The sequence below is a fragment of the Pseudomonas sp. KB-10 genome (assembly GCF_018221585.1).
Lineage (GTDB): Bacteria > Pseudomonadota > Gammaproteobacteria > Pseudomonadales > Pseudomonadaceae > Aquipseudomonas > Aquipseudomonas yangonensis.
Window position 1 is genome coordinate 334,810 of record NZ_QYYB01000003.1, and the last position, 54,923, is coordinate 389,732.

Sequence of the window (54,923 nt, forward strand, 5' to 3'; positions counted from 1 at the left end):
AAAGATTCGCGCCGTGCGCGACAGTCAGAACCTAGTGCTGGCCATCGGCACGCCAGGCGACGACGCCGAGCCGTTCCTGGTGCACAACCGCAAGCGTGAGGACTGCCGCATCACTGCCGCGCCGGCGCGCATGGCGGCCGGCACGCTGGTGGTCGATCCACTGACTGCCAAGCGCCTGCGCCTGTCTGCTGGCGATCAGGTGCGCGCCGTGCCGCTGGCGGCGCACGGCTGAGTTATGGATTTGTGCAGCGGTCCAGGCAGGCCGCTGGAAAATGCTGGGAGTGGTAGAACAAGATGAACACTCATTACATCGCAGGTCAGTGGCAGCCCGGTCAGGGCGAGCCGCTGCAATCGCTCGACCCGGTCAGCCAGGCCGTGCTCTGGCAGGGCCAGGGCGCCACCGCAGCGCAGGTCGATGCAGCCGTTGCCGCTGCGCGTGGCGCTTTCTCGTTGTGGGCGGCGCATTCGCTTGATGGCCGCATCGCCGTGCTGGAACGCTTCGCCGCCTGCCTGAAAACGCGTGCCGACGAAGTGGCGCGGGCGATCGGTGAAGAGACCGGCAAGCCGCTGTGGGAAGCTGCCACCGAAGTGAACAGCATGGTGGGCAAGGTCGCCATTTCCATCCAGAGCTATCGCGAGCGTACCGGCGAGAAGAGCGGCCCGCTGGGCGACGCCACCGCTGTGCTGCGGCATAAACCACATGGCGTGGTGGCGGTATTCGGCCCCTATAACTTCCCTGGGCACCTGCCCAACGGCCACATCGTACCGGCATTGCTGGCCGGCAACTGCGTGCTGTTCAAGTCTAGCGAGCTGACGCCCAGGGTGGCCGAGCTGACCGTGCAATGCTGGATCGAGGCCGGGCTGCCCGAGGGCGTGCTCAGCCTGCTGCAGGGGGGGCGCGAAACCGGCGTGGCGCTGGCTGGTCACCCCGGTATCGACGGATTGTTCTTCACCGGCTCCAGTCGCACCGGCAATCTGCTGCACGCCCAGTTCGCCGGGCACCCGGACAAGATACTGGCGCTGGAGATGGGCGGTAACAACCCGCTGATCGTCGATCAGGTGGCCGATGTCGATGCGGCGGTCTACACCATCGTCCAGTCCGCATTCATCTCTGCCGGCCAGCGCTGCACCTGTGCCCGTCGCCTGCTGGTGCCGCAGGGGGAGTGGGGCGACACCCTGCTGGCGCGCCTGGTGCAGGTTGCCGGGCAGATCAGGGTCGGTCGCTTCGATGCGCAGCCGGCGCCTTTCATGGGCGCGGTGATTTCCCTGCAGGCCGCCGCTCAGCTGATGCAGGCGCAGCACAACCTGCTGGCTGGCGGCGCCACGGCGCTGCTGGCAATGACCCAGCCTGAGGCGGGCGCTGCGCTGTTGACGCCCGGCATCCTCGATGTCACATCGCTTGCCGAGCGTCCCGACGAGGAGTTCTTCGGCCCCCTGCTACAGGTAATCCGCTACGACAGCTTCGAATCGGCCATTGCCGAAGCCAATGCTACTGCTTACGGCCTGGCTGCGGGGCTGCTGTCCGACTCGCGCGCGCGCTTCGAGCAATTCTGGCTGCATAGCCGCGCCGGCATCGTCAACTGGAACAAGCAGCTCACCGGGGCCGCCAGCACTGCACCCTTCGGCGGTATCGGCGCCTCGGGCAACCACCGCGCCAGTGCCTACTACGCCGCCGACTATTGCGCCTACCCGGTGGCGGGGCTGGAGAGCGAAAGCCTGGCCCTGCCCGCGACTCTGACCCCGGGAGTGACCCTGTGATGGCCGCCTATGAGATGAACTTTGACGGTCTGGTCGGGCCGACTCACAACTACGGCGGACTGTCTTACGGCAACGTCGCCTCGCAGAGCAACAGCCAGGCCGTGTCGAGCCCCCGGGAAGCGGCGAAGCAGGGCCTGGCGAAAATGAAGGCGCTGATGGACATGGGCTTCAAGCAGGGCGTACTGGCCCCGCAAGAGCGCCCGGATGTCGCTGCGCTGCGCTGCCTGGGCTTCACCGGCAGCGATGTCGAGGTAATCCGGCGCGCAGCGCGCGAGGCCATGCCGCTGCTGGTGGCAAGCTGCTCGGCATCGAGCATGTGGACGGCCAATTCCTGCACTGTCAGTCCCAGCGCCGATACGGCGGACGGGCGCGTGCACTTCACCGCCGCCAATCTCAACTGCAAGTTCCACCGCAGCATCGAGCACCCGACCACCAGCCGCGTGTTGCAGGCGATGTTCGCCAATCAGGCGCACTTCGCTCATCACCCGGCGCTGCCTGCAGTGGCTCAGTTCGGTGACGAGGGTGCGGCCAATCACACGCGCTTCTGCAAGGGCTATGGCGATGCCGGGGTCGAGTTCTTCGTCTATGGACGCAGCGCCTTCGATACCCGTTACCCGGCGCCGGCACGTTACCCGGCGCGGCAGACTCTGGAGGCCAGCCAGGCCGTGGCGCGCCTGCATGGGCTGAGCGAGGCCGGCGTGGTCTATGCCCAGCAGAATCCGGCGGTGATCGATCAGGGCGTGTTCCACAACGACGTGATCGCCGTGGGCAACGGCGAGGTGCTGTTCTATCACCAGAACGCCTTCCTCGATACCGACAAGGTCCTGGCGGAGCTGGGCGACAAGCTGGCGCGGCGTGGCGGCAACTTCCAGGCGGTGTGCGTGCCGGGCTCTGCCGTCAGCGTGCAGGATGCAGTGCGTTCCTATCTGTTCAACAGCCAGCTGCTGAGTCGAGCCGATGGCGGCATGCTGCTGATCGTGCCGGAAGAGTGCCGCAACAATACCAGTGTCTGGCGCTATCTGCAGCAGCTGACCACCAGCGGCGGGCCAATTCGCGAGGTGCGCGTATTCGACCTCAAACAGAGCATGCAGAACGGTGGTGGTCCGGCCTGCCTGCGCCTGCGTGTGGCGCTCAACGAGCAGGAGCTGGCGGCGGTCAATCCGGGCGTGGTGATGAGCGATGCCTTGCACGACACCCTGGTGGCCTGGGTCGACAAGCACTATCGCGACCGCCTGAGCGAAGCCGATCTGGCCGACCCGCAATTGCTGACCGAATGCCGCACGGCATTGGATGAACTGACGCAGATCCTTAAACTGGGCTCGGTCTATCCTTTCCAACTGAACTGACCCACAGGGTGGATGTCGCTTGTTACATCCACCTCAGAACTCTCCCGGAGATTTTATGAGCGACGCGCTGCAACTGATTCTTGAAGATAACGACGGCACCCAACTGGAAACCTCCTGCAGCCGCTTCGCCGTGGTGTGGCAGGGCAAGGAGCTGTGGGTCCAGGCCGTTGGCGATCAGTTGCTGATCGGTGTCGATGTGGAGGAGGGCGATACCGAGTACGCCAACCTGCTGCTGCGTCCGCAGGCCACCAACCTGGTCAGCCTGCAGCTCGAGATGGAGCCGGCGCTGGCTGATGAGGACGATCATGTTCATGGTCCGGACTGCAATCACTAAGCCCTGAGGAGTGTGCGATGCTTGCCCTCGGCAAATTGCTTGAACTGACCCTGGCCGGCCATGAGCCGTCGGCGAAGATTCAACTGACGCCCGATGGCACGCGTCTGCGCTGGCTGGATGAAGGTGCGCTGGAGGTGACCCCGCCTGCAGCGCGCGACAAGGGTCTCGACCTGCTGCTGTCGGCCGGCATTCACGGCAATGAAACCGCCCCCATCGAACTGCTCGACCGTCTGCTGCGTCGCATTGCACGCAACGAGCTGCATCCGGCGGTACGCATTCTCTTTCTGTTCGGCAATCCCGAGGCCATGCGCCGTGGCGAGCGCTATGTCGAGCAGGATCTCAACCGCCTGTTTAGTGGCCGTCACGAGCAGTCCAGTGGCTTCGAGGCCATCAGGGCATGCGACCTCGAGCACCTGGCCGTCAATTTCTTCGGCAAGGATACCGGCCGCACGCGCCTGCATTACGATCTGCATACTGCCATTCGAGCCTCGAAGATCGAGCAGTTCGCCCTCTATCCCTGGCAGGAGGGACGCGCGCATTCCCGCCGCGAGCTGGAGCGTCTGCGCGCCGCCGGTATCGAGGCGGTGCTGCTGCAGAACAAGGCCTCGACCACCTTCAGCGCCTACACCTACGCGCAGCTTGGTGCCGAAGCCTTCACCCTGGAGCTGGGCAAGGCCCGTGCCTTCGGGCAGAACGAACTGGTCAATCTCGATCTGCTGGAGAGCGCGCTGCATGCGCTGATCGAAGGGCGCGAGGTGATCAGCGGCGAGCCCACGCTCGATGGCATGCAGCTGTTTTCGGTTTCGCGTGAAGTCATCAAGCACAGCGACAGCTTCCAGCTGCACCTGCCGACGGATATCGAGAACTTCACCGAGCTGGAGCCTGGCTACCTGCTCGCCGAGGATATCGCCGATACCCGCTGGATAGTGGAGGAGCAGGACGCGCGCATCATCTTCCCCAATCCCAAGGTCAAGAACGGCCTGCGTGCCGGCATCCTGATCGTCCCCGACGACGGCACCGGCTTGGTGTAATGCTGCTGTGGGAGGGGCTTTAGCCGCGACGCTGCGGCCTCTTGATCACCGCTAAAGCGCCTCCCACGGTTTTTGCCCTCAACTGTATCTGTCGCCCTTCGGGCGACCTCTTTAGCATGGGCCTTTCGCCAATCAATCGGAAAGCCAGCCATGCCCCTGATCGACCTGCGTAGCGACACCGTCACCCAACCCACCGCCGCCATGCGCGAAGCCATGATGACAGCCGGGCTGGGCGACGATGTGTACGGTGAAGACCCGACGGTGAACCGCCTGGAAGCCTGGTTGGCGACGGAGCTAGGCTTCGAGGCTGCGCTGTTCGTGCCCACCGGCACCATGAGCAACCTGCTGGGCCTGATGGCGCATTGCGAACGCGGTGACGAATACATCGTCGGCCAGCAGGCGCATACCTATAAATACGAAGGCGGCGGAGCCGCGGTGCTCGGCTCCATCCAGCCGCAGCCGATCGACGGCGAGGCCGATGGCTCGCTGGACCTGGCCAAGGTCGAAGCGGCGATCAAGCAGGACGACTTCCACTTCGCCCGCACCCGCCTGCTGGCGCTGGAAAACACCATGCAGGGCAAGGTGCTGCCGCTCGACTACCTGGCTGCCGCCCGCGAGCTGACGCAGCGCCGAGGTCTGGGCCTGCACCTGGACGGCGCGCGGCTGTACAACGCCGCTGTCAAACTGGGCGTACCGGCACGGGAGATCACCCGGCATTTCGATTCCGTCTCGGTGTGCCTGTCCAAGGGGCTCGGCGCGCCGGTCGGTTCGGTGCTGTGCGGCAGCGCGGCGCTGATCGGCAAGGCGCGGCGTCTGCGCAAGATGGTCGGCGGCGGTATGCGCCAGGCCGGCGTATTGGCGGCAGCGGGGCTTTATGCCCTGCAACATCAGGTCGAGCGCCTGGCCGAGGATCACGCCAACGCCGCACGTCTGGGCGAGGGCCTGGCCGCACTGGGCTACAGCGTCGAACCGGTGCAGACCAACATGGTTTATGTGCAGCTCGGCGAGCGCGCCGGACAGATCACGGCTTTCATGGCCGAACGCGGCATCGCCGTCAGCGCGGCGCCGCGCCTGCGTCTGGTCACTCATCTGGACGTCAGCGCCGAGCAAATCGAGCAGGTGATCGAAGCCTTTGCCGTTTTTCGCTCGCTTTGAGTCGCAACCGCAGCGCCCGATAGGCGCCTGCTATCAACAAAGGCACTAGCCGCGCGCGGTAGGCCCGATATAATGCGGCCCTTTGCAGACTGCGTGAAAACTACTGCTCTCGGTCATGCTGCGTTAAAAACCGGCTCAGAATGCTCATTTACAGCCCGTAAACTGCGCTTCTTCGCCGGTTTTTGCCTTGCCTGACCTTCGCTCGCTACGTTTTCACTTTGTCTGCCTCGCCGGCTTTTGCCGTGGCCGCCTGATTCCGTGGATATCCCTATGAAAAGCGCAGAAATCCGTGAAGCCTTCCTGAGCTTCTTCGAAGAAAAAGGGCACACCCGTGTCGCTTCCAGCTCGCTGATCCCGGCGAACGACCCGACCCTGCTGTTCACCAACGCGGGCATGAACCAGTTCAAGGACTGCTTCCTGGGCCTGGAAAAGCGCGCCTACACCCGCGCCACCACCAGCCAGAAGTGCGTGCGTGCCGGCGGCAAGCACAACGACCTGGAAAACGTTGGCTACACCGCGCGTCACCACACCTTCTTCGAAATGCTGGGCAACTTCAGCTTCGGCGACTACTTCAAACGCGATGCCATTCATTACGCCTGGGAATTTCTGACCTCCGACAAGTGGCTGAACCTGCCCAAGGAAAAGCTCTGGGTCACCGTCTACGCCACCGATGACGAGGCCTTTGATATCTGGACCAAGGAAGTCGGCATCCCCACCGAGCGCATGATCCGCATCGGTGACAACAAGGGCGCGCCCTATGCGTCCGACAACTTCTGGGCGATGGGCGATACCGGCCCGTGCGGCCCCTGCACCGAGATCTTCTTCGATCACGGCGAGCACATCTGGGGCGGCCCACCCGGCAGCCCGGAGGAAGATGGCGACCGCTACATCGAGATCTGGAACAACGTCTTCATGCAGTTCAACCGCACCGCGGACGGCGTGCTGCACCCGCTGCCGGCGCCGAGTGTGGACACCGGCATGGGCCTGGAGCGCATCAGCGCGGTGTTGCAGCACGTCAACTCGAACTACGAGATCGACCTGTTCCAGAATCTGCTGTCCGCCTCGGCCAGGGCCATCGGCTGCGCCAACGAGGGCCAGGCTTCGCTGAAAGTGGTGGCGGACCACATCCGCTCCTGCAGCTTCCTGATCGCCGACGGCGTGACCCCGTCCAACGAAGGTCGCGGCTACGTGCTGCGCCGCATCGTGCGTCGCGCCTGCCGTCACGGCAACAAGCTGGGCGCCAAGGGCAGCTTCTTCTACCAGATCGTCGCCGCCCTGGTGGCCGAGATGGGTGAAGCCTTCCCCGAACTCAAACAGCAGCAGGCGCACATCGAGCGCGTGCTGAAGACCGAGGAAGAGCAGTTCGCCAAGACCCTGGAGCAGGGCCTGAAGATTCTCGAGCAGGATCTGGCCAGCCTGCAGGGCTCGGTCATTCCTGGCGATGTGGTGTTCAAGCTGTACGACACCTACGGCTTCCCGGTCGACCTGACCGCCGATATCGCCCGCGAGCGCGAACTGTCGGTAGACGAAGAAGGCTTCGAGCGTGAGATGGAGGCGCAGCGTGAGCGCGCCCGTTCCGCCAGCGCCTTCGGCATGGATTACAACGCCCTGGTCAAGGTCGACGCCGACACCCGCTTCCTCGGCTACGAGGGCACCAGCGGCAGCGGCAAGATCATCGCCCTGTTCAAGGCCGGTGCCGCGGTCGACAGCCTCGCTGAAGGCGAAGAGGGCGTGGTGGTGCTGGATCAGACCCCGTTCTACGCCGAGTCCGGTGGCCAGATCGGCGACTGCGGCTATCTGGAAGGTGCAGGCGTGCGTTTCGACGTGCGAGACACCACCAAGGCTGGCGGCGCCTTCCTGCACCACGGCGTGGTCACCAAGGGCGGCCTCTCCGTCGGTACCAGCGTCAAGGCCGAGGTTGAGGCCGAGGTGCGCCAGGCCACTGCGCTGAACCACTCGGCGACCCACCTGCTGCACGAAGCCCTGCGTATGGTGCTTGGCGACCATGTGCAGCAGAAGGGCTCGCTGGTCAACAGTCAGCGCCTGCGTTTCGACTTCAGCCACTTCGAGGCGATCAAACCCGAGCAACTCAAGCAGCTCGAGGACATCGTCAATCGCGTGGTGCGCGAGAACACGCCGGTAGAGACTGAAATCACCGACATCGAGACCGCCAAGGCCAAGGGCGCGACCGCGCTGTTCGGCGAGAAGTACGGCGATCAGGTGCGCGTCCTGAGCATGGGCGGTGACTTCTCCGTCGAGCTGTGCGGCGGTACACACGTGGCCCGCACGGGCGACATCGGTCTGTTCAAGATCGTCAGCGAAGGTGGTGTGGCGGCCGGCGTGCGTCGTATCGAGGCGGTCACCGGTGCAGCCGCGCTGGCGTACCTCAATGGCGCAGAAGAGCAGCTCAAGGAAGCCGCTTCCCTGGTCAAAGGCAGCCGCGACAACGTACTCGACAAACTGTCGGCGCTGATCGAGCGTAACCGCCAGCTGGAAAAGGAGCTGGAGCAGCTCAAGGCCAAGGCCGCCAGCGCTGCGGGCAACGACCTGGCCGGCTCGGCGGTGGACGTCAAGGGCATCAAGGTGCTGGCGTCGCGTATCGATGGCCTGGACGGCAAGGCGCTGCTGGCGCTGGTCGATCAGTTGAAGAACAAGCTGGGCAGTGCGGTGATTCTGCTCGGCGGCGTGTTCGAGGACAAGGTGGTGCTGGTCGCTGGTGTCACCCAGGATCTGACCGCCAAGCTCAAGGCCGGTGACCTGATGCGTCAGGCCGCTGCGACCGTGGGCGGCAAGGGCGGCGGTCGCCCCGACATGGCCCAGGGCGGCGGCGTCGATGCCGGCAAACTGGATGAAGCCCTGGCCCTCGCCGCGACCCTGGTCGAGCAGGCTTCGTAAAGAGCGTGAAAGCGGGGCCCGCAGTGCGTCCGGCGGGCCTTGGCAGTGTGACCCGATGCGGGTTTAATGGGCGCCCTTGAGGAATCAGGCGGCTTTTTGAAATGGCTTTGATCGTACAGAAGTTTGGGGGCACCTCAGTCGGCACCGTCGAGCGTATCCAGCAGGTGGCCGAGAAGGTTAAGAAGTTCCGCGAGAAAGGCGACGACATCGTCGTCGTGGTGTCCGCCATGAGTGGCGAAACCAACCGCCTGATCGATCTGGCCAAACAGATCACCGACGGCGAGCCGGTACCGCGTGAACTGGATGTAATGGTGTCCACCGGTGAGCAGGTGACCATCGCGCTATTGGCCATGGCACTGATCAAGCGCGGTGTGCCAGCGGTGTCCTACACCGGCAACCAGGTGCGCATTCTCACCGACAGCGCCTACAACAAGGCGCGCATTCTGCAGATCGATGACCAGAAGATTCGCGCCGACCTCAAGGCCGGTCGTGTTGTCGTCGTCGCCGGTTTCCAGGGCGTGGACGAACACGGCAGCATCACCACCCTCGGCCGTGGCGGTTCCGATACCACCGGCGTGGCTCTGGCTGCGGCGCTGAAAGCCGACGAGTGCCAGATCTACACCGACGTCGATGGCGTCTACACTACCGACCCGCGCGTGGTGCCCAAGGCGCAGCGCTTGGAGAAGATCACCTTCGAAGAAATGCTGGAAATGGCCAGCCTCGGTTCCAAGGTGCTGCAGATTCGCTCGGTGGAGTTCGCCGGCAAGTACAACGTCCCGCTGCGCGTCCTGCACAGCTTCCAGGAGGGGCCGGGCACCCTCATTACCCTTGATGAAGAGGAATCCATGGAACAGCCGATCATTTCCGGCATCGCTTTCAATCGCGACGAAGCCAAGCTGACCATCCGTGGGGTACCGGATATCCCCGGCATCGCCTTCAAGATTCTCGGCCCGATCAGCGCCGCCAACATCGAGGTGGACATGATCGTGCAGAACGTCTCGCACGATAACACCACCGATTTCACCTTTACCGTGCACCGCAACGATTACAACAACGCGCTGGGCGTGTTGCAGAAGACCGCCGACGAGCTGGGCGCCCGTGAAGTGGTGGGCGATACCAACATCGCCAAGGTTTCGATCGTTGGTGTCGGTATGCGTTCCCATGCTGGTGTTGCCAGCCGCATGTTCGAAGCGCTGGCCAAGGAGACCATCAATATCCAGATGATCTCCACCTCCGAGATCAAGGTGTCCGTAGTGATCGAGGAGAAGTATCTGGAACTGGCGGTGCGTGCTCTGCATACTGCCTTCGAGCTGGACGCTCCGGCCCGACAGGGTGAGTGATTGATCTGATCCGAAAGGCGCGGCTGGTTCCGCGCCTTTCGTTTTTTTGACCGATTCGCGGGAACTTTCTTTCTGCGCGGGCTGGTCAATACTTGGGTGGAGGCTTTCAGGCTTGTGGTAGCAGGGAGCCGGCACCATTTTCTTTTTGCAGACTGTTGTCCTGAAAAAATGTAATCCGTGAAGGAGAAAGGAATGCTGATTCTGACTCGCCGGGTCGGAGAGACCCTGATGGTCGGTGATGATGTGACTGTCACCGTGTTGGGCGTGAAAGGTAACCAGGTGCGTATTGGTGTCAATGCGCCGAAAGAGGTTGCCGTACACCGTGAGGAAATCTACCAGCGTATTCAGAAAGAGAAGGGTGACGAACCAAGCCACTAATTTTTCTACAAATTTTTGTTTGCAAACGGGGAAAACATGTTTATCATGCGCCCCGTGTTGCGGAGAGGTGGCCGAGTGGCCGAAGGCGCTCCCCTGCTAAGGGAGTACACCTCAAAAGGGTGTCGGGGGTTCGAATCCCCCCTTCTCCGCCATTATTCAGCGAGTCGGGCGTAAGCCAGGCTGGCGAATCACCAGAGGTGATCTGGTATAAAAGCACCAACAAGCGGACTCATAGCTCAGCTGGATAGAGTACTCGGCTACGAACCGAGCGGTCGGAGGTTCGAATCCTCCTGAGTCCGCCATATTCAAATGGCTTGCATCGCTGCAAGCCATTTTGCTTCAACCAGCGGTGATCTGGTCTAAAAGCGCCAACGTGTGGACTCATAGCTCAGCTGGATAGAGTACTCGGCTACGAACCGAGCGGTCGGAGGTTCGAATCCTCCTGAGTCCGCCATATTCAATGGCACTGCAGCGATGCAAGGTCATGTTTCAACCAGTGGTGATCTGGTCTAAAAGCGCCAACGTGTGGACTCATAGCTCAGCTGGATAGAGTACTCGGCTACGAACCGAGCGGTCGGAGGTTCGAATCCTCCTGAGTCCGCCATATTCAATGGCACTGCAGCGATGCAAGGTCATGTTTCAACCAGTGGTGATCTGGTCTAAAAGCGCCAACGTGTGGACTCATAGCTCAGCTGGATAGAGTACTCGGCTACGAACCGAGCGGTCGGAGGTTCGAATCCTCCTGAGTCCGCCATACCCAAAGGGCCTGCAGCAATGCAGGCCCTTTTTCTTTGTGCGTCATTTCTTCACGCAGCCGGCTTCGTCGAAGCTGACCTGGCGGCTGTTGCCGCCTTTGCGCTTTTCACGATAGTGGTAGCGCTCCTGGCCATTGCTGGCCGTGACTCTGTCCGGCTTGCCCAGGCTGCTTTCCACGTCGGCGCGGCTCATGCCGCGGCGGATTTCCTTGCGGATGATCGCCTGGCGCCTCTCGCTACTGCTCAGTAGATTGCCGCAGCCATCATCCTGCTGACCGACAATCACCAGTTCGCCGGAGCTCGCGCTCGCATGTGCCTGGCGCCTGCCGGGGTCGGCCAATGGGATGGGTTTGCCGCTGCTGGGCGTATGGTTGCGTGCATCCTGCAGATGCTGTTCCTGATCGGTGCTGCAGCCGTGCCGGGTGAAGGTGACATGGCCGTCAGCATCCACGCAGCGGAACACGCTGGCGGCCGAGCTGTCTTCAATAGGGGAGAGAAGCGCAGCGGCCAATAGCGCTGCCAGGTGTCTTCCTTGCATGAATCGTCCTCCATGACGTTGCAGATTTCAGGTTAGACCGTTTTTTCGCCCATGCCAGGGTGTCCTGGCGTTGACGGCTGGCGTCGCATAGCCAGGTTTTCATGCGGGATTGAAGTTTGCGATGCAAGCAGTTGTTCTTGCCGCGCTTTTGTCACGTACAAAGCTGTTTGGCGGTGTTATCATTCGCCGTGTCAGCCCCGCCGGGGCTTGTGGAATACCACCATGGACTTACCCAGTAGTTACTCAATACTCCCCTCGAACAATCGTGTAAGACCTGATTGATCCCCTTTGGCGTGCCCGCCAACTGGGGGTGGAGCGCGCTATGACTGAAGTAGAAGCCAAAAAGCCGCAAGAGAGCTTGCAGGATCGCCTGGCCCAGGTGATTGAACTGCTGCATCGGCACAAACTGGTCGAAGACCTGACCCATCGTCAGGAAGGCCAGCACCACGATCGGGTCGAGAGCCTGGTTCATCGGCAGAACCTAGCCGAGCTACAGCGCAAGCTCGACGACCTGCACCCCGCGGATATCGCCCACATTCTCGAAGCCCTGCCGCTCGATGAGCGTTTGACCGTCTGGCAGCTGGTCAAGGCCGAGCGCGATGGCGACATCCTGCTCGAAGTATCCGACGCAGTGCGGGAAACCCTGATCGCCGACATGGACGATCACGAGATTCTCGCTGCGGCCAAGGACCTGGACGCCGACGAACTCGCCGACCTGGCACCTGAGCTGCCGCGTGACGTTGTGCACGAGCTGATGGAGTCGCTCGACGCCCAGCAGCGTGAGCGTGTGCGTTCGGCGCTGTCCTACGAGGAAGATCAGGTCGGTGCGCTGATGGACTTCGAGATGGTCACCATCCGTGAGGACGTCAGCCTGGAAGTGGTGCTGCGTTATCTGCGCCGTCTCAAGGAGCTGCCGGGGCATACCGACAAGCTGTTCGTGGTCGATTACGACGGCGTGCTCAAGGGCGTGCTGCCAATCAAGCGCTTGCTGGTCAATGATCCGGAGAAGCAGGTCGGCGAAGTCATGGCCGACGATCCGGTGAGCTTCCATCCCGATGAGGACGGCTACGATGCCGCCCAGGCGTTCGAGCGTTACGACCTTATCTCCGCGCCGGTGGTGGACAAGAACGGCAAGCTGATCGGCCGTCTGACCATCGACGAGATGGTCGACCTGATCCGTGAGGAAAGCGAAAGCGAAGTGCTGAACATGGCCGGTCTGCGCGAGGAGGAAGATATCTTCGCCTCGGTGTGGAAGTCGGTACGCAACCGCTGGGCCTGGCTGGCGATCAACCTGGTGACTGCCTTCCTCGCCTCGCGGGTAATCGGCCTGTTCGAAGACTCGATCGAGAAACTGGTCGCGTTGGCGGCGCTGATGCCCATCGTTGCGGGGATCGGTGGTAACTCCGGCAACCAGACGATCACCATGATCGTACGCGCCATGGCCTTGGATCAGGTCAGCACCGGTAATACCAAGCGCCTGCTGCGCAAGGAGCTCGGGGTTTCCCTGATCAACGGCATTCTCTGGGGCGGGGTGATCGGTGCCATTGCCTATGCGCTCTACGGCAGCTGGTCGCTGGGCGTGGTGATGACGGCGGCGATGACCCTCAATCTGTTGCTGGCGGCGCTGATGGGAGTGCTGATCCCCATGACCCTGGCACGCCTGGGACGTGATCCGGCCATGGGGGCCAGCGTGATGATCACCGCAATGACCGATAGCGGTGGCTTCTTCATCTTCCTGGGGCTGGCTTCGATCTTCCTCCTTTAGATCACTCCATCAACTGCACCAATCGCCAGGTATCGAGAAAGGCCGTGACCCGCGTGATTCGGCCATTCTCCAGCTGCATATGCCAGGAGTAGCTGTTCTCGTAGTGGCTGCCGTCCTTGGCGGTCGCCTGGCCATCCCAATGCACGATCACGTGAGGCCCCTGCGCCACGATCTGGCGGACGGTGGGCACGATGGGCGTGGCCAGTTTGTCGGTGATGGGTTTGACTGCATCTTCCATGAACGCCTCGCGCGTGCGGTAAGTCCCGGAGTAAGGGCTGCTGCCGGCCACGACCCAGACGGCATCATCGGCTAGCAATTGGAAGATGCCGCCCTGGCCGGCGCGCCAATCATCGAAGGCTTTCTGAATCAGGGCCTGATTGGCCGCGGTGTTGTCACTTGCCCAGGTCGGCAGGCAGAGCGATACGCTGAGCAGTAGCGCGGCGACAGCTTTTTGCATGTTCATAAGCTTCTTTCCTTGGCTGGTGGGTTGCCTTACTCAGTTGGAGTGCTCTTGCGGCGCAGCACCATGCCGCCGTGGTAGAGCACGTCATCGATGAACTCACCGTCAGCGGTAAAGCCGGTGTCGTCGACGTAATCGATGTGGTTGCCGGTGACTCGGTAGCTGCCCCGGTAGGCGCTCTCGCGGTTCCCACGTGCCTCGTCATAACGGCCGTTGGCCAATAGCTCATGGCGGACATGGCCATCGTCCGTTACCCACATGCCCGCGTAGGGATGTGAGCTTTCCGCTTCCGCGCTTGCCGCGCCGGGTAGCAGGGCGCCGCTGATCAACAGCACCGCCAGGCTGTTTTTCGCTGGCATATTCACCTCCATCAATAAGGACTGGCGGTCGGGCGCACGATGACTTCGCTGACATCGACGTCGTCCGGCTGCTCGACTGCATAGGCCACCGCACGGGCGATGGCGTCCGGTGTGATGGCGATACGGCGGAAGGCCTTCATCGCATCGCGGGCGCTGGCGTCGGTGATGCTGTCGGCCAGTTCGGACTCGACCACGCCGGGGCAGATGGTGGTGACGCGGATGCGCTCGTTTTCCAGGCGCAGCCCCTCGGAAATGGCCCAGACCGCGTACTTGGTGGCGCAGTACACCGCAGCGGTCGGTGATACGGCATGGGCACCGATGGAGGCAATGTTGATCACCTGGCCGCGCCCGCGTTGCTCCATGCCCGGCAGCACCGCGGCGATGCCGTGCAGGACACCGCGTATGTTGACGTCGATCATGCGGTTCCACTCGTCGACCTTCAGGGCGTTGAGCGGTGACAGCGGCATCACACCGGCGTTGTTGATGATGACGTCGACCGGCCCGTGCTGTGCCTCGGCGCGTTCGACGAAGGCCTGCATATCGGATAGCTGGCTGACGTCGAGGGTGCGGCAGGAGGCGCGTTGACCTTGCGCTTGCAGTTCGTCTACCAGTGCCTGCAGGCGTTCGATGCGGCGGGCGCCGAGTACCACCTGATGGCCCTGGCTGGCGAGGTGGCGGGCGATGGCTTCGCCGATGCCGCTGCTGGCACCAGTGATGAGGATGACCTTGCTCATGGCGATCTCCACTGTTGTTGGGAGGTTCCATGCTAGGTGGAGGGTGGATGGTCGCTAAGTCCGGTTACTCTTTGGATATTGCCTGTTTCTATTGAATGCTTCTTAAATGCCCCAGTGTTCAGCCCGAGCCGATACCCGAGTCATGACAACGACACCCGAGAGCATGAAGCAGCGTATGGTCGAGTTGATGCTGCGGCTCGCCCCCGAGGAAGGCTACACCGCGGCGCAACTGGACGGGGTTACCTTCATGCGTTCCGACCGGCCGCTGCCTGTAACGCCTGCGCTGTACGAGCCGAGCATCGTCATCGTGATTCAGGGGCGCAAACGCGGGCTGCACGACGGCACGCTCTACGTCTACGATGCGCAGCATTATCTGGTGCTGGCGCTGCCGTTGCCTTTTTCCATCGAAACCGAGGCCAGTGCCGAAGAGCCCATGCTGGGCGTAGCGCTGCGGGTCGATCCGCTGCTGGTGGCCGAGCTGGCGATGGAACTGGACGAGCCTCAGGCTGCCGAGCCGGCAACGCTCTATTCCAGCCCGATGGATGTACGCCTGAGCGACGCCACGCTGCGTCTGCTGGAAGCGCTGGCCGACCCTGATGAAGTGCGTCTGCTCGGCCCCTCGATCATGCGCGAGATCGTCTTTCGCGTGCTGCAGGGGGAGCAGGGTAGTGGACTGCGTGCGACTCTTGCGCAGAACAGTCATTTCGGTCGTATCGCGCGCGTGTTGCAACGTATCCACCGCGATTATCAGGAGTCGCTCGACGTGCCCTCGCTGGCCGAGATCGCCAGCATGAGCGTGCCGGCTTTCCATGTGCACTTCAAGGCGATGACCAGCCGCTCGCCTTTGCAGTACCTCAAGGCCATACGCCTGCACCAGGCGCGTCTGCTGATGATTCGCAACGACATGAGCGCGATCAGCGCGGCGCAGCGCGTCGGCTACGAAAGCCCGTCGCAGTTCAGCCGGGAATTCAAGCGGCTGTTCGGGCGCACTCCGGGCGATGAGACCCGTCATTTCAAGCAGCTGCTGGCGCTGGCGCCCGCGGTTGATACCGGTGTGCGCTCGGCCTCCTGAGCGCCGTCTCGCAGAACCTTGCCCCCTGTTTGGTAGTGGGGGTGCAAAAGCCACTACATAAATGGCGGTTCGGTGTTTGCTTCAAACGCTTGTTTCAGGCTAAGGTTCGGCAGCTCTGCCCGGGCGCTGACCCTGGGCGCTCCTGATCAATAATGAATGCAGCCCGCGAGCTGCTGGCCAAAGGAGCCAAGATGACCCCCAGTGAACTCCTGCTCGAGGGTGTCGAACTCATGCTGTTCGGCATGGGTTTCGTGTTTGTCTTTCTGGTGTTGTTGGTGGGTGTGGTCAGCCTGATGTCGCGTCTGATCGCGACCTTCGCTCCACCCGCGCCAACCCCCGCCGTTTCTTCCCCAGCGCACAGCGCCAAGCCGGCCAGCCACGAGCCGGATGCAGAAACGCTGGCCGCCATCCAATCCGCTATTGCCCAGCACCGCGCCCGTCGCGGTTGATCAGGTTCAGAGGGAGTACCTGTATGACTGCCGTTAAACAAGCACTCGGGATCACCGATGTGGTGCTGCGTGACGCCCACCAATCCATCCTGGCCACCCGAGTGCGCCTGGAAGACATGCTGCCGATCGCGGCCAAGCTCGATCAGGTCGGCTTCTGGTCGGTGGAATCCTGGGGCGGCGCCACCTTCGATGCCTGTATCCGTTATCTGGGCGAAGACCCCTGGGAGCGCATCCGCGAACTGAAGAAGGCCATGCCCAACACCCGTCAGCAGATGCTCCTGCGCGGGCAGAACCTGCTGGGCTACCGCCACTACGCCGACGACGTGGTGGAGAAATTCGTCGAGCGTGCCGCGGTCAACGGCGTCGACGTGTTCCGCGTGTTCGATGCGATGAACGATCCGCGCAACCTGGAAACCGCACTCAAGGCCGTCAAGCAGCAGGGCAAGCATGCCCAGGGCACCATCTCCTACACCACCAGCCCTGTGCACACTCTGGACATGTGGGTCGACCTGGCCAAGCAGATCGAAGACATGGGCGCCGACTCGGTGGCCATCAAGGACATGGCGGGCATCCTTACCCCCTACACCGCCTTCGAACTGGTCTCGCGCCTGAAGGCCAGCCTGGCCATCCCGATTCACATGCAGTGCCACGCCACCGCCGGGCTGTCGTCCGTGGCGATTCTCAAGGCAGTTGAAGCCGGTATCGACAATGTCGACACCGCCATTTCCTCGCTGTCGATGACCTATGGCCATTCGCCGACCGAGTCGGTCGTGGCCATGTTCCAGGGCACCGAGCGCGATACCGGGCTCAACCTGGAGCTGCTGGAGGAAATCGCCGCCTACTTTCGCGAGGTGCGCAAGAAGTACGCTAAGTTCGAGGGCAACCTCAAGGGCGTCGATTCGCGCATCCTGGTCGCCCAGGTGCCAGGCGGCATGCTCACCAACATGGAAAGCCAGCTCAAAGAGCAGGGTGCCCAGGACAAGTTCGACCAGGTGCTGGCCGAGATTCCGCGCGTGCGCGAAGACCTCGGCTTCATCCCGCTGGTAACGCCAACCTCGCAGATCGTCGGCACCCAGGCGGTGATCAACGTGCTCACCGGCGAGCGCTACAAGTCCATCACCAAGGAAACCGCCGGCGTACTCAAGGGCGAGTACGGCGCCGCGCCTGCGCCCTTCAATGCCGAGCTGCAGGCGCGCGTGCTTGACGGTGGCGAGGCCATCACCTGCCGTCCCGCCGATCTGCTCGATGCCGAGATGGACAAACTGACCGCCGAACTCAAGGGCATCGCCCGGGAGAAGGGTATCAAGCTGGCCGCCGACGAGATCGACGACGTGCTGACCTACGCGCTGTTCCCGCAGATCGGCCTGAAATTCCTGGAAAACCGTGGCAACCCGGCGGCCTTCGAGCCGGCGCCGACCGGCAAGGAAACTCCGGCTCGCGAAGCTGGCAAGCCCGAGGTTTATACCGTCGAGGTCAACGGCAAGTCGTTCGTCGTACAGGTCAGCGAAGGCGGTGATGTCGAAGGCATCAAGCCTGTCGGGGGGGCGGTAAGCGCCGCGCCGGCTGCTGCCCCGGTCGCGGCCGGTGGTGGCGAGCCGCAAGCGGCGCCACTGGCCGGCAATATCTTCAAGGTGCTGGTGCAGCCCGGCCAGACCGTCGAGGAGGGCCAGCTGGTGATCATTCTCGAAGCGATGAAGATGGAAACCGAGATCCGTGCCTTCAAGGCGGGCACCGTCGGTGCCGTCAACGTCAAGGTCGGTGATGCAGTGGCGGTGGGCGACAGCCTGCTGACCATCGGCTGAGGAGCGCACCATGGAAAAGCTGCTCAAGCTCTGGCAAAGCACCGGCCTGTACCATCTGGAGCCCGGCCAGGCCTTCATGATCGCGGTATGCCTGCTGCTGATCTACCTGGCCATCAGGAAAGGTTTCGAGCCCTTGCTGCTGGTGCCCATCGGTTTCGGCGGTCTGCTGTCGAACATCCCGGTGGCCAACATGGCCGAAGGTGCCGGCTTTCTGCACCTGATCTACGAAGTGGGATTGCCGACCAGCATCTTCCCGTTGCTGATCTTCCTCGGCGTCGGCGCCATGACCGACTTCGGCCCGATGCTGGCCAACCCGAAAACCTTGTTGCTGGGCGCCGCCGCGCAGTTCGGTATCTTCGGCACTCTGATGGGCGCGCTGGCGATCACCGCACTGGGCATCCCGGGCATGGAGTTCACGCTCAAGGAGGCGGCGTCCATCGCCATTATCGGCGGGGCGGATGGGCCTACCTCGATCTTCGTCACTTCCAAGTTGGCGCCCGACCTGCTCGGCCCCATCGCCGTGGCGGCCTATGCCTACATGGCGCTGGTGCCGCTGCTACAGCCGCCGATCATGCGTGCGCTGACCAGCAAGGAAGAGCGCGCCATCGTCATGCAGCAATTGCGTCCGGTGGGGCAGACCGAGAAGATCATCTTCCCCATCGTGCTGTGCATCCTGGTCGGTCTGCTGCTGCCCGATGCCGCGCCGCTGATCGGCATGTTCGCCCTTGGCAACCTGCTGCGTGAATGCGGGGTGGTCGAGCGCCTGGCCGATACCTCGCGCAACGCGCTGATCAATATCGTCACCATCTTCCTCGGCCTGACCGTAGGCTCCAAGCTGTCGGCAGAGGCCTTCCTGCAGCTCAAGACCCTCGGCATCCTGATGCTCGGCATGGTGGCGTTCTGCGCCGGTACGGCGGCTGGGGTATTGATGGCCAAGCTGATGAACCTGTTCAGCAGCAACAAGGTCAACCCGCTGATCGGTTCGGCAGGTGTATCGGCGGTGCCGATGGCGGCGAGGGTGTCGAATAAGGTGGGCCTGGAGGCCAACCCGCAGAACTTCCTGCTCATGCATGCGATGGGGCCGAACGTGGCCGGGGTGATCGGCTCTGCCGTAGCGGCGGGGGTACTGCTCAGCTTCGTTGGCTGATGAAGGCGCGGAGTTCGATCCGCGCTTCGCCTATTGCCCGGCAGTGCTGCTGGCAAATATGGCAGGAATAAAAAAACCGGCTCTAGGCCGGTTTTTTAATGGGTTCGCCTCAGGCTTCTTCGGCGGCCATTTCCACGTCATGGGCAATCAGAGCGACCAGCGCGTTCTGCTGGCGGCGCGACAGCTGACGAAAACGCTGCAGCAATTCACGCTCATGAAGGCTCAGTTCGGGGCTGTCGAGACGCAGACTGAGATCGTCATCCAGAGCGCCTTCCTGCAGCATGCTCTGCTCCAGGCGGGCGATGATTTCCGAGTTCATGCTGCGGTGATGGTTGCGTGCTACGTCAGCAATACGCTCACGCATGCCATCTGGCAAGCGAACGACAAATTTGTCAGCCGTGCGGCTGGAATAAATAGCCTGTTTCATAGGGCGCATACATTACCGGTTAGTTCAGGGAGCGATACTGGTAATCAGTGTCGATATTGTCACCGGTTTGACCGTGTCTCGCACTAGCCGTTCAACCGGTATCGCGTTCTGCGTCATTACGACCCGAAGGTCATCTGAACAGTTCCTTGACGCCAAATACGTGGCACATTGTGATCGATATACGGGCGTTGTGCCAGCACCGGTCGTCAGAAATGAGTAGCAATTGGCACAAGCGTCCACTTCGACGTTTCTCATTGGAAAAAATTCCAGCGCCTTCATCCAATCGTCACCTGCATTTAACCGCTCTGACATGGAAGCTGCCTACCTTGGTCTACACCAGATGGCGGTCGCGTCGCCTTCTGATCATTGATGATAGTAGAGGGCCAGCATATGAGCGCAGCGATTCGAGTCGACCGTCTGAACAAGAGCTTCGGCCGTAAACAGGCCTTGTTCGACTTGGCGCTGTCGGTGCAGCCGGGTGAGATGGTGGCGCTGATCGGCGCTTCCGGTTCGGGCAAGTCGACGCTGCTGCGTCATCTCGCCGGACTGGCCCGCGGCGATGCCGGCAGCATCGAAGTGCTCGGGCGCCAGGTACAGGCCGATGGCCGCCTCAATGGCGACGTGCGTCGCCAGCGTGCCGATATCGGCTACATCTTTCAGCAGTTCAATCTGGTCGGCCGCCTAAGCGTGCTGCAGAACGTACTGCTCGGCGGCCTCGGTCGCATGCCGCGTTGGCGTGGCAGCCTCAGCCTGTTCTCGGTGGAAGAAAAACAGCGCGCCATGCAGGCGCTGGAGCGGGTCGGTCTGGCCGAGTTCGCTGCGCAGCGCGCTTCCACTCTGTCCGGCGGCCAGCAACAGCGCGTGGCCATCGCCCGCGCGCTGTGCCAGCAGGCCGAGGTGATTCTTGCCGACGAGCCGATCGCCTCGCTTGATCCGGAGTCGGCGCGCAAGGTGATGGAAATTCTCGCTGACATAAACCGTCGCGACGGCAAGACGGTGGTGGTGACCCTGCATCAGGTCGACTACGCGGTGCGCTATTGCCAGCGCGCCGTGGCGCTCAAGGGCGGGCGCATTCATTTCGACGGCCCCACCGACAGCTTCAACCCCGATTTCCTCAACGACCTCTACGGCGGCGATCTCGATATCAGCCTGCTGCTGCCGCAAGGGCAGCGCCCGCGTGCCGTGGAACGTCCGCTGACGCTGGCCAAGGCCTGACGTCACTTCCTCATTCGAAAAACCAACGCCAACCCGCAACAGGAGTGTGCTCCATGTTCAAACGCATCGGCCAGGTGCTGGCTGCCTCTGCGCTCGTCACCGGTTCCCTGCTGGGCTCGGCCCAGGCCGCCGAGGAACTCAATTTCGGCATCATTTCCACCGAGTCCTCGCAGAACCTCAAGGCCATGTGGGATCCCTTCCTGGCCGACATGAGCAAGCAGACCGGAGTGAAGATCAACGCCTTCTTCGCGCCTGATTACGCCGGGATCATCCAGGGCATGCGCTTCGACAAGGTGGACGTGGCCTGGTACGGCAACAAGTCGGCGATGGAAGCGGTTGACCGCGCTGGTGGCGAGATCTTCGCCCAGACCGTGGCGGCCAACGGTGCGCAGGGCTACTACAGCCTGCTGGTGGCGCACAAGGACAGCCCGATCAACTCGGCCGAGGACATGCTCAAGAACGCTTCGAGCCTGACCTTCGCCAACGGTGATCCCAACTCCACCTCCGGCTATCTGGTGCCTGGCTACTACGTATTCGCCCAGAACAACGCCGACGCCAGCAAGATCTTCAAGCGCTCGCTCAACGGCAGCCACGAGGTCAACGCCTTGTCGGTGGCCAACAAGCAGGTCGATGTCGGCACCTTCAACAGCGAGGGCATGGAGCGCCTGGAAGTGACTGCGCCGGACAAGGCGGCGCAGCTCAAGGTGATCTGGACCTCGCCGCTGATCCCGTCGGACCCCATCGCCTGGCGCAAGAACCTGCCGCAGGAAACCCGCGACAAGCTGCGCAACTTCTTCATGACCTACGGCGCCAAGCCGGAAGAGAAGAAGGTGCTCGAGGGCCTGCAGTGGGGCCAGTTCAAGCCTTCGGATAACGATCAGCTGCTGCCGATTCGTCAGCTCGAGCTGTTCAAGAAGCGTACCGAAGTGGCCAACAACGACAAGCTCAAGGACGCCGACAAGCAGGCTCAGCTCAAGGAGCTGGACGCCGAGCTGGCCAAGCTGGAGCAGCGCATGGCCGAACTCGAGAAGAAGAACGGCGCCAGCGCCGGCTGACCCCGAGAGCCGCCGCGCTTCGGCATGGCGGCTCGTTTTGAGTGCGTGAACGAGAGTTACCCATGACCACAATGACCACCGCCACCCCGATCGCCGAGACCAAGCGCAGCTGGCTGCAGTTGATCGGCTGGGGCCTGTTCTTCGCCGTGCTCGCCTGGTCCTGGCGAGGCGCGGAAATGAACCCGCTGGCGCTGGTGCGCGATGCCGGCAACATGGCCACCTTCGCCGCCGATTTCTTCCCGCCGGACTTCAGCAACTGGCAGCACTACGTCAAGGAGATGGTGGTCACCGTACAGATCGCCCTCTGGGGCACGGTGCTGGCCATTCTCTGCGCCATTCCGCTGGGCATCCTCTGTTCCGAGAACATCGTGCCCTGGTGGGTGTATCAGCCGGTGCGCCGGGTGATGGATGCCTGCCGTTCGATCAATGAAATGGTCTTCGCCATGCTCTTCGTCGTCGCGGTTGGCCTCGGCCCCTTCGCCGGCGTGCTGGCGCTGTTCATCAGCACCACGGGGGTGCTGGCCAAGCTGTTCGCCGAGGCGGTCGAGGCCATCGATCCGGGCCCGGTCGAAGGCGTGCGTGCCACCGGTGCCAGTGCCCTGCAGGAAGTGATCTTCGGCGTCATCCCGCAGGTGCTGCCGCTGTGGATTTCTTACTCGCTGTACCGCTTCGAGTCCAACGTGCGCTCGGCCACGGTGGTCGGCATGGTCGGCGCCGGCGGCATCGGGGTGATTCTCTGGGAGGCGATTCGCGGCTTCCAGTTCGCCCAGACCTGCGCGCTGCTGATCGTGATCATCCTGGTGGTGAGCGCCATCGACATCCTGTCCCAGCGCCTGCGCAAGCTCTTTATCTGAAGGAGGAGGAGGGCGCCCGCGTGCGCCCTTTTCAAACGATGAACTTGTCTAGACAAAGCGAACCGCTGTACCGCGAGCTGGCCGCCGTGCTGCGCGAAGACGTGCAGCGCATGAGCCCGGGCGACTACCTGCCGGGCGAGATGCAACTGGCCGCGCGATTTTCCGTCAACCGCCACACCCTGCGCCGCGCGGTGGACGAGCTGGTGCTCGAAGGCCGCCTGCTGCGCCGTCAGGGTAAAGGTACCCAGGTGCTGGCCAAGCCACTGGTGTACCCGGTGGAGGCGGGCAGTGCCTTCAGCCAGTCGCTGTCGGCGCTCGGCCACCGTGTCGAGGCCAGGCTGATCGAGCGCCTGCGCCGCACTGGCAGCACCGAGGAATGCCGCCACCTGCAACTGCCCGACGGCAGCGAGCTGATCGAGCTGACCACCCTGCGCCTGCTCGAGGGCCAGCCGCTGAGCCTGATCCGCCACCGCTTCTGCGCCAGCCTGGCACCACAGTTGGCTGACTACCAGGGCGGTTCGCTGCGCCAGCACCTGGCCGAGCGCGACCTGCCGCTGACGCGCACCTTCAGCCTGATCGGTGCGCGCCTGCCCAGCCGCGAAGAGGCGGCGCACTTGCTGATGCCACGCCATGCGCCGTTGCTCAGCGTGCTCACTTTGTCCCGCGATCCCGCTGGTCGGGCGGTGGAGCTGGCGCAGTCCAGCAGCCGCGCCGACCGCTTCCAGTACCAGGTAGCGACCTGATGGAGACCCGCATGAACGAAACCGACCCGAACATCGCCGCGCGCCAGCGCTGGATGGGCGTGCTGGCCCGCGCCGGCAGCGCTCTCGACGCCCATGAGGCGGCGCTGAAGGACAGCGCCTACCAGCTGATCCGCGCCCCCGAGGTGGGCATGACCCTGGTGCGCGGGCGCATGGGCGGCACCGGCAGTGCCTTCAACCTGGGCGAGATGACCGTGACCCGCTGCGTGGTGCGCCTGGCTGACGGCCGCACCGGCTACAGCTACCTGGCCGGCCGCGACAAGCGCCGCGCCGAGCTGGCCGCCCTGGCCGACGCCCACCTGCAGGGCAGCGACCAGGCGCGCTGGCTGAGTGACCTGATCGAACCCATGGCTCGCCAGCAGCGCGAGCAGCGCCTGGCCCGGGCCGCGCGCAGCGCCACCACCCAGGTGGAATTCTTCACCCTGGTCAGAGGAGAGGATTGATGACTACGCCGCACAGCTCGCACTGGCTGCAACCGGCTTTCGACGACCCGGTGCTCGATGCCCAGGTCAGCTTCCGCGCCGCCCTCGGCGCCCTGGCCGAACCGGGTCTGCCACGCGCCATGGACCGCGCCCATGCCCTGGGCGACCTGGCCCCGGCCACCTATGGCCTGTGCCTGGCCTTTCTCGACAGCGACACGCCGCTGTGGCTGGCCCCGCGCTTCGATACGCCGCTGATCCGCGCCAACCTGGCCTTCCATTGCGGCTGCCCGATCGTCGCCGAGCGCGAGATCGCCCTGTTCGCCCTGCTCGATGAGAGCGAACTGGATGATTTGTCGGACTTCGACAATGGCAGCGAACGCTACCCGGATCAGTCCTGCACGCTGCTGATCCAGCTGGGTGATCTGCACGCCGGCCCGGCCTTGCGCTGGCGCGGTCCGGGTATCAAGGACGTGCGCAGTGTCAGTCTGCCGCTGCCGGCCTCGTTCTGGCAGCAGCGCCAGGCGCGCAGCGCCTTTCCCCGTGGCCTGGACTGCTTCTTCGCCGCGGGCGGGGAAGTGATCGGCCTGCCGCGCAGCACCCGCGTGCTGATCGAAACCGAGGAGGCTGCCTGATGTATGTCGCCGTCAAGGGTGGCGAACGCGCCATCGACAATGCCCATCAGCTGCTGGCCAACCGTCGCCGCGGTGATACCGCCGTTGCCGAACTGGGCGTTGAGCAGATCCGCCAGCAGCTGCCGCTGGCCGTGGCCCGCGTCATGAGCGAGGGCTCGCTGTACGACGAGGAACTGGCCGCGCTGGCGATCAAGCAGGCGGCCGGTGACCTGATGGAAGCCATTTTCCTGCTGCGCGCCTACCGCACCACGCTGCCGCGTTTCGGCGCCAGCGAGCCGCTGGATACCACGGAGATGCAGCTGGAGCGGCGCATCTCTGCCACTTTCAAGGACCTGCCCGGCGGTCAACTGCTCGGCCCGACCTTCGACTACACCCACCGCCTGCTGGACTTTGCCCTGCTGGCCGAGGGCGACTATCCGGCGCCAGAAGCGGCTGTTACCGATGAGCCCAGGCCTTGTCCGCGAGTGCTGGATTTTCTCGCAGGCGAAGGTCTTATGGCCCGCGAAACGGACGACGGCGCGCCGGTGCCCGACATCACCCGCGAGCCGCTGGCCTTTCCCGCCAGCCGCGCCGAGCGCCTGCAGGCGCTGGCCCGTGGCGACGAGGGCTTCCTCCTGGCGCTGGGTTATTCCACCCAGCGTGGTTACGGACGCAACCACCCCTTCGCCGGGGAGATCCGCATCGGCGACGTCGAGGTGTGGATGACGCCCGCCGAACTGGGCTTCGCCGTGCCGCTGGGCGACATCGAAATCACCGAGTGCGAGATGGTCAACCAGTTCGTTGGTGAACGTGCCGAGCAGGCGCAGTTCACCCGCGGCTACGGCCTGGCCTTCGGCTACGCCGAGCGCAAGGCCATGGGCATGGCCCTGGTCGATCGTGCCCTGCGTGCCGGCGAGTACGGCGAGGAAGTGTCGGGCCCGGCACAGGAGGAGGAGTTCGTGCTGATGCACTGCGACAACGTCGAGGCTGCCGGCTTCGTCTCGCACCTGAAGTTGCCGCACTACGTCGACTTCCAGGCCGAACTGGAACTGATCCGCAAGCTGCGCCGCCAGGCGTCGGCAGAGGAGAACCGCTGATGAACCTTTCCACTGCAAGCGGCGCCCGCGAGGCGTCGGCCTATAACTTCGCCTATCTCGATGAGCAGACCAAACGCATGATCCGCCGTGGCCTGCTCAAGGCAGTGGCGATCCCCGGCTACCAGGTGCCTTTCGGTGGTCGTGAGATGCCGCTGCCCTACGGCTGGGGCACCGGTGGCATGCAGCTGACTGCGGCCATTCTCGGTACGGACGACGTGCTCAAGGTGATCGACCAGGGCGCTGATGACACCACCAATGCGGTGTCGATCCGCCGCTTCTTTGCCCGCACCGCCGGCGTCGCCACCACCGAGCGTACGCTGGAAGCCAGCGTGATCCAGACCCGTCACCGCATCCCGGAAACCCCGCTGTCGGCCGGGCAGATCATGGTCTATCAGGTGCCGATTCCCGAGCCGCTGCGCTTCATCGAGCCGTCCGAGAGCGAGACGCGGACCATGCATGCGCTGGAGGACTACGGCGTGATGCACGTGAAGCTGTACGAGGACATTGCCACCTTCGGCCATATCGCCACTGCCTACGCTTACCCGGTGACGGTGGACGAGCGCTACGTGATGGACCCGTCGCCGATCCCGAAATTCGACAACCCCAAGCTGAACATGAGCCCGGCGCTGATGCTGTTCGGCGCCGGTCGCGAGAAGCGCCTGTACGCGGTACCGCCCTTTACCCGCGTGGTCAGCCTGGACTTCGAGGATCACCCCTTCGCCGTGCAGCGCTGGGACGAGTGCTGCGCCTTCTGCGGCAGCAGCGAGTCCTTCCTCGACGAGCTGATCGTCGACGACGCCGGCAGCAAGCGCTACGTCTGCTCCGACACCGACTACTGCCGCCAGCGAACCGAGGAGAACCTGCAATGAGCGCCGCTGAACGTCTACAACCTGCCGTGGCAGCGGCCGAGCCGCTGTTCTCGGCGCGCGACCTGACCCGCCTGTACGGCCCGGACAAGGGCTGCCAGGGGGTGAGCTTCGACCTCTATCCCGGCGAGGTGCTGGGCATAGTCGGCGAGTCCGGCTCGGGCAAGTCCACCTTGCTCAGTCTGCTCTCCGGGCGCTGCCCGCCGGATCGCGGCAGCGTGAGTTATCGCGCGCGCAGTGGTCAGTGGCTCGACCTGTACAGCGCCAGCGAGGCCGAGCGGCGCACGCTGCTGCGCACCGAGTGGGGCTTCGTCGAGCAGAACCCGCGTGACGGCCTGCGCATGGCGGTATCGGCCGGCGCCAACATCGGCGAGCGGCTGATGGCCCAGGGCGTGCGCCACTACGGCGAGCTGCGCGCCGCCGGGCTCGACTGGCTGAGCCAGGTGGAGATCGACCCGGCGCGTATCGACGACCTGCCGCGCACCTTCTCCGGCGGCATGCAGCAGCGCCTGCAGATCGCTCGCAACCTGGTCTCCGCGCCGCGCCTGGTATTCATGGACGAGCCAACTGGAGGGCTGGATGTGTCGGTGCAGGCGCGCCTGCTCGACCTGCTGCGCGGCCTGGTGCGCGAGCTGGACCTGGCGGTGGTGATCGTCACCCACGACCTGGCGGTGGCGCGCCTGTTGGCCGACCGCCTGATGGTGATGCGCCGCTCGCGCGTGGTGGAGGCGGGGCTGACCGACCAAATTCTCGACGACCCGCAGCATCCCTATTCGCAGCTGCTGGTGTCGTCGGTGTTGCAGCCTTGATTCCGTCTTGTGGGAGGGGCTTTAGCCGCGATCCCTTTTGTCGCGGCTAAAGCCCCTCCCACGCACGCAGAGATTATTGACCATGAACAACCTGATCGAGGTCAGCGGCCTCAGCAAGACCTTCACCCTGCACCAGCAGAACGGCGTCGTCCTGCAAGTGCTGCGTGACCTGAATTTCGCCGTGCGCGGCGGCGAGTGCCTGGTGCTGCATGGACAGTCCGGCGCCGGCAAGTCGACCCTGCTGCGCACCCTGTACGGCAACTACCTGGCGGCCGGCGGCAGCATCCGCATCCGCCACCAGGGCGAGCCGGTTGAGCTGGTCGGCGCCGAGCCGCGCCAGGTGCTGGCGGTGCGCCGGCAGAGCCTGGGTTACGTCAGCCAGTTTTTGCGGGTGATCCCGCGCGTGTCGACCCTGGACGTGGTGATGGAGCCGGCGCTGGCCCGCGGCTGGACGCGCAGGGACGCCGAGGCGCGAGCCAAGGCCCTGCTGAGCCGGCTGAATATTCCCGAGGCGCTGTGGCAGCTGGCGCCGGGCACCTTCTCCGGCGGCGAGCAGCAGCGCGTCAACATCGCCCGCGGCTTCATGGTCGAGTGGCCGGTGCTGCTGCTCGACGAACCCACCGCCTCGCTGGACGAGGCCAACCGTCAGGTGGTGCTGGAGCTGATTCTTGAAGCCAAGGCGGCCGGCAGCGCGCTGATCGGCATCTTCCACGACCGCATCGCCCGCGAGGCGGTGGCCGACCGTTACCTCGACATGAGCGCCGCCGCGGCGCAACCGGAGTACGTCTATGTCGTCTGAACAGATTCTCAGCAACGCTCGTATCGTCACCGCCGAGCGCGAGTTCCTCGGCACCCTGCTACTGCGCGACGGGCTGATCGCCGCAGTGGACGAGGGCGCCAGTCGCCTGCCGCAGGCCCAGGATCTGGGCGGCGACTACCTGCTGCCGGGGCTGGTGGAGCTGCACACCGACAACCTGGAAAAACACATGAGCCCGCGCCCTGGCGTGGATTGGCCGTCGACGTCGGCGGTGCTGACCCATGATGCGCAGATCGTCGCCGCGGGCATCACCACGGTGTTCGATGCGCTGTCCATCGGTGACATCAACCCGCGTGGTCGGCGCATGCAGCAATTGCCGGCGATGATCGAAGCCATCGCTGCCAGCGAGGCGGCGGGGCAGACCCGCGCCGAGCACCGCCTGCACCTGCGCTGCGAGCTGTGCCACCCCGATGCCCTGACCATCTACCGCGACCTGGTGGAGCACCCGTTGGTGGCGCTGGTGTCGGTGATGGATCACTCGCCCGGCCAGCGCCAGTTCGCCAAGGTGGAGAAATACCGCGAGTACTACATGGGCAAGTACCACCTGAGCCCGGCGGAAATGGAGGATTTTCTCCAGGAGCAGATCGCCAATTCGCGCCAGTACAGCGACCGCCAGCGTCGCGCCATCGTCGAGGATTGCCACGTCCGGGGCATTTCCGTGGCCAGTCATGATGACGCGACCCTGGCCCACGTGCAGGAGTCGGCCGGCTTCGGCATGGCCATCGCCGAGTTCCCCACCACCCTGGAAGCGGCCAAGGCCAGCCACGAGCTGGGGTTGAAGGTGCTGATGGGCGCGCCGAATGTGGTGCGCGGCGGCTCGCACTCGGGCAATATCGCCGCCGCCGAACTGGCGCGCCACGGTGTGCTGGATATCCTTTCCAGCGACTATTATCCGGCCAGCCTGCTGCATGCGGCCTGGCTGCTCGTCGGGCAGGACAACGACTATGATCTACCTGCGGCCATCGCCACCGTGAGCCGCGCGCCGGCCAGGGCGGCGGGACTGGATGACCGCGGCGAGATCCGCGTCGGTCTGCGCGCCGACCTGGTGCAGGCCAGGGCGCATGGCGAGCAGCCGGTGATCCAGCAGGTGTGGCGCCAAGCACGAAGGGTATTCTGATGCAGGGCAGGTTGATCTATCTGATGGGGCCTTCGGGCTCGGGCAAGGACAGCCTGTTGCAAGCCGCGCGTGCGCCGCTGGAGGCGCACGGCTGCCGTTTCGCCCGGCGGGTGATTACCCGCAGCGCCGAGTCCGTCGGCGAGGACGCGTTGGGGGTCAGCCCCGCGGAGTTCGAGCGCCTGGAAGGCGAGGGTGCCTTTGCCCTGAGCTGGCACGCCAATGGCCTGGCCTACGGTATCCCGCGCGAGATCGACGACTGGCTGAGCGCCGGTCAGGATGTGCTGATCAATGGCTCACGCGGTCATCTCGAGGCTGCGCGCCAGCGCTATCCGGATCTGCTGGCGATTCTTCTGCAGGTCGACGAGGCGGTGCTGCGCCAGCGCTTGCTGGCTCGCGGCCGCGAGACGCCGGAGCAGATCGAGCAGCGCCTGGCGCGCAGCCGCGAATTTGCTTACTCCCCTCTCCCATTTATGGGAGAGGGGCCGGGGGAGAGGGGCGATCAGGCCGACACTATCGTCTTGGACAACTCCGGCCCCCTGCCGCACACCGTCAGCCGCCTGCTGCAGCTGCTCGACGAGATGAGTCGATGCGCCTGACCCTGCTCGGCACCGGCGATGCCCGTCAGGTGCCCGTGTACAACTGCAGTTGCCCGGCCTGCGATGCGGCGCGCGTGTATCCGGCGCGGCGCCGTGGCCCCTGCTGCGCGCTGATCGAATGCGGCGCGCAGCGCTGGCTGATCGACAGCGGCCTGACCGATCTCACCGAGCGCTTCGCGCCGCACAGCCTCAGCGGCATCCTGCAGACCCACTACCACGCCGACCACGCCCAGGGTCTGCTGCACCTGCGCTGGGGCCAGGGGCTGATCATCCCGGTCCATGGCCCGAACGACCCCGAAGGGCTGGCCGATCTGTACAAGCACCCCGGCATTCTCGACTTCAGCCAGCCATTCGCCGCTTTCGAGCGCCGTCAGCTGGGTGAACTGAATGTCACCGCGCTGCCGCTGACGCATTCCAAGCCGACCTTTGGGTACTTGTTTGAAGGGCTGGGGTTCGAAGGGCAGAGCAGGCGTATCGCCTACCTCACCGACACGGTTGGCGTGCCCGAGGCCAGCTGCGCCGAGCTTGAACGTGCGCCGCTGGATCTGCTGGTGCTCGATTGCTCCACCGCGCCACAGCCGGTGGCACCGCGCAACCACAACGACCTGACCCGCGCGCTGGAGGTCGTCGAGCGGTTGCAGCCGACGCAAGCGGTGCTGACCCATATCGGTCACAGTTTCGATGCCTGGCTGCTGGAGCATCCCGACGCCTTGCCGCCTGGTGTGACGCTGGCGCGTGACGGTCTGGTGCTGTGAGTCCGTATCGCCCGTAACCGAGAAACTCAGGCTGGCCTGGCCTGCCCTTACAGGGTCAGGCCTTCGGATTTGTTTTCCGACAGTCAAGAGAACCCATGAACGCCCGCCGCATTACCCTGTTGCTGTGTACGGCCGAAACCCTGGGCATGGCCGGCTTTGCTCTGTTCGCCGCACTGCTGCCGCAATTCCAGGTGCTCTGGGGCTTGAGCAATACCGAGGCGGGCTGGATCGGCGGCGGCTTCTTTCTCGGCTATATGCTGGCCGTGCCGGTGCTCACCGGTCTGACCGACCGTTATGACGCCCGGCTGATCTACCTGTGGGCCATGCTGCTGACGGCGGTGGCCAGCGCCGGCTTCGTCTTCGCCGATGGTTTCTGGTCGGCGCTGCTCTGGCGCGTGCTGGCCGGCATCGGTCTGGCGGGCACCTATATGCCGGGGCTCAAGGCGCTGTCGGAGCGCATCGACGGCGCCTCGCAATCGCGTGCCATCGCCTTCTACACCGCCAGCTTCGGCCTGGGCACGGCACTGTCCTTCACCCTGTCCGGTGAACTGGCCAAGCTCGGCGGCTGGCAGCTGCCGGCACTGCTTAGCGGCGCCTGCGCGCTGCTGGCCTGGGCGTTGGTGTACTGGGGGCTGGCGCCGAAACCGGTGGCAGCGCATGCACCGCGCAAGCTACTGGATCTGGCACCGCTGAAAAGCCGTGCGGTGTTGGCCTACTGCCTGGCCTATGCGATGCACAACCTGGAGTTGTTCGCGCTGCGCGCCTGGCTGGTGGCCTTCGTGGTGTTCTCCGGGCATTTTCAGGGCGTCGATCCCTGGCTGTCCGGTACCTGGGTGGCGATGCTGGCGACGCTGATCGGCATGCCGTCGAGCATTCTCGGCAATGAGCTGGCGCTGCGTTTCGGTCGGCAGCGCTGGCTGATCGGCGTGATGCTTAGTTCTGCTCTGCTGGCGGCCCTGGTCGGCCTGGGAGCGGCGCTGCCGTTCTGGGTGATGCTGGGGCTGGTTATGCTCTATGCGGTGACCGTGACGGCCGACTCCGCCTCGCTGACCGCCGGGCTGGTCAGCGTTGCCCCAGCCAGTCACCGCGGAGCAGCAATGGCGCTGTATTCCTGCACCGGTTTCACCGGTGCCTTTCTCGGGCCATTGTTGTTCGGCATGACCCTCGATGCCCTGGGCGATCAGCAGTTGCTTGGCTGGTGGGCGGCGTTCGCCTTGATGGGCCTGTTACTGACGCTGGGGCCGTTGGCGTTGTGGTGGGCGGGTAGTGGGCAAGAGGGCAGTACGCATCCGTAGAGAGGCGCCTGCTCAGGTTCACGCCTTTGTGCCCAATGCTTCCGCTTTACGCAGCCAGCTCTGGCGTTGTTCCTCGCTGGCCGGCCGCACCGGAGCGAATTCGCTCAGGCGGCGGGTCCTTATGCCGCAGAAACCGAGGATAGTGCGCACCATCTGCCGATGGGCCGGAGCGCCATAGATCCAGCGGAAGTACCAGGGTGGCGTGTCCATGGTCACCAGCAGGTCGGCGCTGCGCCCGCTGAGCAGCTTGTCCCAGAGTTGCGAGCGGTTGCGGTACTTGAAGGCGAAGCCGGGCAGGAACACCCGGTCGAAGAAGCCCTTGAGCAAAGCCGGTATACCGCCCCACCACACGGGGTAGACGAACACCAGATGCTCCGCCCAGTGAATCAGACGCTGGGCCTCGAGCAGGTCCGGCTCCAGGCTCTGGCTCTGTTCGTAGCCGTCGCGCAGTATCGGGTCGAACTGCATTTCGCCCAGCTTCAACTGGCGGACCACATGGCCCTTGCTGCGTGCGCCTTGGCTATAAGCCTCGGCCAGAGCATGGCAGAGGCTGTCCTTCTTCGGTGTGCCTAGAATCAGCAGGATTCGTTTGCCATCGCCTTCCAGCGGTGTGGCGCCGCTCTTGCCCTCAGTCATGCCGCGCGGCTCCGAGCATGTCCTGAGGCCTGACCCACTGATCGAACTGCTCTTCAGTCAGATAACCGAGCTGCAGTGCAGCCTGGCGCAGGGTACTGCCCTCGGCATAGGCCTTTTTGGCGATCTCCGCGGCCTTGTCGTAGCCGATATGCGGGTTCAGTGCGGTGACCAGCATCAGGCCGTTCTCCAGATGCGCGGCCATCTGTGTGGCATCCGGCTGCAGATCGGCCACGCAGTGCTGCTGGAAGTTGCGGCAGCCATCGGCGAGCAGGCGGATCGACTGCAGCAGGTTATGGATGATCACCGGCTTGAACACGTTGAGCTGCAGGTGCCCCTGGCTGGCGGCGAAGCTGATGGTCGCATCGTTGCCCAGCACCTGGCAGGCAAGCATCGACAGCGCTTCGCACTGGGTCGGGTTGACCTTGCCGGGCATGATCGAGCTGCCCGGCTCGTTGGCCGGCAGGCGCACTTCGGCAAAGCCGGCTCGTGGGCCGGAGCCGAGCAGGCGCAGGTCGTTGGCCAGTTTCATCAATGCCACGGCCAGTGTTTTCAGCGCCCCGGAGAGCTGCACCAGCGGCTCGTGCCCGGACAATGCGGCGAATTTGTTCGGTGCGCTGGTCAGCGGCAGGCCGGAAAGGGCCGCAAGCTCGGCGGCGATGGCCTCGGCGAAACCGGTCGGCGCATTCAAACCGGTGCCGACCGCGGTGCCACCCTGGGCCAGCTCGCAGACGGCGGGCAGGGCGGCGCGAATCGCCGCTTCGGCATGGCCAAGCTGGGCGACGAAGGCGGATAGTTCCTGGCCGAAGGTAATGGGCGTGGCATCCATCATATGGGTACGCCCGGTCTTGACCAGGTTGGCGTGGCGCTGCGCCTGCTCCTGCAGGCCGTCACGCAGCTCGGCCAGCGCCGGCAGCAGGCAATGACGTACGCCCTGGACGGCGGCGATATGCATGGCGGTGGGGAAGCAGTCGTTGGAGCTCTGTGCGCGGTTGACGTGGTCGTTGGGGTGTACCGGGCTCTTGCCGCCACGCTGGCCACCGGCCAGTTCGTTGGCGCGACCGGCGATCACCTCGTTGACATTCATGTTGCTTTGCGTGCCGCTACCGGTCTGCCAGACCACCAGGGGGAATTGCGAGTCGTGCTGGCCTTCGAGCACTTCATCGGCTGCCTGCTCGATCAGCCGGGCGATGTCTGCCGGCAGTTCGCCGCTGCGGCTGTTGACCCGCGCAGCAGCTTTCTTGATCAGCGCCAGGGCATGCAGTACTGCCAGCGGCATACGCTCCTGGCCGATGGCGAAGTTGATCAGCGAGCGCTGGGTTTGCGCGCCCCAGTAAGCGTCGTTGGGGACTTCAATGGGGCCGATGCTGTCGGTTTCGGTGCGGCTCATGGCGTTCTCCGGGCATGTTCGAGGTTGCTGGCAGTTTAGGTCGCGCCGCCGGAGACTGGTTCCGCAACTTATCTATCGCGTCGATTACCAGCGGGCGTGGGTTTCACCCAGCCACCCCAATGCACTGTCTACTGGGACGCGCTCGCCCTTCGGGCCGCGCAGCACTCCATCGTAGTGGCCGAAGCGCTGCATGGTGTGGGCGTGGAAGGGGCCGAACTTGGGGCAGGCTCTATGTAGCTGGCGGGGGGTGAACCGCAGGGACACCCGGTCGTCCTCGCTGTCCAGGCGCCAGGGGGCCAGCGGCGCCTGCGAGCTGCGGACGATATGCAGCGGGCTATCGAGCAGTTGTACTTCACCGCCGAACCAAAGCGTGTTCTCCGATAGGCCGCTGTGGTCCAGCCAGCCCGTGCCGAAGTTGCCGGCGATACCCCCGGCAGCGGCGAAGGCCGCTCGCTGCCAGTGACTGTGCAGCGGCCAGACGCCGCGGCCGAAGTCCAGCGCGGCGAAGCTTTGCCCCGGCACGCAGCTGTACTGCTTGCTACCCAGTTGCAGGCTGCCTGCCGTGGGCAGGCCCAATTGGCGGCTGGTGGCATGAAAACCGCCATTTTGCAGTGGGGCCACCAGGTTGACCGACTGCAGGTGGGCAGGGCGCTGAATGTCCAGGGCGATTTGTAGCGGCTGGCCGCCGATGTCAGGTGCCGATGCGGTAAGACGCAAACGCCCCGGGTGCTCGTCGGCGCGCAGCTGCAGGCGGGAATGATTGAAGGCGTGGCTTTCCAGTGGCAGATCGGGCAACTGGCAGCCCAGGGCAAAAGGACGGAACTGGGCTCGGGCAACCGACTGGCCGGATTGCAGATCGAGAAAGTAGGCGGCGCCGTAGCCGAGGTAGTCAAGATCGGCCAGGGTTAGCGCGAGCATCCATTGTGGCGTGGTGATGCACCAGTGATTCCAGCGTTTGCGCCGTCCCAGGTGGCCGTGCAGAGCGCAGTCCACCAGCGGGCGGCTGGACCAGCCGATGGCCTCGTCCTGCAGGCGACCCTTGCTGTCGCATAGAGGTTGAAGTGGAAAGGGGGCATGTGAGGTGAGGCTGGTCATCGGGCACGTCCATGTATGTGCGCAGGCTGGCGTTCAATTGCCGGGTCGGGAGTGCGCATGCCTTGATAAGACTGGCGAATATGACGCAGGATGCCGAGCTGGCCCAAGCATGGGCAAGTACTGGCAATTTGGCAACTGACCAGTGGGTGCGCCAGTGTGCAGGGCGTCTGTGAGCTGGTGCACAACTCGCCTCCCTTGAGGGATTTTGGCGCAGGGCACAAAATGCTGCCTTCGTAGTCTACCCAGACTCATTCACAACCACTGGACGCTCTCCATGCTCCGTTTTTCCAAACTCTGCACCGCCGTTCTGCTCAGCGCGAGCGCATCCCTGGCCATGGCCGATGCTGCCAGCCACGCCGCCGATGCCGAGCGTTTTCTCAAACTGGCCCATGCCGACAAGCTGACCGTGCCGGTGTACGGCCAGGTGCAGCAGATGTTCGCCCAGCGTTTCGCCGAGGCGCCGAGTGGCAAGAAGGCGGTGCTGGAAAGCTATCAGGCCAAGGCCAATGCCGCGCTGGACAAGGCGGTGGGCTGGGACAAGCTCAAGCCTGACATGGTCAAGCTCTACACCAGCAACTTCAACGAGCAGGAGCTCAAGGACCTGATCGCCTTCTATGAGTCGCCGCTGGGGCAGAAGGTGCTGCAGAAGATGCCGACCCTGACCGCGCAATCCGCGCAGATCACCCAGAGCAAGCTGGAAAGCGCCGTGCCCGAGGTGAACAAGCTGCTGGCGGACATGAGCAGCGAGCTCGGCCTGCCGAAACAACCCTGATGGAGCCCAAGATGTCCAAGCAAGACCTGATCACCGCCGCCCTGGCCGCGCTGCAGCCTGAGCACCTGGAGGTGCTGGACGAAAGTCATATGCACAGCCGCGGCTTGGAGACCCACTACAAGGCGGTGATCGTAAGCCCGGCGTTCGCTGGGCTGAATGCGGTCAAGCGACATCAGAAGGTCTACGCCACCGTCGGCGAACTGATGGGGCAGATCCATGCCCTGGCCCTGCATACCTATACCCCACAGGAATGGGCAGAGCAGGGCGTAGCACCGGCCTCGCCGACCTGCCGCGGCGGTCATTGAGGTCGCTCGGATGCAATCCGGGTAAACCCCTAGGCAGTTCCCGGATTGCATCCGGGCTACGTGACAGGCTGTCGCGCCTTGTCGCCAACCCGCCCCGGCGATTCTCTGCTTTGCTACAATCGCTCCCGCGCCGGCCCACGCCGGCGCTTTCGTTTAGGTTCTCGATCTAGCGAGCTAGAGCCATGCAAGGTGCAACGACCAACGGGAGTAACAGCCTCCGGCTGGTCAAAGCAGGCGAGGAAGCGCAGTGTACTTTTGTACATGAGCATTCCCAGTCTGTTTTTAACGCAGCAGGGCCGACGCGCAGCTGATCGAGTCCAGTCCGCCCTTTACGTGGGCGACTACTGAGAGAATATTCATGACCGACAAGATCGTCGTCGCGGCGCTGTACAAATTCGTCTCCCTGCCGGATTACCAGGCGCTACGCGAACCCCTGCTGCAAACCCTGCTCGACAACGGCATCAAGGGCACCCTGCTGCTCGCCGAAGAGGGCATCAACGGCACCGTGTCCGGCAGCCGCGCCGGCATCGACGCGCTGCTCGCCTGGTTCCGCCAGGACGCCCGCCTGGCCGATATCGACCACAAGGAATCCTATTGCGATGAACAGCCGTTCTATCGCACCAAGGTCAAGCTGAAGAAGGAAATCGTCACCCTCGGCGTGCCGGGCGTCGACCCCAACCAGCGTGTCGGCACCTACGTCGAACCGCAGGACTGGAACGCCCTGATCAGCGACCCCGAGGTGCTGCTGATCGACACGCGCAACGACTATGAGGTGGCCATCGGCACCTTCGAGGGCGCCATCGACCCCAAGACCAAGTCGTTCCGCGAGTTTCCCGAGTACGTCAAGGCCCACTTCGATCCGAGCAAGCACAAGAAGGTGGCGATGTTCTGCACCGGTGGCATCCGCTGCGAGAAAGCCTCCAGCTACATGCTCGGCGAGGGTTTCGAGGAGGTCTATCACCTCAAGGGCGGCATCCTCAAATACCTCGAGGAAGTGCCGCAGGAGCAGACCAAGTGGCGCGGTGACTGCTTCGTCTTCGACAACCGCGTGACCGTGCGCCACGACCTGTCCGAAGGCGACTACGATCAGTGCCACGCCTGCCGCAATCCGATTTCCGTGGAAGATCGCCAGTCCGAGTTCTACAGCCCCGGCGTCAGTTGCCCGCATTGCTGGGATTCGCTGCCGGAGAAGACCCGTGAAAGCGCCCGCGAGCGGCAGAAGCAGATCGAGCTGGCCCGTGCGCGCAACCAGCCGCACCCCATCGGCCGTGACCCCCGCCAACTGAACGAGGCCTGACCATGGCTAGCCGCCTGCTCTACGTGATGGACCCGATGTGCTCCTGGTGCTGGGGTTTCGCACCCGTGGTCGAAGCCCTCGCCGAGCAGGCGGCTGCGGCCGGCGTGCCGCTGCAGATCGTGGTGGGCGGCCTGCGCCGCGATCAGGTGGCGATCGATGCCGCAGCACGGGTGCGTTACCTGGGCTACTGGCAGGCGGTCAACGCCAGCACCGGGCAGCTGTTCGACTTCGACCGCGGCCTGCCCGAGGGCATGGTGTACGACACCGAGCCGGCCTGCCGCGCACTGGTCACCGCGCGCAACCTCGACGTGCCCAGCGCCTGGACGCTGCTCAAGCTGGTCCAGCGCGCTTTCTACGCGCAGGGCGCCGACGTTACCCAGGCCAGTGTGCTGGTCGAGCTGGCCGAGCGGGCCGGCATTCCGCGCATCGAATTCGCCGAGGCTTTCGACAGTCAGGCCATGCATGAGGCTACCGCCGCCGATTTCAGCTGGGTGCAGGATCTGGGCATCGCCGGTTTCCCCACCTTGCTGGCCGAGCGCGATGGCCAACTGGCGCTGCTGACCAACGGCTATCAGCCACTCGAGGCGCTGTCACCGCTGCTGGGCCGCTGGCTGGAGCGCGCTGCCAATGCCTGATCGGTTGAGCTGGGCAGAAGTCCGTCGCCTGGCCCTGCGTCACAAGAAAGCGCTGATTCTGGCCAACCTGGTCGCCGTGCTGGCCACCCTGTGCAGCGTGCCGATCCCGTTGCTGTTGCCGCTGCTGGTTGACGAAGTGCTGCTGCACGACGGCGATGCGGCGCTCAAGGTGATGGACAACTTCCTGCCTGCCGAGTGGGAAACTGCCGCCGGCTATATCGGCCTGATGCTGCTGCTGACCCTGCTGCTGCGCGGCTCGGCGCTGATCTTCAACGTGCTGCAGGCACGCCTGTTCGCCAGACTGTCGAAGGACATCGTCTACCGTATCCGTATGCGCCTGATCGAACGGCTAAAGCGCATTTCCCTCGGCGAGTACGAGAGCCTGGGCGGCGGCACCGTGACCACCCACCTGGTCACCGATCTGGACACCCTGGACAAGTTCGTCGGCGAGACCCTCAGCCGCTTTTTGGTGGCGATTCTGACCCTGGTCGGCACCTCGGCCATCCTGATCTGGATGCATTGGCAGCTGGCCCTGCTGATCCTGCTGTTCAACCCGCTGGTGATCTACGCCACCGTGCTGCTGGGCAAGAAGGTCAAGCACCTGAAGAAGCTGGAGAACGACAGCACCTCGCGCTTCACCCAGGCGCTGACCGAGACCCTGGAAGCGATCCAGGAAGTGCGCGCCGGCAACCGCCAGGGCTACTTCCTCGGCCGTCTCGGCGGGCGGGCGCGCGAGGTGCGTGACTACGCCGTGGCCTCGCAGTGGAAGAGCGATGCCTCCAACCGCGCCAGCGGCCTGCTGTTCCAGTTCGGTATCGACGTGTTCCGCGCCGCGGCGATGCTCACCGTGCTGTTCTCTGACCTGTCCATCGGCCAGATGCTCGCGGTGTTCAGCTACCTGTGGTTCATGATCGGCCCGGTGGAGCAGCTGCTCAGCCTGCAGTACGCCTTCTATGCAGCAGGTGGTGCGCTGACGCGCATCAACGAGCTGCTGGCGCGCCAGGACGAGCCGCAGTACGCCGGGCGCGTCGATCCCTTCAAGGGGCGTGATACGGTCGGCATCGAGGTTCGCGGGCTGACCTTCGCCTATGGCGAGGAGCCTGTGCTGGATCGTCTCGACCTGTCCATCGGCCCGGGTGAGAAAGTGGCGATCGTCGGCGCCTCTGGCGGCGGCAAGAGCACCTTGGTGCAGTTGCTGCTGGGACTGTACACGCCGCAGGCCGGCAGTATCCGCTTCGGCGGCAGCGCGCTGGAAGAGATCGGCCTGGACGGCGTGCGCGACAACGTCGCAGTGGTGCTGCAGCACCCGGCGCTGTTCAACGACACGGTGCGCGCCAACCTCACCATGGGCCGTGAGCGCAGCGACGAGGCCTGCTGGCAGGCGCTGCGCATCGCCCAGCTTCACGACACCATTGCGCAACTGCCGCAGGGCCTGGACAGCGTGGTCGGGCGCAGTGGCGTGCGCCTGTCCGGCGGCCAGCGCCAGCGCCTGGCCATCGCCCGCATGGTGCTGGCAGAACCCAAGGTAGTGATCCTCGACGAGGCCACCTCGGCACTGGATGCGGCGACCGAGTACGCCCTGCACGAAGCGCTGGCGCAGTTTCTCGAAGGCCGCACCACGCTGATCATCGCCCACCGCCTGAGTGCGGTGAAGCAAGCCGATCGTGTGCTGGTGTTCGACGGCGGCAGCGTTGCCGAGGATGGCGACCATCAGCAACTGATTGCCGAAGGTGGGCTATACGCCAAGCTCTACGGGCATTTGCAGCAGGGGTGAGGCTGGCGGGCTTTGTACGCATTGCAGCAACCGGGATTTCGCGGCTGAAGCGCAATGCCGCCCAGCCGCTCCTACAGGTGGACAATGTTCATTGACCGCTGCCACCGTGGCCCCGGATTTCATCCGTTTTACACAGCGGCTCGAATCACGTAGCCCGGATGCCATCCGGGGCGCTTTGTAGACGGATACCCACGGGCCCTGACCTGTCGCGGCTAAAGCCCCTCCCACGGGAGCGGTTGCTCTGCTTCTGTGGGAGGCGCTTCAGCTGCATCGTAGGAGCGGCTTCAGCCGCGATGCTCTTTTGCGCTGTCAACGTCCCCGGATTGCATCCAGACTACACAGCTTCCTGGCCTGTCGCGGCTGAAGCCCCTCCCACAAGATTTCGTTGCTGCAATGACAGGCTGCTCCCTTTCTGTGGGAGGCGCTTTAGCGGCGACGCTTTGCTTTAGTCACTGTTCATCAAGGCCTTGCCCAGTTCCTCGAACAGCGTCTGCACCGAACGCAACGCCCGGCAGTCGGGGCGGGTCAGCAGCCAGAGCTCGGTGTCGCAGCCGGTCAGCGGTGGGCCGAGTGCCTTGAGTTCGGGATGGGCGCGCAGCACGAAGTCGGGCAGGGCGGCGACGCCCAAACCTGCGCGCGCCAGTTGCGCCACGGCGTACATGCTGCTGCAGCGGTAGTTCGGAGTGACGCCCGGCAACTCGCGCAGGCGCCACAGTACCGTGGCGTGATCCGGCATCGCCTCGTCCGGGGCGATCCAGCTCTGGCGGGCCAGGTCGCTGCGGTCCTGGCCATCATCGCGCGCGCAAACGAGGTAGGACACCTTGGCCAGACGCCGGCCCACCAGATGCTCCGGCGGCTCGTTGGTCAGGCGCAGGGCCAGGTCGGCGTCGCGCCGGCTGAGGTTGGCGAAGTCATTGGACGTCACCAGCTCCAGCGCCAGGGCCGGGTAACTGGGCATGAAGCGCGCCAGCGCCGGTAGCAGCAGGCTGCTCAGTACGGCGTCGGTACAGGTCAGGCGCACCGTGCCACTGACCACCTGCTTGCCCAGCTCCAGCGCCACTCGCGCGGCATCCAGCGCCTGTTCGGCGCGTTCGGCCTGTTCCGCCAGGGCGCGAGCGGTCTCGCTGGGTTCGTAGCCGCGCCGGCTCTTTTCGAACAGCGCCACACCCAATGCCGCTTCGAGCCGGCGTACGGCGCGAAATACGGTGGAGACGTCCACCTGCAGCAGTTCTGCTGCCCGCGCCAGGGACCGGCCGCGTACCAGAGCGAGCACCAGCGAGAGGTCGGTGTGGTCGATTTGATATTGCAAGGCTGCAATCTCTGCTTGTCTATTCGCCAATTATTATTGCGTAAGCGCCATCTTATAGTGGCAAGGAGGCTGCCATGCAAGGTGGAGGAGAGCGTATGTACAGCAAGTGTCGAGTCAAGGTTGCGCTGGTCGGTGAATACGATCCGGCGATCGCCGCGCACCGGGCCATCCCCGAGGCGTTGCGCCTGGCCAGTGAAGCCCTGGGAGTGGAGGTCGAGCATGACTGGCTGGCCACCGCCGGCATTCTCGAGGATGCAGCCCTGATGGCCTATGACGGCATCTGGTGCGTGCCTGGCAGCCCCTATGTCGCTACCGAGGGGGCGCTGCGCGCCATTCGCTTTGCCCGCGAGCAGGGTGTGCCATTTCTCGGCACCTGTGGCGGCTTTCAGCACGCGCTGCTCGAATACGCACGCAACCGCCTGGGCTGGACCGATGCCGAGCACGCCGAATTGTCGCCGCAAGCGCAAAAGCCGCTGATCGCGCCCCTGGCCTGTGCGTTGCTGGATGTCAGCGAGCATGTGCATCTGGTCTCCGGCTCGCGCATTGCCGAACTCTACGGCGTACGTGAGATCAGCGAGCAGTACCTGTGCCGCTACGGTCTCGTCGATGCCTTCGTCGAGCCGCTGATGGCCCAGGCGCTGAAGGCCTCCGGGCATGACCAGGCGGGCGCTGTGCGGGCGATCGAACTGGAGGACCATCCGTTCTTCATCGCCACCCTGTTCCAGCCCGAGCGCGCGGCATTGGAAGGTCGTCTGCCGCCGGTTGTGGCCGGTCTGGTCGGCGCCTGTGCGGTGCAGTCGGTGCATGAGGCTCATCTGGCGGTAGCTTCGTGATTGCCGCCACACCGCAGCCACCTTACTACGTGGTGATCTTCACCTCGCTGCGCACCGAGGTGGACGGCGGCTACGCCGAAGCCGCACAACGCATGCTGGAACTGGCCGCTGAGCAGCCCGGCTTTCTCGGCGTGGAGTCGGCGCGCAGCGATGGCCTGGGCATCACGCTGTCGTACTGGCAGAGCGAGGAGGCTATCCGCGCCTGGCGTGAGCACGCCGAGCACAGCGCCGTGCGTGAGCAGGGGCGAGCCGATTGGTACGCCGCATTCGCCACACGGGTGGCCAAGGTCGAGCGCGCCTACAGTTTCTCACGCTCTGACTGAGTGCCAGCGGCAAGCCGGTAGACCGGACTGTAAGGTTTTCTTTACGCCAAGCGGGGCGTTGTCTGCATGAGTGGCTTGGCGTAACGAAAATTTGCCGGTGCTGTGCTTGGCTGCTGTGTCGAAGTGTCGCAAGCCATCTTGAGAGCGGGTCTGCGCTCGGTTGTCATGAGGTTGTCCGCAACGCATTCGTGCGACTGCCATAACAATGACAATCAGGAGGCGAAATGACCGCCGTGGCCAAGATCGAGCAGCACAACCCCATCGGAACCGACGGTTTCGAGTTCGTCGAATTCACCGCACCGACTGCCGAAGGCATTGAGCAACTGCGCCAGTTGTTCACCGCCATGGGTTTCACCGAGACCGCCAAGCACCGCTCGAAAGAGGTGTGGCTGTTCCAGCAGAACGACATCAACATCGTGCTCAACGGCAGCCCCACCGGGCACGTGCGTGCCTTCGGCGAGAAGCATGGCCCCAGCGCCTGCGCCATGGCCTTCCGGGTCAGGAACGCCGCCCAGGCCGCGGCCTACGTCGAGCAGCAGGGCGCCAAGCTGGTGGGCAGCCACGCGAACTTCGGCGAGCTGAACATTCCCTGCGTCGAAGGCATCGGCGGCTCGCTGCTGTATCTGGTCGACCGCTATGGCGACAAGACCATCTACGACGTCGACTTCGAGTACATCGAAGGCCGCAGCCCCAACGACAACGCCGTCGGCCTGCAGTGCATCGACCACCTGACCCATAACGTGCGCCGCGGGCAGATGGATGTCTGGTCCGGCTTCTACGAGCGTATCGCCAACTTCCGCGAGATCCGCTACTTCGACATCGAAGGCAAGCTCACCGGCCTGTTCTCCCGCGCCATGACCGCGCCGTGCGGCAAGATCCGCATCCCGATCAACGAGTCGGCCGACGACAAGTCGCAGATCGAGGAATTCATCCGCGAGTACCACGGCGAGGGCATCCAGCACATTGCCCTGTCCACCGACGACATCTACGCCACCGTGCGCCAGCTGCGCGGCAACGGCGTGGACTTCATGACCACCCCGGACACCTATTATGAAAAGGTCGACAGCCGCGTCGCCGGCCATGGCGAGCCGCTCGAGCAACTGCGCGAACTGAACCTGCTGATCGACGGAGCGCCGGGCGACGACGGCATCCTGCTGCAGATATTCACCAACACGGTGATCGGCCCGATCTTCTTCGAGATCATCCAGCGCAAGGGCAATCAGGGTTTCGGCGAGGGCAACTTCAAGGCGCTGTTCGAGTCGATCGAGGAAGACCAGCTGCGTCGCGGTGTGATCAAGGCCGAGGAGTGACGCCATGAGCCGCCAATGGATCCGCTTTCCGCTGCGTGAAGGCGAGTGCTCGCGCCAGGCTCACTGCGACCTGCCGCAGGGCACCTACGAGCGCGAGATGGGCCGCGAGGGCTTCTTCGGCCCCACCGCGCACTTGCATCACAAGCATCCGCCGACCGGCTGGATCGACTGGGAAGGCCCGCTGCGCCCGCATGCGTTCAACTTCAACGACATCCCCAGCGAGCGCGACTGCCCGCTGGCGGCGCCGCTGACCCTGCACAACGCTGACGTCAAGCTGCGCGTCTGGCGCACCCACGGCGCCATGCGCCACCTGGTGCGTAATGCCGACGGTGACGAGCTGCTGTTCGTCCACGAGGGCAGCGGGCATTTCTATTGCGACTTCGGCCACCTGGAGTACCGCGACGGTGATTACCTGCTGATCCCGCGCGGCACCGCCTGGCGCATCGAGGCCGGCACGCCGAGCTACTTCCTGCTGATCGAGAACAGCGACGGCGCCTACCAGCTGCCGGACAAGGGCCTGCTGGGTCCGCAGGCGATCTTCGACCCCGCCGTGCTCGATCATCCGCGGCTCGACGAGGCCTTCAAGGCGCAGCAGGACGAGAACACCTGGCAGATCCGCATCAAGCGGCGCAATCAGATCAGCACCGTGACCTACCCGTACAACCCGCTGGACGTGGTCGGCTGGCACGGCGACAACACCGTGGTGCGCCTGAACTGGCGCGATATTCGCCCGCTCATCAGCCATCGCTACCACCTGCCTCCTTCGGCGCACACCACCTTCGTCGCCAATGGCTTCGTGGTCTGCACCTTCACCCCGCGGCCGGTGGAGTCCGACCCCGGTGCGCTCAAAGTTCCTTTCTTCCACAACAACGACGACTACGACGAGGTGCTGTTCTACCACCGCGGCAACTTCTTCAGTCGCGACAACATTGAGGCCGGCATGGTCACCCTGCATCCCTGTGGCTTCCCCCACGGGCCGCATCCCAAGGCATTGAAGAAGAGCCAGGAGGACCCGGCCACCTTCATCGACGAGGTGGCGGTGATGATCGACACCCGTCGCGCCCTGGAGGTGAGCGATGCCGCTGGCGCGGTGGACGTGGCCGAGTACGTCAACTCCTGGCGTGCGCCGGGGTTGTAGGGTCAAACAAACCTGTAGGAGCGAGCTCCGCTCGCGAAGCTTTTTGTTCGGTCAGGGTTCGCGAGCAGAGCTCGCTCCTACCTCAGAATTCGAAGGATTACCGATGAAACTCGCATCACTGAACCAGGGCCGCGATGGCGTGCTGATCGTCGTTTCCCGCGATCTCACCCGCGCGGTACTCGTGCCACAGATCGCCATTACCCTGCAGGCCGCGCTGGATGACTGGCGCGTCGCTCGACCCAGGCTGGAAGCGGTCTATCAGCGTCTTAACGACGGCCTGGAGGAAGGCGCCTTCGCCTTCGATCAGACGGCCTGCCACAGTCCGCTGCCGCGCGCCTACCATTGGGCCGACGGCAGCGCTTACGTCAATCACGTCGAGCTGGTACGCAAGGCGCGCGGTGCCGAGATGCCGGAGTCCTTCTGGCACGATCCGTTGATGTATCAGGGCGGCGCCGATGCCTTCATTCCACCACACAGCCCGATTCGTCTGGCTGACGAGGCCTGGGGCATCGACCTTGAGGCAGAGCTGGCGGTGATCACCGACGACGTGCCGATGGGCGCCACGCCAGCCGAGGCGGGCGGCCACATTCGTCTGCTGATGCTGGTCAACGACGTGTCGCTGCGCAACCTGATCCCTGGTGAGCTGGCCAAGGGCTTTGGTTTCTACCAGAGCAAGCCGTCGTCGAGCTTCTCCCCGGTGGCGGTGACCCCGGACGAGCTGGGGGAGAGCTGGAAGGACGGCAAGGTGCACCGGCCGCTGGTTTCGCATATCAACGGCGCGTTGTTCGGCCAGCCGGATGCTGGCGTGGACATGACTTTCAACTTCCCGACGCTCGTGGCACACGCCGCCAAGACCCGACCGCTGGGCGCCGGCACCATCATCGGTTCGGGCACCGTGTCCAACTACGACCGCAGCGCCGGATCGAGCTGCCTGGCAGAGAAACGCATGCTGGAAATCGTCGAGCAGGGCGAAGCGAAGACGCCGTTCCTCAAGTTCGGCGACCGTGTGCGTATCGAGATGTTCGACGCAGCCGGCCAGAGCATCTTCGGCGCCATCGACCAGGTGGTGGAAAAGTACGACGTCCGCTGATTCGTAGGAGCGGCTTCAGCCGCGATTCGTCTGAAGACGCTAAAGCATCGCGGCTGAAGCCGCTCCTACCAAGTCGCGTTTCGAAGGAGTCCGTAATGCTGAAACTCTACGGCTATTGGCGCTCCAGCGCCGCCTATCGTGTGCGCATCGCCCTGAATCTCAAGGGCCTGGTCTATGAACAGGTACCAGTGCACCTGGTCAAGGATGGCGGCCAGCAGCACGGCGCCGATTATCGCGCGCTGAACCCGCAGGGCCTGCTGCCGCTTTTGGTGGACGAGGAAAATGGCGGCGTGCGCATCGCCCAGTCGCTGGCGATCCTCGAATACCTCGAGGAAATCTTCCCGGTACCGGCGCTGCTGCCGGCCGATCCGGCCGAGCGCGCGCAGGTGCGGGCCTTGGCGCTGCATCTTGCCTGCGACGTGCATCCGCTGAACAACCTGCGCGTGCTGCAGTACCTGAGCGGTGAGCTGGGCGTGGACGACGACGCGAAGAACGCCTGGTATCGGCACTGGGTCGCACTCGGCCTGGCGGCGCTGGAGGAGGGTCTGGCGCCGTTCGACGGACGTCTGTCGCTCGGTGAACGCCCTGGATATCTGGAAGCCTGTCTGGTTCCGCAGCTGTATAATGCGCGGCGTTTTAACTGTGACCTTGCCGCGTACCCACGCATTGTCGCCATGGCGGCGCGCTGTGAACCCCTGGAGGCCTTCCAATTGGCCGCGCCGGAGGTGCAAGCCGACGCCCAGTGACCCCTCTGGCTTAACCCCAAGCCTTGCATTCCGCTGCGCCACGAGCGCGGCGGGTCCGATTCCGTCACAGATAAAAACAAGCAGGTGACGCATGACCCGTGAAAAACCGAAGAACCTCTGGCTCTCGCGCTGGGGCTTCATCCTCGCTGCAACCGGCTCGGCCGTGGGCCTGGGCAATATCTGGAAATTCCCCTATATCACCGGCGAGTACGGCGGTGGCGCCTTCGTGCTGATGTACCTGGCATGCATCCTGGCCATCGGTATTCCGGTGATGATGACCGAGATCGCCATCGGCCGCCGTGGCCGTGGCAGCCCGATTGACGCCATCGGTCGTGTGGTTCGCGAGAACGGCGGCAACCCATTGTGGAAAGCGGTTGGCGGTATGGCCATGCTTGCGGGTTTCATGATCCTGTGCTTCTACGTGGTGGTCGCCGGCTGGGCCTTCGCCTATACATGGAAAATGCTCGATGGCTCGCTGGCTGCTACCAGCGTCGAGGCCCTCGGCGGGGTGTTCGAGGCGCACAATGCCAATCCCTGGCAGCTCGGTGGCTGGAGCGTGCTGGTGGCGCTGTTGACCCTGTGGATCGTGGCCAAGGGTGTACAGAAGGGCATCGAGAATGCCGTGCGCTGGATGATGCCGGGCCTGGCCCTGATGCTGGTGGTGCTGGTCGGCTACGCCTTCACCAGCGGCAGTTTCAAGGCCGGTTTCGATTTCCTGTTCCATTTCGATGCCTCGAAGATCACCGGCGAGGCGCTGCTGGCTGCATTGGGACACGCCTTCTTCACCCTCAGCCTGGCTTCGGGCGCCATCCTGACCTATGGCTCGTACATTCCCGACGGCCAGTCCATCGCCCGCACCGCTTTCCTGGTCGCCATTTGCGATACCTGCGTGGCGCTGCTGGCGGGGCTTGCGATCTTCCCGATCATCTTCGCCAACGGCATGAGTCCCGGAGCTGGGCCAGGTTTGATTTTCATGAGCCTGCCGCTGGCCTTCCAGCAGATGCCATTGGGTACCGCTTTCGGCGTGCTGTTCTTCGCCATGGTGTCGATCGCCGCGCTGACCTCGGCCATCTCCATGATCGAAGCCACAGTCGCCTACCTTAACGAGAAGCACGGTATCAGCCGTCTGCGCGCAGCGCTGGCTTCCGGCGCCGTGCTGCTGGTGATCAGCCTGCTGGCGATGTTGTCGTTCAACCTGCTGTCGGGCTGGACACCTTTGGGCAAGAACTTCTTCGACTGGCTGGACTACCTCACCTCGCGCTGGATGATGCCGCTCGGTGGCATCCTCATCGTCCTGCTGGCCGGCTACGCGCTTCGCAGCGAGATCATGCGTGAAGAGCTGGACCTGCCGCCCGCCGGTTACGCCCTGTGGCTGTTCATGGTGCGCTACGTCAGCCCGGTGCTGATCATGGTGGTGTTCCTGCATGCGTTGGGCTGGCTGCTGTTCGATCCGGTCGCGCAGTGGTACTGGATCGCGGGTGCCATCGGTCTGCTGGCTGTGGCTGGCGAAGGCCTGCGGCCTCGGGTGATGCCGGTGCTGATTGGGCGCTGATGCGCAGTTGAGTCGAAAGGGCGCAGTTTCGTCAGAGACTGCGCCTTTTTTATGGCAGCTAACCCATGGTATCGGCGGTTAATCGCCGTTAATGGGTGGCCAATAAGCGGATAATTGCCGAGTACTCCCGTCTTTGCGTAAGACATTGCCTACGCCGCGAGTAGTGGATTGGCGAATTGCCAGCACTCAAGCGGCTCCGACTTCCTGCCGATAGGCTGTACGCTCAATGGCACAGCTGTTGCGTATTCAGTGGAAAGGTCGTGCCCACAAGGTGCGGCTGCAATAAGAAGAACTCGGAGCTACCCCCTTTATGTTCAAGCCTGCCACACGTCTTTTCGCCAATCTTGCCGTGGGCAAGAAACTCCTCATCGGTTTCGGGCTGGTGCTGTTGCTGACAGCCGCCATGACCGTAAGCGGCTATCTCGCCGTCCAGGCGGTATTGAAAGGGCATGAGCAAGTCGGGGAACTGGCGCAGGTGAACCAGGAAATCCTCCAGGCACGTCGCCTCGAGCGCAATTTCGCCATCGAGCAGACCCAGGAAAGCGCCGAGCGCGTGCGCGAAAGTCTGCTCAAGGTGCAGGGCATGCTGGAGCATCTCGGTCAGGATGTGGCCGAAAACGCGCGCATTCAGACCATGCAGCAAGCCACTGCCGAGTACTTGAAGCAGTTCGACAATTATGTCGAGCAGCAGGGCAAGGCGCGCGAAGCCCGCCAGGACATGCGTACCGCAGCGGCGGAAGCTCGCGATCAGTTCGAGGTGATCGAACTGGACATGTACGACGCGGTGCGCGAGCTGCGCTTGCAGGGTGATCGCCTGCGTGGCAGCGATCCGCTGACCCTGGCAGAAACCGCATCCGGTCTGAGCAAGCGCATGCTCGATCTGCGCAGCCAGGAAAGCCTCTACATCATCGATGGTTCTGCCGAGGCGCTGCAGGAGTGGGAATACGTCAGCGACGACCTGCAGACCGTTGCCGGCAGTCTGAAAGTCTGGCTCGACGACGATCAGAAAGCGGCCATCGATACCGCCTTGCAGGCGCTGACCCTTTATCAGCGTTCCTTCCTCTACTACCAGCAGCTTCGCGAGCAGAACCAGGCGACCGAGAAGGCCATGATCGAGCGCGCGCGTTCGGTCGTCGATCTGGCCGAGTCGGCTCAGGCCAGCGCCGAAACTCATATGCTCGCCGATACCCAGCGGGCACTGGTGATGCTCGGCATCATGGGCGTCGCTGCGGTGGTGCTGGGGCTGTTCGCCTCGCTGCTGATCACCCGCCTGATCGTCACGCCGCTGCGCCAGACCGTCAGTTACGCCCAGCGTATCGCAGCGGGCGATCTCAGCCAGGATATTCCGCAGGACCGACGTGACGAAGTCGGTCAGCTGCTTGCAGCCATGCAGGATATGACTCTCAGCCTGCGCAACCTGGTCGGTCGCATCGGTGGCGGTGTCGGGCAGATCGCCGCGGCTGCCGAGCAGTTGTCGGCGATCACCGCGCAGACCAGTGCCGGTGTGCAGACGCAAAAGGTGGAGACCGAGCAGACCGCCACCGCCATGCACCAGATGGCGGCGACCGTGCAGGAGGTCGCGCAGAATGCCGAACAGGCCTCGCTGGCGGCGCGTGATGCCGATCTGGAGGCGCAGCAGGGCAACCGTGTGGTACAGCAGGCCGTGGATCAGATCGACAGCCTGGCCAGCGAAGTGGAGCAGTCGGCCAAAGCCATCGCCGACCTGAATCAGGAGAGCGCGCGTATCGGCACTGTGCTGGAGGTGATTCGCAACGTCGCCGAGCAGACCAATCTGCTGGCGCTCAACGCTGCCATCGAAGCGGCGCGAGCGGGTGAGCAGGGCCGCGGTTTCGCCGTGGTCGCCGATGAGGTGCGGGCGCTGGCCAAGCGCGCTCAGGACAGCACCGAGGAGATCGAAGGGCTGATCGCCGGCCTGCAGCGCATGGCCAAAGGCGCTGTGCAGCAGATGGACAGCAGTCGTGATCTGACCCGCCGCACCGTCGAACTGGCCGGTGAAGCCGGTGATGCCCTGGGTCGCATCACCCAGGCTGTCAGCACCATCGAACAGATGAACCAGCAGATCGCCGCCGCCGCCGAGGAGCAGAGTGCGGTAGCCGAGGCGATCAACGAGAGCGTGACCCGCGTGCGCGACATCGGCGAGCAGAGTGCCGCGGCCAGCGAGCAGACCGCCGCCTCCAGCGCCGAGCTGGCGCGCCTGGGCGTGGAGCTGCAGGGATTGGTGCGACAGTTCCGCACCTGACCCTCAGCCCAGGTGAAAACCGCCGTCGATGGGGATGATGGCGCCGGTCATGTAGGCACCGGCGCTGCCGGCCAGGCTCAGCGCCAGCGCGGCCATCTCGTCCTCGCGACCCCAGCGCTTCATCGGGATCACCGCGGTATCGGCAGCCAGCGCCGCTTCGTCCTCGGCGATGAAACGGGTCATCTTGCTCGGGAAGCGCCCCGGCGCGATCACGTTGACGTTGATGTGCTCGCCCACCAGCTCCCTGGCCAGCATGCGCGACAGCTGATGCAACGCGGCCTTGCTGGGGCCGTAGGCGTAGGCTTGCTCGCCCATCGCGCTGATGCCGGCTACCGAGCCGATATTGATCACCCGCGCCGGGCATTGCGCCGAACCTGCCTTGCGCAGCAGTGGCAGTAGCTGCTGGATGCAGCCGAACACCGAGGTGACGTTGAGCTGCATGACCTTCTCCCAGCCCTTGGCTGGATAGCTTTCCAGCGGCGCGCCCCAGGTGGTGCCGGCGTTGTTGACCAGAATATCCAGCTGATCGATGCGCCCGGTTAGTTCGCCAGCCAGCGCCTGCACACCTTCCTCACTGGCCAGGTTGGCGGCTATTCCCGTGCACCGGCCCAGCGCAGAGAGCTCTGCCGCGGTCTGCGCACAGGCTTCGCTGTCACGGGCGCAGACGTAGACATGGGCGCCGGCCTCGACGAAGGCCCTGGCGATCATCAGGCCGATACCGCGGGTGCCGCCAGTGACCAGGGCGATGCGGCCGACAAGGGAGAAATACGGATGCATGAGAAGGCCTCGATGAATGATGAGGTCTTCACCCTAGGGCCTGGCTCCGAGGAAAGCAGGCATCATTGCCGGCCGAAATGACGATTCATGCGTTTTGTCTTGTCGCGGCTAAAGCCCCTCCCACGCAATCGATACTCTGTGGGAGGGGGCTTTAGCCGCGACTCGCCATCTGCACATCCAGCACACGAATACGCCCTGGTTGCGGGTAATGCCAGTGCACGTCCAGATCCCAGAAGCGCGCGCCGTAGCGCCGCTCCGGCTGTGGTTGCTGGTAGGCCGGGCGCGGATCCTGCGCCAGACATTGCTCGATCAGCGCCACCAGAGGTTCGTCCAAACGCAGCCCGTGACTGCGCGCAGCTGCCAGGGCGTCGTCCTGCCAGTCCACCGGAATCAGCGGCGGCGGGGCATCGGCCATCTCGTTGCGCGCGTCGGCCACAGCATCGGCGTAAGGTACGTAAGGCTTGATATCCAGTACCGGCGTGCCGTCGAGCAGGTCGATGCCCGACAGGTGCAGGCGCCCCGGCTCGACTCGCTCCAGGCGCACCACCGACTGGCCTATGCCGTTGGGACGGTGGGTAGCGCGGGTACTGAATACGCCTACCGCCTGGTTACCGCCCAGGCGCGGCGGGCGCACTTTCAGGCGCGGCTTGTCTTCCAGTGCCTGGTGAAAGAGAAACAGCAGCCAGACGTGGCTGACCTGCTGCAGGCCCTGGACGGCCTCGCCCTGATCGAAGGGCGGCAGCAGTTCCAGCACGCCGCGCGCTGCGGGGGCCAGATGCGGCTGGCGGGGAATGGCGAACTTTTCCCTGAAGCAGGAGCGGACGATACCGACCGGGGAGACCAGATGCTGCATGGCGTCCTGCTTAGCGGCGGTTGACGGGCGCGTCATGCGCCACCCGGCAGCCGGCATCGCGGAATGGGCCGGTGAAGCGAATCCAGCCCTCGCCGGGGCTGGTCTGGGCGCAGGTCAGGTGACCATCGACCTTGCTCTGCCAGAGAAAGAAAGGCGCTGGGGCAGCGAAGCTGGGCAGGCTCAAGGCGAGCAGGGCGGTCAGAAGCAGGATGCGCATGAGGGTGGTCTCCAGAGCGTGATGGGCACAGCCTAACACGGCCTCAGAATCGTTCCTTGTCGCCCAGGTAGCGCCATTGTCCGACCGGCAGCTTGGCCATCGGCACGCCGCCGATACGGATGCGCTTCATGCCCAGCACTTTCAGGCCCAATGCCGCGCAGATCTGCCGCAGCAGGTCGGGTGCCGGGTTCTTCAGGGCGAAGCGCAGGCGCTGTTCGCTCTGCCAGCTGGCCTTGCACGGCGGGAACTGCGTGCCCTTGTGCAGCAGGCCTTTCTTCAGGCGCTCCAGGGCGCTGGCCGGCAGCTCGCCAGCGACATCGACCAGGTATTCCTGCTCCAGCTTGGCGCCGTCCTCACGCAGCTTGCGCTGTGCACGCCAGTCCTGGCTGAGCACCACCAGGCCGCTGGCGCCGTTCTGCAGCGGCAGACTCTGTTCCTGACGCAGGAAATGGCCATGCAGAATGCGCTGGGCGTGCGGATCTTCCTCCCAGTGCCGCTCGCGCGCGAGCAGGTGCTGCAGTTGCGCGGCGCTGGCGCCGGCCGGGCAATGCACCAGCAGCGTGACCGGTGCTACCGGGTCGAGGCTGGCGCCGGGCAGCAGCTCGACACGCTGCGCCTGGACCTTGAACTGCGGCGTTTCGACCACCTGGCCATCCACCGTGACCCAGCCGCCAGTGATGTACAGGTCAGCCTCGCGTCGGGAACAGCCGAACAGTTCGATGACGCGTTTGGACAGGCGGGTGGGTTCGCTCATGGGATGGCTCTGCAAAAAGGCTGTCATTGTAGCGCCGTGTTTGTCGGGGCGTGCACAAAACGATGCCGATCCGCGGCTGGAAGGACTTGAGGATCAGCGCCCACCTTATGTGGCGAACTCTTTTTACCGTACGGGCGTCAATACCCTTGGCCAACGGAAGCTTGTAGTCAAGGAGCTGCGCATGTCACTCAAGGTACAGATGGTCTTCGGCACTCGTCCCGAGGCGATCAAGATGGCGCCTCTGGCACGTGTTCTGAAACACTGGCCCGGGATCGATCTGTTCGTCTGCTCCACCGGGCAACACCGCGAAATGCTTCAGCAGGTACTCGACGCTTTCGAACTGAAAGTGGACGAAGACCTCAATGTCATGACTCAGGGGCAGACCCTGAACGGCCTGTCGCAGCAGTTGCTGCAGCGGCTCGACGAGAGCTACGCGCGGGTGAAACCGGATATCGTGCTGGTACACGGCGATACCACCACCAGTTTCATTGCGGCCTTGGCCGCCTATCACCGGCAGATCGCCATCGGGCACGTCGAGGCGGGCCTGCGTACCGGGAATCTGCGCTCGCCCTGGCCAGAGGAGGGCAACCGCACCCTGACGGGCGTGCTGGCCGATCTGCATTTCGCCCCAATCGGCAAGGCGCGCGACGACCTAGTGCGGGAAGGGCGCAGCATCGATCAGATCGAGGTGACCGGTAATACGGTGATCGATGCGTTGTTGTGGATGCGCGATCACCTGCAGCGAAGTCAGTGGCAGCCCGCAGCGGATTCGCCGCTGGCGACATTGCATCCGCAGCAGCGTCTGGTGCTGATCACCGGCCACCGCCGGGAAAACTTCGGCAAGGGCTTCGAGCATATCTGCCAGGCCTTGGCGGAGCTGGCCGGACGTTACCCGGATGTGCAGTTCGTGTATCCGGTTCATCTCAATCCGCAGGTGCAGGGGCCGGTGCACGCGCTGCTCGGCGGCTACGGCAACATCCACCTGATCGCGCCACAGGACTATCAGCACTTCGTCTGGCTGATGGATCGCGCCTATCTGATCCTGACCGACTCCGGCGGGGTACAGGAGGAAGCGCCAGCGCTCGGCAAGCCATTGCTGGTACTGCGCGAGGTGACCGAGCGGCCCTCGGTACTGGAGGGCGGTACGGTGTTGCTGGTAGGCACTGACCCACAGCGAATTGTCGAACAGACTGCGCGCCTGCTGGACGATGCCGAGGCTTACACTTCGATGAGCCGGGTATTCAGCCCCTATGGTGACGGCCATGCCAGCGAGAAGATCGCTCAACGCCTGACACATTGGGCCGCAGAACGCCAGGGCAAGTGAGGCGCGCATGAGTCTGGAACTGGTCGATCTGCTGGCCTATGTACTCTATGGCCTGAAGTTCCTCGCCATCGCATTGGCTGCGCTGATGTTTCTGCTCGGTCTGGATGACCTGTTCATCGACCTGGTCTACTGGGGGCGCGCGCTCATTCGGCGCTTTCGCATCTATTCCGGGCGCAAGCGCGCCGATGAGAAGCTGCTTTACGGTACGCCGGAAAAGCCGCTGGCGATCATGGTGCCGGCCTGGCAGGAGGTCGGTGTGGTGGGCGAGATGGCGCGCCTGGCCGCCTCGACGCTGGACTACGAGAACTACCAGATCTTCGTCGGCACCTATCCCAACGATCCCGACACCCAGCGCGATGTCGACGCGGTTTGTCTGCATTACCCCAACGTGCACAAGGTGGTATGCGCGCGGCCGGGGCCGACCAGCAAGGCCGACTGTCTAAACAACGTGATCGATGCCATTTTGCGCTTCGAGGCTGAGGCGCGGGTGCAATTCGCGGGCTTCATCCTGCACGACGCCG

Annotated in this window: 56 protein-coding genes, 5 tRNA genes and 1 pseudogene (2 of these 62 only partly in view); 49 read left to right on the top strand and 13 right to left on the bottom strand. The window is 64.2% G+C overall.

What is annotated here, in order from left to right:
- From astA to DXK50_RS10160, 14 genes are all read left to right on the top strand, one after another.
- Positions 1 to 232: the end of an arginine N-succinyltransferase gene (gene astA, locus DXK50_RS10095; protein WP_212630209.1), read on the top strand. 785 nt of this gene lie to the left of the window's left edge; 232 of the gene's 1,017 nt are visible here — the last part of the coding sequence; its start codon lies beyond the left edge, outside the window; it ends in the stop codon at positions 230 to 232.
- A gap of 62 nt (positions 233 to 294) precedes the next feature.
- Positions 295 to 1,758 (top strand): succinylglutamate-semialdehyde dehydrogenase, encoded by a 1,464-nt coding sequence (gene astD / locus DXK50_RS10100; RefSeq protein WP_212630210.1) that lies wholly within the window; start codon positions 295 to 297, stop codon positions 1,756 to 1,758.
- Entirely contained in the window at positions 1,758 to 3,104 is a 1,347-nt protein-coding gene (gene astB, locus DXK50_RS10105) for an N-succinylarginine dihydrolase (RefSeq protein ID WP_212630211.1), read from the top strand. Before astD ends, astB begins: the two co-directional genes overlap by 1 nt.
- 55 nt (positions 3,105 to 3,159) lie before the next feature.
- Complete coding sequence (locus DXK50_RS10110) at positions 3,160 to 3,438, top strand: topoisomerase II (RefSeq protein WP_161866403.1); 279 nt, start codon at positions 3,160 to 3,162, stop codon at positions 3,436 to 3,438.
- Positions 3,439 to 3,455: 17 nt separating this feature from the next.
- The gene (astE, locus tag DXK50_RS10115) at positions 3,456 to 4,469 is read left to right on the top strand and encodes a succinylglutamate desuccinylase (protein ID WP_212630212.1); all 1,014 of its coding nucleotides are present in this window, start codon (positions 3,456 to 3,458) and stop codon (positions 4,467 to 4,469) included.
- Positions 4,470 to 4,619: 150 nt separating this feature from the next.
- The gene (gene ltaE / locus DXK50_RS10120) at positions 4,620 to 5,624 is read left to right on the top strand and encodes a low-specificity L-threonine aldolase (RefSeq protein WP_212630213.1); all 1,005 of its coding nucleotides are present in this window, start codon (positions 4,620 to 4,622) and stop codon (positions 5,622 to 5,624) included.
- A 270-nt stretch (positions 5,625 to 5,894) separates the two neighbouring features.
- Positions 5,895 to 8,519, top strand: coding sequence for an alanine--tRNA ligase (gene alaS / locus DXK50_RS10125; RefSeq protein ID WP_212630214.1), 2,625 nt, complete (start codon positions 5,895 to 5,897; stop codon positions 8,517 to 8,519).
- Positions 8,520 to 8,620: 101 nt separating this feature from the next.
- Positions 8,621 to 9,859: an aspartate kinase gene (locus DXK50_RS10130; protein ID WP_161866399.1), complete on the top strand. Its 1,239-nt coding sequence runs from the start codon at positions 8,621 to 8,623 to the stop codon at positions 9,857 to 9,859.
- A 192-nt stretch (positions 9,860 to 10,051) separates the two neighbouring features.
- Positions 10,052 to 10,237 (top strand): carbon storage regulator CsrA, encoded by a 186-nt coding sequence (gene csrA / locus DXK50_RS10135; protein WP_003244478.1) that lies wholly within the window; start codon positions 10,052 to 10,054, stop codon positions 10,235 to 10,237.
- Between the two features lie 61 nt (positions 10,238 to 10,298).
- Positions 10,299 to 10,389 (top strand) — tRNA-Ser (locus DXK50_RS10140).
- A 73-nt stretch (positions 10,390 to 10,462) separates the two neighbouring features.
- A tRNA-Arg gene (locus tag DXK50_RS10145) sits at positions 10,463 to 10,539 on the top strand.
- Between the two features lie 75 nt (positions 10,540 to 10,614).
- Positions 10,615 to 10,691 (top strand) — tRNA-Arg (locus DXK50_RS10150).
- Positions 10,692 to 10,764: 73 nt separating this feature from the next.
- Positions 10,765 to 10,841 (top strand) — tRNA-Arg (locus tag DXK50_RS10155).
- Between the two features lie 73 nt (positions 10,842 to 10,914).
- Positions 10,915 to 10,991, top strand: a tRNA-Arg gene (locus DXK50_RS10160).
- A gap of 44 nt (positions 10,992 to 11,035) precedes the next feature.
- On the opposite strand, the gene DXK50_RS10165 is transcribed toward DXK50_RS10160, so the two are convergent.
- Entirely contained in the window at positions 11,036 to 11,530 is a 495-nt protein-coding gene (locus DXK50_RS10165) for a DUF4124 domain-containing protein (protein ID WP_212630215.1), read from the bottom strand.
- Between the two features lie 322 nt (positions 11,531 to 11,852).
- Between DXK50_RS10165 and mgtE the strand changes: the two genes are divergently transcribed.
- Positions 11,853 to 13,295 carry a magnesium transporter gene (gene mgtE / locus DXK50_RS10170; protein WP_161866397.1) on the top strand — a complete coding sequence of 481 codons (1,443 nt, stop codon included), beginning with the start codon at positions 11,853 to 11,855 and terminating at the stop codon, positions 13,293 to 13,295.
- 1 nt (position 13,296) lies between these two features.
- Here mgtE and DXK50_RS10175 read toward each other — a convergent pair whose 3' ends face one another.
- From DXK50_RS10175 to DXK50_RS10185, 3 genes are read right to left on the bottom strand one after another with little or no spacing between them, the layout of a single operon-like run.
- A complete protein-coding gene (locus tag DXK50_RS10175; RefSeq protein ID WP_212630216.1) occupies positions 13,297 to 13,758 on the bottom strand; it encodes a nuclear transport factor 2 family protein in 462 nt (153 codons plus the stop codon).
- Positions 13,759 to 13,787: 29 nt separating this feature from the next.
- A complete protein-coding gene (locus DXK50_RS10180) occupies positions 13,788 to 14,114 on the bottom strand; it encodes an Atu4866 domain-containing protein (protein WP_212630217.1) in 327 nt (108 codons plus the stop codon).
- Between the two features lie 11 nt (positions 14,115 to 14,125).
- A complete protein-coding gene (locus tag DXK50_RS10185; RefSeq protein WP_212630218.1) occupies positions 14,126 to 14,848 on the bottom strand; it encodes an SDR family oxidoreductase in 723 nt (240 codons plus the stop codon).
- A gap of 175 nt (positions 14,849 to 15,023) precedes the next feature.
- Between DXK50_RS10185 and DXK50_RS10190 the strand changes: the two genes are divergently transcribed.
- The 4 genes from DXK50_RS10190 (at position 15,024) to DXK50_RS10205 (ending at position 19,318) form a co-directional block, all read left to right on the top strand.
- Positions 15,024 to 15,920 (top strand): AraC family transcriptional regulator, encoded by an 897-nt coding sequence (locus tag DXK50_RS10190; RefSeq protein ID WP_212630436.1) that lies wholly within the window; start codon positions 15,024 to 15,026, stop codon positions 15,918 to 15,920.
- Positions 15,921 to 16,111: 191 nt separating this feature from the next.
- Positions 16,112 to 16,369: an OadG family protein gene (locus DXK50_RS10195; RefSeq protein ID WP_212630219.1), complete on the top strand. Its 258-nt coding sequence runs from the start codon at positions 16,112 to 16,114 to the stop codon at positions 16,367 to 16,369.
- 23 nt (positions 16,370 to 16,392) lie between these two features.
- Positions 16,393 to 18,171, top strand: a complete 1,779-nt coding sequence (gene oadA / locus DXK50_RS10200; RefSeq protein ID WP_212630220.1) for a sodium-extruding oxaloacetate decarboxylase subunit alpha — start codon at positions 16,393 to 16,395, stop codon at positions 18,169 to 18,171.
- Between the two features lie 10 nt (positions 18,172 to 18,181).
- Complete coding sequence (locus DXK50_RS10205; RefSeq protein ID WP_212630221.1) at positions 18,182 to 19,318, top strand: sodium ion-translocating decarboxylase subunit beta; 1,137 nt, start codon at positions 18,182 to 18,184, stop codon at positions 19,316 to 19,318.
- A 109-nt stretch (positions 19,319 to 19,427) separates the two neighbouring features.
- Here the strand turns inward: DXK50_RS10205 and DXK50_RS10210 are convergent, their stop codons facing one another.
- Positions 19,428 to 19,754: an Arc family DNA-binding protein gene (locus DXK50_RS10210; RefSeq protein WP_003461866.1), complete on the bottom strand. Its 327-nt coding sequence runs from the start codon at positions 19,752 to 19,754 to the stop codon at positions 19,428 to 19,430.
- A 381-nt stretch (positions 19,755 to 20,135) separates the two neighbouring features.
- Here DXK50_RS10210 and phnC point away from each other — a divergent pair, with 381 nt between their 5' ends.
- From phnC to DXK50_RS10280, 14 genes are all read left to right on the top strand, one after another.
- Entirely contained in the window at positions 20,136 to 20,960 is an 825-nt protein-coding gene (phnC, locus tag DXK50_RS10215) for a phosphonate ABC transporter ATP-binding protein (RefSeq protein WP_212630222.1), read from the top strand.
- 53 nt (positions 20,961 to 21,013) lie between these two features.
- Entirely contained in the window at positions 21,014 to 22,015 is a 1,002-nt protein-coding gene (phnD, locus tag DXK50_RS10220; RefSeq protein ID WP_212630223.1) for a phosphonate ABC transporter substrate-binding protein, read from the top strand.
- A gap of 62 nt (positions 22,016 to 22,077) precedes the next feature.
- Positions 22,078 to 22,869, top strand: coding sequence for a phosphonate ABC transporter, permease protein PhnE (gene phnE, locus DXK50_RS10225; protein ID WP_161866388.1), 792 nt, complete (start codon positions 22,078 to 22,080; stop codon positions 22,867 to 22,869).
- A 20-nt stretch (positions 22,870 to 22,889) separates the two neighbouring features.
- Positions 22,890 to 23,612 (top strand): phosphonate metabolism transcriptional regulator PhnF, encoded by a 723-nt coding sequence (gene phnF, locus DXK50_RS10230; protein ID WP_212630224.1) that lies wholly within the window; start codon positions 22,890 to 22,892, stop codon positions 23,610 to 23,612.
- Positions 23,613 to 23,623: 11 nt separating this feature from the next.
- Entirely contained in the window at positions 23,624 to 24,073 is a 450-nt protein-coding gene (gene phnG / locus DXK50_RS10235; RefSeq protein ID WP_003244506.1) for a phosphonate C-P lyase system protein PhnG, read from the top strand.
- A complete protein-coding gene (gene phnH / locus DXK50_RS10240; protein ID WP_212630225.1) occupies positions 24,073 to 24,684 on the top strand; it encodes a phosphonate C-P lyase system protein PhnH in 612 nt (203 codons plus the stop codon). The genes phnG and phnH overlap by 1 nt, the downstream gene beginning before the upstream one ends.
- Entirely contained in the window at positions 24,684 to 25,760 is a 1,077-nt protein-coding gene (locus DXK50_RS10245) for a carbon-phosphorus lyase complex subunit (protein ID WP_212630226.1), read from the top strand. The genes phnH and DXK50_RS10245 overlap by 1 nt, the downstream gene beginning before the upstream one ends.
- Complete coding sequence (locus DXK50_RS10250; RefSeq protein WP_212630227.1) at positions 25,760 to 26,629, top strand: alpha-D-ribose 1-methylphosphonate 5-phosphate C-P-lyase PhnJ; 870 nt, start codon at positions 25,760 to 25,762, stop codon at positions 26,627 to 26,629. Before DXK50_RS10245 ends, DXK50_RS10250 begins: the two co-directional genes overlap by 1 nt.
- Positions 26,626 to 27,435: a phosphonate C-P lyase system protein PhnK gene (phnK, locus tag DXK50_RS10255; protein WP_100549173.1), complete on the top strand. Its 810-nt coding sequence runs from the start codon at positions 26,626 to 26,628 to the stop codon at positions 27,433 to 27,435. Before DXK50_RS10250 ends, phnK begins: the two co-directional genes overlap by 4 nt.
- An 82-nt stretch (positions 27,436 to 27,517) precedes the next feature.
- Positions 27,518 to 28,234 (top strand): phosphonate C-P lyase system protein PhnL, encoded by a 717-nt coding sequence (gene phnL / locus DXK50_RS10260; RefSeq protein WP_212630228.1) that lies wholly within the window; start codon positions 27,518 to 27,520, stop codon positions 28,232 to 28,234.
- Complete coding sequence (locus DXK50_RS10265) at positions 28,224 to 29,369, top strand: alpha-D-ribose 1-methylphosphonate 5-triphosphate diphosphatase (protein ID WP_212630229.1); 1,146 nt, start codon at positions 28,224 to 28,226, stop codon at positions 29,367 to 29,369. Before phnL ends, DXK50_RS10265 begins: the two co-directional genes overlap by 11 nt.
- A complete protein-coding gene (phnN, locus tag DXK50_RS10270; RefSeq protein ID WP_212630230.1) occupies positions 29,369 to 29,965 on the top strand; it encodes a phosphonate metabolism protein/1,5-bisphosphokinase (PRPP-forming) PhnN in 597 nt (198 codons plus the stop codon). The genes DXK50_RS10265 and phnN overlap by 1 nt, the downstream gene beginning before the upstream one ends.
- Positions 29,956 to 30,720, top strand: a complete 765-nt coding sequence (phnP, locus tag DXK50_RS10275; protein ID WP_212630231.1) for a phosphonate metabolism protein PhnP — start codon at positions 29,956 to 29,958, stop codon at positions 30,718 to 30,720. Before phnN ends, phnP begins: the two co-directional genes overlap by 10 nt.
- A gap of 95 nt (positions 30,721 to 30,815) precedes the next feature.
- Complete coding sequence (locus DXK50_RS10280) at positions 30,816 to 32,015, top strand: MFS transporter (RefSeq protein ID WP_161866380.1); 1,200 nt, start codon at positions 30,816 to 30,818, stop codon at positions 32,013 to 32,015.
- 18 nt (positions 32,016 to 32,033) lie between these two features.
- On the opposite strand, the gene DXK50_RS10285 is transcribed toward DXK50_RS10280, so the two are convergent.
- The 3 genes from DXK50_RS10285 to DXK50_RS10295 form a co-directional block, all read right to left on the bottom strand.
- Complete coding sequence (locus DXK50_RS10285) at positions 32,034 to 32,651, bottom strand: NAD(P)H-dependent oxidoreductase (RefSeq protein ID WP_212630232.1); 618 nt, start codon at positions 32,649 to 32,651, stop codon at positions 32,034 to 32,036.
- Positions 32,644 to 34,038, bottom strand: a complete 1,395-nt coding sequence (locus tag DXK50_RS10290; RefSeq protein WP_212630233.1) for a class II fumarate hydratase — start codon at positions 34,036 to 34,038, stop codon at positions 32,644 to 32,646. Before DXK50_RS10290 ends, DXK50_RS10285 begins: the two co-directional genes overlap by 8 nt.
- An 84-nt stretch (positions 34,039 to 34,122) precedes the next feature.
- A complete protein-coding gene (locus DXK50_RS10295; RefSeq protein WP_212630234.1) occupies positions 34,123 to 35,133 on the bottom strand; it encodes a DUF2804 domain-containing protein in 1,011 nt (336 codons plus the stop codon).
- Positions 35,134 to 35,407: 274 nt separating this feature from the next.
- Here DXK50_RS10295 and DXK50_RS10300 point away from each other — a divergent pair, with 274 nt between their 5' ends.
- From DXK50_RS10300 to DXK50_RS10320, 5 genes are all read left to right on the top strand, one after another.
- Positions 35,408 to 35,905 (top strand): DUF2059 domain-containing protein, encoded by a 498-nt coding sequence (locus DXK50_RS10300; protein WP_161866376.1) that lies wholly within the window; start codon positions 35,408 to 35,410, stop codon positions 35,903 to 35,905.
- Between the two features lie 11 nt (positions 35,906 to 35,916).
- Entirely contained in the window at positions 35,917 to 36,210 is a 294-nt protein-coding gene (locus DXK50_RS10305; protein ID WP_024308745.1) for a BolA family protein, read from the top strand.
- Between the two features lie 358 nt (positions 36,211 to 36,568).
- Positions 36,569 to 37,507 (top strand): oxygen-dependent tRNA uridine(34) hydroxylase TrhO, encoded by a 939-nt coding sequence (trhO, locus tag DXK50_RS10310; RefSeq protein WP_161866375.1) that lies wholly within the window; start codon positions 36,569 to 36,571, stop codon positions 37,505 to 37,507.
- Positions 37,508 to 37,509: 2 nt separating this feature from the next.
- Positions 37,510 to 38,142, top strand: a complete 633-nt coding sequence (locus DXK50_RS10315; RefSeq protein WP_161866374.1) for a DsbA family protein — start codon at positions 37,510 to 37,512, stop codon at positions 38,140 to 38,142.
- Entirely contained in the window at positions 38,135 to 39,916 is a 1,782-nt protein-coding gene (locus DXK50_RS10320; RefSeq protein WP_212630235.1) for an ABC transporter ATP-binding protein, read from the top strand. Before DXK50_RS10315 ends, DXK50_RS10320 begins: the two co-directional genes overlap by 8 nt.
- A gap of 445 nt (positions 39,917 to 40,361) precedes the next feature.
- Here the strand turns inward: DXK50_RS10320 and DXK50_RS10325 are convergent, their stop codons facing one another.
- Positions 40,362 to 41,225: a LysR family transcriptional regulator gene (locus tag DXK50_RS10325; RefSeq protein ID WP_212630236.1), complete on the bottom strand. Its 864-nt coding sequence runs from the start codon at positions 41,223 to 41,225 to the stop codon at positions 40,362 to 40,364.
- A gap of 95 nt (positions 41,226 to 41,320) precedes the next feature.
- On the opposite strand from DXK50_RS10325, the gene DXK50_RS10330 reads away from it, so the two are divergent.
- The 9 genes and pseudogenes from DXK50_RS10330 to DXK50_RS25465 all read left to right on the top strand — a co-directional run bounded on the left by DXK50_RS10330 (position 41,321) and on the right by DXK50_RS25465 (position 50,477).
- The gene (locus DXK50_RS10330; protein ID WP_212630237.1) at positions 41,321 to 42,058 is read left to right on the top strand and encodes a CTP synthase C-terminal region-related (seleno)protein; all 738 of its coding nucleotides are present in this window, start codon (positions 41,321 to 41,323) and stop codon (positions 42,056 to 42,058) included.
- The gene (locus DXK50_RS10335) at positions 42,055 to 42,381 is read left to right on the top strand and encodes an antibiotic biosynthesis monooxygenase family protein (protein ID WP_212630238.1); all 327 of its coding nucleotides are present in this window, start codon (positions 42,055 to 42,057) and stop codon (positions 42,379 to 42,381) included. Before DXK50_RS10330 ends, DXK50_RS10335 begins: the two co-directional genes overlap by 4 nt.
- A gap of 224 nt (positions 42,382 to 42,605) precedes the next feature.
- Positions 42,606 to 43,691 carry a 4-hydroxyphenylpyruvate dioxygenase gene (gene hppD, locus DXK50_RS10340; RefSeq protein WP_212630239.1) on the top strand — a complete coding sequence of 362 codons (1,086 nt, stop codon included), beginning with the start codon at positions 42,606 to 42,608 and terminating at the stop codon, positions 43,689 to 43,691.
- A 4-nt stretch (positions 43,692 to 43,695) separates the two neighbouring features.
- Positions 43,696 to 44,829, top strand: coding sequence for a homogentisate 1,2-dioxygenase (locus DXK50_RS10345; RefSeq protein ID WP_212630240.1), 1,134 nt, complete (start codon positions 43,696 to 43,698; stop codon positions 44,827 to 44,829).
- Between the two features lie 103 nt (positions 44,830 to 44,932).
- Entirely contained in the window at positions 44,933 to 45,919 is a 987-nt protein-coding gene (locus DXK50_RS10350) for a fumarylacetoacetate hydrolase family protein (RefSeq protein WP_212630241.1), read from the top strand.
- Between the two features lie 95 nt (positions 45,920 to 46,014).
- The gene (gene maiA, locus DXK50_RS10355) at positions 46,015 to 46,665 is read left to right on the top strand and encodes a maleylacetoacetate isomerase (RefSeq protein WP_161866366.1); all 651 of its coding nucleotides are present in this window, start codon (positions 46,015 to 46,017) and stop codon (positions 46,663 to 46,665) included.
- A 91-nt stretch (positions 46,666 to 46,756) separates the two neighbouring features.
- The gene (locus tag DXK50_RS10360) at positions 46,757 to 48,217 is read left to right on the top strand and encodes a sodium-dependent transporter (RefSeq protein WP_212630242.1); all 1,461 of its coding nucleotides are present in this window, start codon (positions 46,757 to 46,759) and stop codon (positions 48,215 to 48,217) included.
- A 1,216-nt stretch (positions 48,218 to 49,433) separates the two neighbouring features.
- Positions 49,434 to 49,619 (top strand): annotated as a pseudogene (locus DXK50_RS25460) (HAMP domain-containing protein); the annotation flags it as partial.
- On the top strand, positions 49,614 to 50,477 hold the full coding sequence (locus DXK50_RS25465) for a methyl-accepting chemotaxis protein (protein ID WP_438810700.1): 864 nt from the start codon (positions 49,614 to 49,616) through the stop codon (positions 50,475 to 50,477). The pseudogene DXK50_RS25460 and the gene DXK50_RS25465, both read left to right, overlap by 6 nt.
- A gap of 3 nt (positions 50,478 to 50,480) precedes the next feature.
- Here DXK50_RS25465 and DXK50_RS10370 read toward each other — a convergent pair whose 3' ends face one another.
- The 4 genes from DXK50_RS10370 to DXK50_RS10385 all read right to left on the bottom strand — a co-directional run bounded on the left by DXK50_RS10370 (position 50,481) and on the right by DXK50_RS10385 (position 53,078).
- The gene (locus tag DXK50_RS10370; protein ID WP_212630243.1) at positions 50,481 to 51,254 is read right to left on the bottom strand and encodes an SDR family oxidoreductase; all 774 of its coding nucleotides are present in this window, start codon (positions 51,252 to 51,254) and stop codon (positions 50,481 to 50,483) included.
- Positions 51,255 to 51,405: 151 nt separating this feature from the next.
- A complete protein-coding gene (gene tsaA / locus DXK50_RS10375; protein ID WP_212630244.1) occupies positions 51,406 to 52,107 on the bottom strand; it encodes a tRNA (N6-threonylcarbamoyladenosine(37)-N6)-methyltransferase TrmO in 702 nt (233 codons plus the stop codon).
- A 10-nt stretch (positions 52,108 to 52,117) separates the two neighbouring features.
- Positions 52,118 to 52,324, bottom strand: coding sequence for a hypothetical protein (locus DXK50_RS10380; RefSeq protein WP_212630245.1), 207 nt, complete (start codon positions 52,322 to 52,324; stop codon positions 52,118 to 52,120).
- A 43-nt stretch (positions 52,325 to 52,367) separates the two neighbouring features.
- The gene (locus tag DXK50_RS10385; RefSeq protein ID WP_212630246.1) at positions 52,368 to 53,078 is read right to left on the bottom strand and encodes an rRNA pseudouridine synthase; all 711 of its coding nucleotides are present in this window, start codon (positions 53,076 to 53,078) and stop codon (positions 52,368 to 52,370) included.
- A 181-nt stretch (positions 53,079 to 53,259) separates the two neighbouring features.
- Here DXK50_RS10385 and wecB point away from each other — a divergent pair, with 181 nt between their 5' ends.
- Entirely contained in the window at positions 53,260 to 54,402 is a 1,143-nt protein-coding gene (wecB, locus tag DXK50_RS10390) for a non-hydrolyzing UDP-N-acetylglucosamine 2-epimerase (protein ID WP_212630247.1), read from the top strand.
- 7 nt (positions 54,403 to 54,409) lie between these two features.
- Positions 54,410 to 54,923: the start of a cyclic di-3',5'-guanylate-activated glycosyltransferase NfrB gene (gene nfrB, locus DXK50_RS10395; protein ID WP_212630248.1), read on the top strand. 1,661 nt of this gene lie beyond the right edge of the window; only the first 514 of its 2,175 coding nucleotides appear in the window; it begins with the start codon at positions 54,410 to 54,412; the stop codon falls past the right edge of the window.

Coding starts and splice junctions, on each gene's coding strand:
- phnD (WP_212630223.1), top strand. CDS start 21,014: ATGTTCAAACGCATCGGCCAGGTGCTGGCTGCCTCTGCGCTCGTCACC.
- DXK50_RS10285 (WP_212630232.1), bottom strand. CDS start 32,651: ATGACTGAGGGCAAGAGCGGCGCCACACCGCTGGAAGGCGATGGCAAA.
- DXK50_RS10250 (WP_212630227.1), top strand. CDS start 25,760: ATGAACCTTTCCACTGCAAGCGGCGCCCGCGAGGCGTCGGCCTATAAC.
- alaS (WP_212630214.1), top strand. CDS start 5,895: ATGAAAAGCGCAGAAATCCGTGAAGCCTTCCTGAGCTTCTTCGAAGAA.
- phnC (WP_212630222.1), top strand. CDS start 20,136: ATGAGCGCAGCGATTCGAGTCGACCGTCTGAACAAGAGCTTCGGCCGT.
- DXK50_RS10370 (WP_212630243.1), bottom strand. CDS start 51,254: ATGCATCCGTATTTCTCCCTTGTCGGCCGCATCGCCCTGGTCACTGGC.
- phnN (WP_212630230.1), top strand. CDS start 29,369: ATGCAGGGCAGGTTGATCTATCTGATGGGGCCTTCGGGCTCGGGCAAG.
- DXK50_RS10210 (WP_003461866.1), bottom strand. CDS start 19,754: ATGCGCCCTATGAAACAGGCTATTTATTCCAGCCGCACGGCTGACAAA.
- DXK50_RS10320 (WP_212630235.1), top strand. CDS start 38,135: ATGCCTGATCGGTTGAGCTGGGCAGAAGTCCGTCGCCTGGCCCTGCGT.
- phnL (WP_212630228.1), top strand. CDS start 27,518: ATGAACAACCTGATCGAGGTCAGCGGCCTCAGCAAGACCTTCACCCTG.
- DXK50_RS10130 (WP_161866399.1), top strand. CDS start 8,621: ATGGCTTTGATCGTACAGAAGTTTGGGGGCACCTCAGTCGGCACCGTC.
- DXK50_RS10180 (WP_212630217.1), bottom strand. CDS start 14,114: ATGCCAGCGAAAAACAGCCTGGCGGTGCTGTTGATCAGCGGCGCCCTG.
- wecB (WP_212630247.1), top strand. CDS start 53,260: ATGTCACTCAAGGTACAGATGGTCTTCGGCACTCGTCCCGAGGCGATC.
- DXK50_RS10380 (WP_212630245.1), bottom strand. CDS start 52,324: ATGCGCATCCTGCTTCTGACCGCCCTGCTCGCCTTGAGCCTGCCCAGC.
- ltaE (WP_212630213.1), top strand. CDS start 4,620: ATGCCCCTGATCGACCTGCGTAGCGACACCGTCACCCAACCCACCGCC.
- DXK50_RS10280 (WP_161866380.1), top strand. CDS start 30,816: ATGAACGCCCGCCGCATTACCCTGTTGCTGTGTACGGCCGAAACCCTG.
- DXK50_RS10185 (WP_212630218.1), bottom strand. CDS start 14,848: ATGAGCAAGGTCATCCTCATCACTGGTGCCAGCAGCGGCATCGGCGAA.
- hppD (WP_212630239.1), top strand. CDS start 42,606: ATGACCGCCGTGGCCAAGATCGAGCAGCACAACCCCATCGGAACCGAC.
- DXK50_RS10345 (WP_212630240.1), top strand. CDS start 43,696: ATGAGCCGCCAATGGATCCGCTTTCCGCTGCGTGAAGGCGAGTGCTCG.
- maiA (WP_161866366.1), top strand. CDS start 46,015: ATGCTGAAACTCTACGGCTATTGGCGCTCCAGCGCCGCCTATCGTGTG.
- DXK50_RS10205 (WP_212630221.1), top strand. CDS start 18,182: ATGGAAAAGCTGCTCAAGCTCTGGCAAAGCACCGGCCTGTACCATCTG.
- astD (WP_212630210.1), top strand. CDS start 295: ATGAACACTCATTACATCGCAGGTCAGTGGCAGCCCGGTCAGGGCGAG.
- DXK50_RS10330 (WP_212630237.1), top strand. CDS start 41,321: ATGTACAGCAAGTGTCGAGTCAAGGTTGCGCTGGTCGGTGAATACGAT.
- trhO (WP_161866375.1), top strand. CDS start 36,569: ATGACCGACAAGATCGTCGTCGCGGCGCTGTACAAATTCGTCTCCCTG.
- oadA (WP_212630220.1), top strand. CDS start 16,393: ATGACTGCCGTTAAACAAGCACTCGGGATCACCGATGTGGTGCTGCGT.
- DXK50_RS10195 (WP_212630219.1), top strand. CDS start 16,112: ATGACCCCCAGTGAACTCCTGCTCGAGGGTGTCGAACTCATGCTGTTC.
- DXK50_RS10190 (WP_212630436.1), top strand. CDS start 15,024: ATGGTCGAGTTGATGCTGCGGCTCGCCCCCGAGGAAGGCTACACCGCG.
- mgtE (WP_161866397.1), top strand. CDS start 11,853: ATGACTGAAGTAGAAGCCAAAAAGCCGCAAGAGAGCTTGCAGGATCGC.
- DXK50_RS10175 (WP_212630216.1), bottom strand. CDS start 13,758: ATGAACATGCAAAAAGCTGTCGCCGCGCTACTGCTCAGCGTATCGCTC.
- phnK (WP_100549173.1), top strand. CDS start 26,626: ATGAGCGCCGCTGAACGTCTACAACCTGCCGTGGCAGCGGCCGAGCCG.
- tsaA (WP_212630244.1), bottom strand. CDS start 52,107: ATGCAGCATCTGGTCTCCCCGGTCGGTATCGTCCGCTCCTGCTTCAGG.
- DXK50_RS10360 (WP_212630242.1), top strand. CDS start 46,757: ATGACCCGTGAAAAACCGAAGAACCTCTGGCTCTCGCGCTGGGGCTTC.
- DXK50_RS10350 (WP_212630241.1), top strand. CDS start 44,933: ATGAAACTCGCATCACTGAACCAGGGCCGCGATGGCGTGCTGATCGTC.
- phnG (WP_003244506.1), top strand. CDS start 23,624: ATGAACGAAACCGACCCGAACATCGCCGCGCGCCAGCGCTGGATGGGC.
- astB (WP_212630211.1), top strand. CDS start 1,758: ATGGCCGCCTATGAGATGAACTTTGACGGTCTGGTCGGGCCGACTCAC.
- astE (WP_212630212.1), top strand. CDS start 3,456: ATGCTTGCCCTCGGCAAATTGCTTGAACTGACCCTGGCCGGCCATGAG.
- DXK50_RS10300 (WP_161866376.1), top strand. CDS start 35,408: ATGCTCCGTTTTTCCAAACTCTGCACCGCCGTTCTGCTCAGCGCGAGC.
- DXK50_RS10265 (WP_212630229.1), top strand. CDS start 28,224: ATGTCGTCTGAACAGATTCTCAGCAACGCTCGTATCGTCACCGCCGAG.
- phnE (WP_161866388.1), top strand. CDS start 22,078: ATGACCACAATGACCACCGCCACCCCGATCGCCGAGACCAAGCGCAGC.
- DXK50_RS10165 (WP_212630215.1), bottom strand. CDS start 11,530: ATGCAAGGAAGACACCTGGCAGCGCTATTGGCCGCTGCGCTTCTCTCC.
- DXK50_RS10305 (WP_024308745.1), top strand. CDS start 35,917: ATGTCCAAGCAAGACCTGATCACCGCCGCCCTGGCCGCGCTGCAGCCT.
- csrA (WP_003244478.1), top strand. CDS start 10,052: ATGCTGATTCTGACTCGCCGGGTCGGAGAGACCCTGATGGTCGGTGAT.
- phnP (WP_212630231.1), top strand. CDS start 29,956: ATGCGCCTGACCCTGCTCGGCACCGGCGATGCCCGTCAGGTGCCCGTG.
- DXK50_RS10110 (WP_161866403.1), top strand. CDS start 3,160: ATGAGCGACGCGCTGCAACTGATTCTTGAAGATAACGACGGCACCCAA.
- DXK50_RS10295 (WP_212630234.1), bottom strand. CDS start 35,133: ATGACCAGCCTCACCTCACATGCCCCCTTTCCACTTCAACCTCTATGC.
- DXK50_RS25465 (WP_438810700.1), top strand. CDS start 49,614: ATGACTCTCAGCCTGCGCAACCTGGTCGGTCGCATCGGTGGCGGTGTC.
- DXK50_RS10245 (WP_212630226.1), top strand. CDS start 24,684: ATGTATGTCGCCGTCAAGGGTGGCGAACGCGCCATCGACAATGCCCAT.
- DXK50_RS10385 (WP_212630246.1), bottom strand. CDS start 53,078: ATGAGCGAACCCACCCGCCTGTCCAAACGCGTCATCGAACTGTTCGGC.
- DXK50_RS10315 (WP_161866374.1), top strand. CDS start 37,510: ATGGCTAGCCGCCTGCTCTACGTGATGGACCCGATGTGCTCCTGGTGC.
- phnH (WP_212630225.1), top strand. CDS start 24,073: ATGACTACGCCGCACAGCTCGCACTGGCTGCAACCGGCTTTCGACGAC.
- DXK50_RS10290 (WP_212630233.1), bottom strand. CDS start 34,038: ATGAGCCGCACCGAAACCGACAGCATCGGCCCCATTGAAGTCCCCAAC.